Here is a 56271-nt window from a genome sequence, read left to right as displayed (position 1 = left end):
GCCGGGCAAGACGACCGAGACGCTGGTCTACAAGGTCTACAATGACGGCTTCGTCAATCTGATCCTGGGTGACTCGGCGGCGCAGTCGGTCATCCTGATGGCCATCGTCATTGCGCTCACCGCCATCCAGTTCCGCTACGTGGAACGCAAAGTCCATTACGGTTGAGGGCAGCGATGATCGGCCAGTCCCCGCTCCGCACCTTCATCGCCCATGCCGTGCTCATCCTTGGCATATTGATCGTGGCTTTTCCGATCTACTACACTTTCGTTGCCTCGACCCACACGCTGCAAACCATCCTCAGGCCGCCGCTGCCGCTCTTGCCCGGCGGCCAGCTCTGGAACAATTACAGCGAGGCGCTGTTCGGCGGTATTGGCCGCATCGGCGGTGTAAGCGTCGGCCAACTGCTCCTCAACACCACGGTCATGGCGCTCGGCGTTGCGGTGGGAAAGATCTTCATCTCGATCCTGTCGGCCTATGCGATCGTGTTCTTCCGCTTTCCCTTGCGCATGACCTTCTTCTGGCTGATCTTCATCACCTTGATGCTTCCCGTTGAGGTGCGCATCCTGCCGACCTACAAGGTTATGGTCGACCTCGGCATGATCGACACCTACGCCGGCCTGATCATCCCGCTGATTGCCTCCGCCACTGCGACGCTGCTGTTCCGCCAGTTCTTCATGACCATACCGGGCGAATTGGTCGAGGCGGCGCGTGTCGATGGTGCCGGGCCATGGCGGTTCTTCTTCGATATCCTCTTGCCACTGTCGCGCACTAACATCGCGGCGCTTTTCGTGATCCTCTTCATCTACGGCTGGACGCAGTACCTTTGGCCGCTGCTCGTCACCAACAGCAACGATATGAACACCATCGTCATCGCGCTGAGGAAGATGGTTTCCTTCGCCGATGCCGATACCGAATGGCACCTGGTCATGGTCACGGCGATGCTGGCCATCGTGCCGCCGATCCTGGTGGTCGTGCTGATGCAACGCTGGTTCGTGCGCGGCCTGGTCGAATCCGAAAAGTGAGAAGCCGATGGCGACCGTCGATCTGAAGGACGTGAAGAAGGTCTATCCCGGCGGCGTCGAAGCCGTGAAGGGGGTCTCCATCGCCATTCCCGACAGGGAGCTTTGTGTTCTGGTCGGCCCCTCCGGCTGCGGCAAGTCCACGCTGCTGAGGATGATCGCTGGGTTGGAGACCATTTCTGCCGGTACGGTCGCCATCGACGGCAAGGTGGTCAACGCCATTGGCCCGACCGAGCGCGACATCGCCATGGTGTTCCAGAACTACGCGCTTTATCCGCATATGAAGGTCTACGACAACATGGCCTATGGCCTGCGCAACCGCGGCACGCCGAAGGACGAGATCGACAGCAGGGTGCGTTCGACCGCCAAGGTGCTGGAGCTTTCGGCGCTGCTCGACCGGCGCCCGCGCGAGCTTTCCGGCGGCCAGCGCCAGCGTGTCGCCATGGGCCGCGCCATCGTGCGCAACCCGAAAGTCTTCCTGTTCGACGAGCCGCTCAGCAATCTCGATGCCAAACTGCGCGGCCAGATGCGGGTCGAGATCAAGAATTTGCAGCGCACGCTCGGCGTCACCTCGGTCTATGTCACCCACGACCAGCTGGAGGCGATGACGCTGGCCGACATCCTTGTTGTCATGAACGCCGGACTGGTCGAGCAAACGGGCGCGCCGCTCGACGTCTACGAGAAGCCAGCCTCGATCTTCGTCGCTTCCTTCATCGGCGCGCCACCGATGAATCTTCTGGCGCTCACCGGAAGTTCCTCAGGCCCGGTATTGGCTGACGGGACGGCGATCGGCTTTGCGGCTCGCGAAACACCAGCCGTGACACTGGGTTTTCGTCCGGAAGATGCCGACGTGACCTTCAATGCGGAGGCGCTGGCCGGTGCGCTCGTCCTGCCGGCGACAGTCAAGGCAGTCGAACCGGTCGGTGCCGAAAGCTTTCTTCACTGCGCCGCAGGCGGTAGCCGTATCGTCGTGCGCGTCTCAGGGCGCGCCGCCGCAAAGCCTGGTGACCAGTTGCGTGTCGTGGCCAAAGCCGAAAAGCTGCATTGGTTCGATCAGGCCGGAAAACGGGTCGATTGAAGCCAGCCTGTCGTCCTGGCCAGCGAACCGCGCGAGGCGCAGGCCGTTCAGGCAAACACATGCGCCTTGCCCGACACCGTCAGCCGGACGATCTCGCCAACCCCCGGTGTGTCCATGCCCGGCTTGCGCAGGATCAATGGCGTGTTGCCGATCGCGGCTGCGTCCGGCGGATCGGGACTGTTCAAGAGCCGCACCGCGATGGTGCACATCGAACCGGCGAATTCGGACTCCGTCACTTCGCCGAACAGCATGTCCGGCGTGCCCGACATGCCTTCGCGCGATGTCCGTTTCAACAGCACCTGTTCCGGCCGCAGCATGATGCGGACGATATCGCGCCGCTCGGTGCTGTCGACGGCGATGCGGCCGAGCGGCGAGTTGGCGAAGCCGTCCGCGATCTTGGCCGGCAGGATGATGGCATCGCCGAGGAATTCGGCGACCATCCTGTCCTTCGGTTTGAGGTAGAGTTCGTGCGGCGTGCCGATTTGCGAGAATTTTCCATCGCGCATCACCGCGACCTGGCTGGCAAAGGACAGCGCCTCGGCCTGGTCGTGCGTGACCAGGATCGTGGTGATACCGGCGGTCTCCAGAAGTTCGGCCACCGCCTTGCGCATCGAGGCGCGCAGCCCGGTGTCAAGCGCCGAGAACGGCTCGTCGAGCAGCATCAGCCGCGGCTTCATGGCCATGGCGCGGGCCAGCGCCACACGCTGCTGCTGGCCGCCGGAGAGCTCGTGCGGCCGCCGTTTCAGGATCGCCTTGTCGAGCCCGACGATATAGGCGAGCTCGACGATGCGCTTGTCCTCGTGATGTCGCATGCCGAAGCCGATATTGGCGGCGATGCTCAGATGCGGGAACAGGGCGCCGTCCTGCGCCACCACGCCGATGCCGCGCCGATAGGCGGGCACGGCGGCGCCGCCATTGGCCAGCACCTCGCCGTCAAGCACGATGCGGCCCTGGTCCGGCGCCTCAAAGCCGGCGATCAGCCGCAGCAAGGTCGTCTTGCCGCAGCCGGACGGCCCGACGATCGCGGTGCGGCTGCCGCCGGCCACGCTGAGATCGACACCGGCCAGTGCGGCCACCGGGCCGTAGTGCTTGTGCACATCGGTGAGTTCGAGGAAGCTCATCGTCCGGCCATCCGCTTCGACTGGACATAAAGCAGCCAGGTCAGCGGCAGCGAGATCGCCACCATGATGAGGGCGTAAGGTGCGGCGGACGCATAGTCGATCTCGCCGCTGTGGGCCCAGAACGCCAACGCCAGCGTGCGGGTGCCGTTGGGCGCCAGCATCTGCGTTGCGGTCAATTCGTTCATGATGCCGAGCGCCACCAGCGCCATGCCTGCCGCGGCACCCGGCGCCGACAGGCGGATCGTCGTCGACCACAGCGCCTTGAGCGGTGACCGGCCGAGACTGGCGGCGGCAAGTTCGAGCTCGACCGGCGCCTGCGCGATCGACGCCCGCAGGCTGATCAGGGCGCGCGGCAGGAACATCAGCGCATAGGCAACGAGGATCGTGAACAGGGTCTGGTAGAGCGGCAGAGCGATGCGCACGGTGATGGTGACCAGCGCCAGCGCTACGACGACGCCGGGCAACGATCCGACGATGTAGTTGCAACCCTCCAGAAGACGCTGCAGCGGTCCCGGCGCGCGGATTGAGATCCAGGCCATCGGCATGGCGGCGATGGTGGCGAGCAGGGCGCCGGCCAGCGCCAGGAACAGGGTCTGGCCGAGCGCAAGGCCGATCTCATCGAGGCGCCAGACATCGGCACCGCCGGCTACGAGCCAGCGGCCGATGGTGACGAACGGCACGCCCAGCGCCAGCAGAGTGGTGACGACCGGCAGCAGCAGGCACGGGAGCGTGGCGCGGGCGAGCCTTGTGCGTTGCTGCTGGCGCGCGGCGCCCGAGCCGACGCGGGCATAACGCTCCTCGCCGCGCACGAGCACTTCGATCCCGAGCAGCACGAAACAGCATGTCACCAGCACCGCAGCCAGCATGTTGGCGGCGGGGCCATTGAAGGTCGACTGGAACTGGTCGACGATCGCCGTGGTGAAGGTGTCGAAGCGGATGAACACGTAAAGGCCGTATTCGGCCAGGAGATGCAGGCCGACCAGTAGAGAGCCACCGCAGATGGCGAGCCTGAGCTGCGGCAGCACCACCCGCCGGAACACGCGCCACGGCCCGAGGCCGACAGCTGCCGCGGCATCTTCGAGAGCAGGATCGAGCCGGCGCAAAGCTGCCGCCACCGGCAGATAGAGGAACGGGAAATAGGCGACGACGGAAACCAGAACGCCGGCCCACAGGCCATGCAGTCCCGGCACCAGGGTGATCCAGGCATAGCTGTGGACGAAGGCGGGGATGGCGAGCGGCGCCACCGACAGCCAGGCCCACAGGCGGGCACCGGGAAGATCGCTGCGTTCGGTCAGCCAGGCCAGCGCCACCGAGAGCACGATGCAGATCGGTACCGCGAGCATCACCAAAAGCAGGGTGTTGACCAGCAGCTCGCCGACGCGCGGCCGGAAGACCAGTGCCGATACGGTCTCCCAGCCGGTCTGCACGGCAATCCAGATGATGAAGGCGAGCGGCAGCAGGGAGAAAAGTGAGATCAGGATGGCGGCAAGCGAAATCCAGGATATCGGCCGCCGGCGCGTCCATTGCCCAGCAACCATGCCGGTCGGCAGGCCCGAGCGTGCAAGGTCGGCCGCAGACTGCATCAGCTCAGGCGCCGTGCCGCTGCCGCCCGATGGCGGAAACGGTCGAAGGGCCGCAAACGCGGCCAGAAACGCAGCTTGTCGTCATGGACGAATGCCACCTCGAAAAACAGAGCGCTCCTGCGGAAGCGAATTCCCGCAGGAGCGCAGTCGGTTGCCCTTTTAGGACGAACGCCGACTAAAGCAAGCCGGCTGCCGTCATCAAATCGGTCACCTTCTTGGAGTTCAGCGTCGTCGCGTCGACCTTCGGCGCCTGCAGTTCGGCCAGCGGCACCAGCGCCGGATTGGAATCCGCGCCCTTGCCGACCGCGTATTCGAAGGAATTGCCGGTCTTCAGCACATCCTGACCACCCTTGCCGGTCACCCATTTCAGGAAGGCCTGGGCTTCCTTCGGGTGCTTGCTGGAGGCCAGCACGCCACCACCGGAAACCGAGACGAACGCGCCCGGATCCTGGTTCTTGAAATAGTGAAGCCCGATGTTCTTGCTGTTCTCACCGGTCTTGGCCTGGTCGCCGTAGTAGTAATAGTGATAGATCACGCCGCCGTCGACCTCGCCGGCATTGACCGCCTTCATCACCGTGCTGTTGCCTTTGTAGGCGGTGAAGTTCTCTTTCATCGCCTTCAGCCAGCCGGCCGTTGCGGCCTCACCCTTGAGCTGCAAAACCGCGCTGACGATCGCCTGGAAATCGGCGCCGGACGGCGAAGCGGCCCAGCGTCCCTTCCAGCTCGGATCGGCGAGATCAAGCAGCGACTTGGGCAGCTGTTCGGCGGTCAGCTTGGTTTTGTTGTAAACAAAGACGGTGCTGCGCGCGGCGATGCCCACCCATTTGCCGCTGGACGGCTGGTACTCCTGCGGAATCTGGGCCAGCGTCTCGGCATCGACCGGCGCTAACAGGCCGGCGGATTCGACCAGCACCATGGCGGGGGAGTTTTCCGTCAGGAACACGTCGGCCGGCGACGCGGCGCCTTCGGCGACGATCTGGTTGGAGAAATCGCTGTCACCGCCGTGGCGAACGGTGACCTTGATGCCGGTTTCCTTGGTGAAACCTTCAACCCAGGCGTCGGTCAGGCTTTCATGCTGGGCATTGTAGACGACGATGCCGCCGTCCTGGGCCATTGCCGGGCCGACGATCAGGCTGATTGCAAGTGCCGCGGCACCGGCAAGGGCGGAAAGAGCATATTTCATGGACGTTATCCCTCTCGAACTCAATGGTCTTTGATTTAGCAAGACTGCACCTATCAATTCCTGATCGGTGTAGTCAACATTAATGAGCGGCGCAATCGGGCGCTGGAGGTGAAACCTTCGTGATATTCACATATTTTGGCTTGGACATTATTCGCTTGCCACGTAACAAATCAGCGCCGAGGCGCGAATATCGGGGAGTGAACTCTTGTGACCGGCAACGACGAGGCCGAGCTTTCCCGGCTGATGCGGGCCGCGATCGCGGGAGATGAAAAGGCTTACGCCGACTTTCTGCGCCGGACGGCTGCTCTCGTTCGCGGCTTTATCAGGCGCAAGATCGTTCAGGGCGGGGTCGATCCCGAGGACGTCGTGCAGGAAACCTTGCTGGCCATTCATGTGAAACGGCATACCTGGCGGCAGGATCTGGCCGTGCTGCCCTGGGTCTACGCCATTGCGCGCTTCAAGCTGATCGACGCCTTTCGGCGGCGCGGGCGGCGCATCGAGATCGAGATCGACGAGATCGCCGAGACCTTCGCCGAACCGGAGGCCGAGACGGTCAGCGAGCGCGACATCAATCGGGCATTGGACGGCCTGCCGCCGTCGCAGCGTTCCGTGGTCTCGTCGGTGTCGGTCGAAGGCCGTTCCATCGGCGAGACGGCAGCGAAGTTCGGCATCAGCGAAACGGCGGTGCGCGTGTCGCTGCATCGTGGGCTCGCAACCATTGCCAAACGGTTCGGGGTCAAACAATTCGGGCGGGCCAAACAGTTCAAGCGGGAATGACATGAAGACCGACGATCTCATCAAGGCGCTCGACGCCGATGCCCACAGCAGGGCGATGCCGCTTGGCTCGGCCTGGTGGGTGGCCGCCGGTGCGGCTACGGGGATCGCGGCGGTGGTTTTCTGGCTGGCGATCGGCCCACGCACCGACATCGCGACCGCAATGCATACGACGCGCTTCCTCGCCAAGTTCGTCTTCACGACTGCTCTGGCCGTCAGCGCCTTCGCCTTGATCCGCGTCCTGTCGACACCCGGTGCATCGACGAGCAGGGCGGCGGCCTGGATGATTGCGGCACCGCTGCTGGTGGTCATTGCGGTGGTTCTGGAACTCCTTTCCGTGCCTGCGGCCGACTGGGGCATGCGGCTGGTCGGCAGCAATCTGATCATCTGCCTGACGTTCATTCCGCTGATCGGCATCGGTCCGCTCGCCATCTTCCTAGCGGTGCTGCGCTATGGCGCCCCGACGCAGCCGGTGCTTGCCGGAACCGTGGCAGGCCTGCTCGCCGGTGGGCTGGCGGCAACTTTCTATGCCGCACACTGCTTCGACGACTCGCCGCTTTTCGTCGCCACCTGGTACACGATCGCCATTGCCATCCTTGCGGCGCTCGGCGCGCTCGGCGCGCGGATTTTCGTGCGCTGGTAGCCACGGCCCGCGATCGGAACAATAGGCGCACGGCAGGTGATCGGCCCGAAATCGAATTCGCTCTTACCGGCGGGCGATCTCGGGGATCATGCACATGCTGCGCTCCAGCGTGCGCTGGAAAGACTGCCCGGTCGTCGGCCCCTGGTCGCTTCGTTTCTTGATCCGAGGCGAAAGGGCGAGAACGCTGCGATCCAGGAGGAACATTTGTTAGCTGATTAAGGCTTGACCAACTCCAAGGGGGTATATTATTTGGATCCATGGATCCAAAGTCGATTTTTAGCGAGCTGCAAGACGAGATCGAGTCAGGTGAATTGGCACCAGGCTCCGTTCTCAAGCAGGAATCGATAGCCGAGCGTTTCGGGGTCAGCCGCCAGCCCGTCCGGCAGGCCTTAGACCAGTTACTCGGGAGTGGCTTGGTCGTGCGGCGTCGCGATCGAAGCCTGGCGGTAGCGATCCTCTCAGAACGGGAGGCGACTGAACTTTGCGAACTTCGGGCCATTTTGGAGGTCGCCGCCTTGGAGCAGTCGGTGCCGGGGCTTCAGCCTTCCGCCTTGCGTAAGGCTGAGAGGCTCAACGACGAGCTATTCGCGGAGTATGATCCGTCGCGGATTCTGGAGCTCGACCAACAGTTTCACCTCGCCCTGTACAGTGGCTGCGCGAATACTCGATTGCTTAAGACCGTCGGAGACCTTCGACGAGAATCCCGGCGGTCAACCCTTCACCAAGAGCGTGGCGCGCAGGAGCGAATTGATTTTTTCGAGGAACACGCGGCGATCGTTGCCGCTTGTGCGAGGCGCGATTTCGACGCTGCTGCGCAGCACCTTCGCCGCCATTTAACCCAAACGACTGCAAGACTTCTTTCCATTCCGACGAAGGATCAATCATGAAAATGACCGTCGAGGTGCACTGGGAGCGAGAAGGGGCAGTATTTACCGACAGGCGCTACAGCCGCGCACACGTTTGGCGCTTCGACGGAGGCCAAGTGGTGCCGGCCTCGGCTTCGCCGCACATCGTTCCGCTTCCTTATTCAGTGGAAGCCAATGTCGATCCGGAGGAGGCCTACATCGCGGCGATTTCCAGTTGCCATATGTTGACTTTTCTCTCGATCGCGGCGCCCCAGGGAATCGTCGTCGAGAGCTATACCGACAAGGCGATCGGCATGATGGAGAAGGTCGACGGGCGATTGGTTGTCAGCCGCGTTGGCCTCAATCCGACCATTGTCTACGCCGGGGAGCCGCCAAGCGCCGCAACGCAAGCGGAACTGCACCACTTGGCGCATGAACAGTGCTTCATTGCCAATTCAGTCAAGACGGAAATCCAGGTAGCCACTTGAGATATCCATTTTACCGTCGCGATTGATCGGTGGATATCTGTAGACTGTTGAACGAGCTCAAGGGCCGGACCGAAGACAGGGCGGCCGTCGAAACGTATTGCGTTGCCAATCTAGCCCTTGCCATCCGAAAACTCCGGACGCCAAGGAATCAGACCATCGCCTCTTAAACAATCACAATTGGGTTTCGAGCCTAACGCGTCGGAACGGGATGCTCGCCGCGATAGTCGTAGAAGCCGCGTCCGGTCTTGCGGCCGAGCCAGCCGGCCTCGACATATTTCACCAGCAGCGGGCAGGGGCGGTATTTCGAATCCGACAGGCCGTCATGCAGCACCTGCATGATCGAGAGGCAGGTGTCGAGGCCGATGAAATCGGCAAGCTGCAGCGGTCCCATCGGATGGTTGGCGCCGAGCCTCATGGCGGTGTCGATCGCGTCGACCGAGCCGACCCCTTCATAGAGCGTGTAGATCGCCTCGTTGATCATCGGCAGCAGGATGCGGTTGACGATGAAGGCCGGAAAATCCTCCGAGACGGTGATCGTCTTGTCGAGATGGTTCACATAGGCCTTTGCCGCTTCGAAGGTCTGGTCCTCGGTGGCGATGCCGCGTACCAGTTCGACCAGCTTCATCAGTGGAACCGGATTCATGAAATGGATGCCGATGAAACGCTCCGGCCTGTCGGTCTGCGCGGCGAGACGGGTGATCGAGATAGACGAGGTGTTCGTCGCCAGGATGGCTTCCGGATTGAGCTGCGGGCAGAGCTGGGCGTAGATCTTGCGCTTGACCGTCTCGTCCTCGGTCGCCGCTTCGATCACCAGATCGGCAGCCGCAAGATCGGCCATGGTGGGCGCTGCCGAAATGCGCGCCATCGCCTCGTTGCGCAGCTTTTCCTCGAGTTTGCCGGAGCCGACCTGGCGGGCCATGTTGCCACTGATCGTGGCGATGCCCTTTTCGATGCGGTCGGGTGAGATGTCGTAGACCAGCACCTTGTAGCCCGCAAGCGCGGACACATGGGCAATGCCGCCGCCCATCTGGCCCGCGCCGATGATGCCGATCGTCTCGATCTTGTTCATTACACCGATCCCGTCAAAAGGCTTTGCGGCCTGCTTTTGTGCGGTGCAAACTAAAAGGGCGGGGCGACTTCGTCTACCCCGCCCTTCACAATTTAATACGCTTTGGCAGAAGGCGTCAAAGCGCCTTTTGCAGTTCCGGCAGAATGACGAAAAGGTCGCCGACGAGGCCGTAATCGGCGACCTGGAAGATCGGCGCTTCCTCGTCCTTGTTAATGGCTACGATGACCTTCGAATCCTTCATGCCGGCAAGATGCTGGATGGCACCGGAGATGCCGACCGCGATGTAGAGATCGGGTGCGACCACCTTGCCGGTCTGGCCGACCTGCCAGTCGTTCGGCGCGTAGCCGGCGTCGACGGCGGCACGCGAGGCGCCGACGGCCGCACCGAGCTTGTCGGCGATCGGCAGGATGACTTCCTGGAATTTCTCCGAAGAGCCCAGCGCGCGGCCGCCCGAGATGATGATCTTGGCCGAAGTCAGCTCAGGACGATCGGTCTCGGACAGCTTGTTCTCGACGAAGCTCGACAGGCCGGGATTGGCCGCCGCCTGAACCGTCTCGACCGGGGCGGAACCGCCCTCGGGTGCGGCCTGGAAGGAGGCGGTGCGCACGGTGATGACTTTCTTGGCGTCGCTCGACTGCACCGTCTGGATGGCGTTGCCGGCATAGATCGGCCGCTTGAAGGTGTCGGGCGATACAACTTCGATGATCTCCGATACCTGCGCGACATCGAGCAGGGCTGCCACGCGCGGCGCGACATTCTTGCCCGACGAGGTCGCCGGCGCGATGATCGTGTCATAGGCACCGGCTATGCCGACGACGAGTGCGGCCAGCGGCTCGGCGAGACGCTCGGTGAGTTCGTCGGCTTCGGCGAGCAGCACCTTGCTCACGCCCTTGAGCTTGGCGGCAGCATCGGCAGCGCCATTTGCGCCTTTGCCGGCGACCAGCACATGCACGTCCGAGCCGATCTGCAGTGCCGCCGAAAGCGCCTTGGCGGTCTGGTCGGAAAGCGACGCATTGTCGTGTTCGGCAATCAGAAGAATTGTCATTTTTTTGTCCCTTCGCAGCCTTACAGCACGCCGGCTTCGTTCTTGAGCTTGTCGATCAATTCGGCGACGCTCTTGACCTTGACGCCCGCCTTGCGGCCGCCCGGCTCCTCGGTCTTGATCACCTTCAGCCGCGGCTTGACGTCGGCGCCGTAGTCGGCCGGGCTCTTCTCGTCGAGCGGCTTCTTCTTGGCTTTCATGATGTTGGGCAGCGAGGCATAGCGCGGCTGGTTGAGGCGAAGATCCGCGGTGACAATCGCCGGCATCTTCAGCTCCACTGTCTGCAGGCCGCCGTCGACCTCGCGCGTCACCTTGGCCTTGTCGCCATCGATAACGACCTTGGAAGCGAAAGTGCCTTGCGCCCAGCCGAGAAGTGCCGCCAGCATCTGGCCGGTCTGGTTCGAATCGTCGTCGATCGCCTGCTTGCCGAGAATGACGAGACCGGGCTTTTCCGCCTCGACCACGCCCTTCAGCACCTTGGCGACACCCAGCGGCTCCGTCTGCTCGTCGGTCTTGACCAGGATGGCGCGGTCGGCGCCCATCGCGAGGGCGGTGCGCAAGGTCTCCTGCGCCTGCTGCGGCCCGATCGAGACAACGATGATCTCTTCCGCCTTGCCGGCCTCCTTCAGCCGGATCGCCTCTTCGACCGCGATCTCGTCGAATGGGTTCATCGCCATCTTGACGTTGGCGAGTTCCACCGCCGAACCGTCAGCTTTCACACGAACCTTCACATTCGCATCCACAACCCGCTTCACGGGCACAAGGATCTTCATTTGCCTGTCACCTCTTTCACGATAGCCACCTCTTTCAAGATAGTCGGGCGCGCTATAGCAGTGTGCGCCTCTTCAGAGTTGTCGAAAGCCGACATTCCGGACGGAATTCTAGTCTCCGACCGCCTAGTGTGGGAAAGCTTCCGTAGTTGCGGCGACCCCGCGCGTCAATATCCGAGGCGCGCCCAAATTATCCGTGACGCACTCAAATCGGTTCACTTCGGACTGGACGCGCTTCCCCGTCCCCAGCGCGGCGCCGCCTGCGCCGGCTGCCGGTCGCTTGACGCCGGCTCTGCGGCAACAGGCACCTGGCCGGCGACCACCACTGCCTCTTCCTCAGCACCGGCAAGCAGTGGTACGGCGCGATTGCGCAAAATGAGCACCAGCACGGCCCCGGCGATGATGCCGCCGACATGGCAGGCCCAGGAAATCTGATCCTCGCCACCGGCGGCGAACATCACGATCTGGAACAGGATCCACAGGATGAGCGGGATGAAGGCCGGGATCCGCAGCGGGATGCGGGCGAAAGCCAGCACCCATACCTTCACCCTGGGGTAGAGGATCAGATAGGCGGCGACCACGCCGGCGATGGCGCCTGAGGCGCCAATCAGCGGAACCTGCGAGTCCCACGCGATCAGGCCTTGGAAGAAGGCGCCGGCGGTGGCGCACAGCAGGTAGAAGATGAGAAAGCGTACATGACCGAGCGCGTCCTCGACATTGTCGCCGAACACCCAGAGGAACAGCATGTTGCCGCCGAGGTGAAAAATATCGGCATGCAGGAAGGAATAGGTGACGTAGCTCAAGCTCTCCGGGATCAAGACAAACTGCGGAGCCAGTTCGACGCTGTCGTGGACGACAGACGGGATGAAGCCGAGGCCCAGCACAGCAGCGTTGGTGAACTGCTCGCCGCCAAGCGCGGTGGCGAAGTAGATCAGCGTGTTGAACGCGATCAGGCCGATCGTCACATATTGCTGCTTGATGTGGCGCAGCCGGTTGGTGTCATAAAGCGGGATGAACATCGGACCCCCCTCCAGCCTCGGCAGATTCAGCGGTTCTTGCCGGGAACCCATAGCACGTCGGCGTTTCCATTGTCATTGACCGCGCGTGCGGCGACGAACAGAAAGTCCGACACGCGGTTGATGTATCTTATCGCTTCGCGGTTGACAGGCTCACTTGGGTCCTGCGTCAAAGCCACCATGATGCGCTCGGCCCGCCGTGCCACCGTGCGGGCAAGGTGAAGGGCCGCCGCCGCCGCCGTGCCGCCGTTGAGCACGAAGGATTTGAGCGGCTGCAGGTCCTTGTTGAGCAGGTCGATGTCCTTTTCGACACGGTCGGTCTGCACAGCGGTGATGCGCAGCGGCTCATAGCCGAGCGGCTTGCCGTCGTCCGGCATCGCCAGATCGGCGCCGAGGTCGAAAAGGTCGTTCTGGATGCGGCCGAGCATCGCGTCGATCCCCGGATGGGTTGCCGCGGTGTGAATGCGGGCCATGCCGATGCAGGCATTGGCTTCGTCGATCGTGCCATAGGCGTCGATGCGCAGATCGGATTTCAGCCGCCGTTCACCGGTGCCAAGGCCGGTGGTGCCGTCGTCGCCGGTGCGGGTGTAGATCTTGTTGAGCTTGACCACGCTCTGCCTCCCGAAATCGCCACCCTCGTCACTTGCGGGTGAAATACACCGCCAGCATGATCAGCACCAATGCCACGAACTGCAGCAGCACGCGGGTCTGCATCAGCTTGTTGGAGGTCATGGCGGAGCCGCCGCGCATCATGTTGATGAGGCCGCGGATCAGCACGATCACCACGGCGACCATGACGAGGACAGCGAGGATGTTGAAGACGGTTGCCATAGTGTGTTTCCAGTCGATTGCGTTCAGGCGCGTTTGGCAAGCAGGCGGTAGAGCATTGATGCCGGCAGGACGCGTTTGAGGATAACGCCGATCCTGGCCGGCACCGTTACCACATAATGCGGACGCGGGCGCCGCGACAGAAGCGCATGGCGCAAGGCCGCATGAACCACCTCCGGCCCAGGCTTCAGCCGTGACGTGCTGCCGCCGGCCTGCAGCCTTTGCAGCTGCGCCTCGTAGGCAAGACGGTGGACGGAATTCTCACGGTCGATATTCCTGAGAAACCACCCAAGGCCGTTGCTGGCGATCTTCGATATTACCGGCCCCGGCTCGATCAGCGAGACATGGATGCCGCTGCCCTGGAGTTCCTGATGCATGCACAGCATCAGCCCTTCGATCGCGTGCTTGGACGCCGAATAGGCGCCGCGAAAGGGCAGCGGCGCCAGGCCGAGGATCGAGGAGCAATGGACGAGACGGCCATGGCCCTGGCGGCGCATCACCGGCACGACACGGCGGGTGAGGTCATGCCAGCCGAAGACATTCGCCTCGAATTGCTCCCTGAGTGCTGCGACCGGCAGGTCCTCGACGGCGCCGGGCTGGGCGTAGGCGCCATTGTTGAACAGGGCATCGAGCCGTCCGTCCGTCCGTTCCAGCACCGACGCCACCAGCGTCTCGATGGATCCAGGTTCGCGGTAGTCCAGATAGAAAGCCTCGATGCCATCGGCCTCGAGGGCAGCGATGTCCTCTGGCTTGCGCGCCGTCGCGAAGACCTGCCAGCCTTCCGCCTTCAGCGCTCGCGCGCAATAGGCGCCTATCCCGGAAGAAGCACCGGTGACGATGATGGTGCGCAACTCTTCTCCGGGAGGAAGCGTGGTTTGACCTAGGCTTGCCATTTGCAGCAATCCCTTCCCATATTCGCGGCGTCGAGACAATCGAAGGGAACGCGGTTCTTGTTGCGGAAGATCGTAGCCCTCAAACGCGTGCTTTATGACGCGTTCGGCCATTTCGATGCGGACGATGGCTGGGCGATGGCCAGTCATCTGGCGATCACGGCGCTGATGGCGCTTTTCCCCTTTCTGATTTTCGCCACGACACTGGCCAGCTTCCTCGGCGCACAGGCTTTTGCCGACACCGCCGTGCATCTCGTATTCGACACCTGGCCCGAGCAGATCGCCAAGCCGATCGCGCGCGAAGTGCTCAACGTGCTCACCGTGCAGCGCAGCGACCTGTTGACCTATGGCGTGCTGCTTGCCGCCTTCTTCGCCTCGAACGGTATCGAGGCGCTGCGCACCTCGCTCAACCGCGCCTACCGCGTTTCCGAAACGCGCGGCATCATCTATCGCCGGGTGCAGAGCATCGCCTTCGTTTTGATCGCCACGGCAGGTTTTCTGGTGATCAGCGTGCTCGTGGTTTTCGCGCCCTTACTGGGGCGGCTGGCCGAGGCCAATTTCGAATGGATAAAGCCCTATATGGGCACGATCACGCTGTGGCGTTACATCATCGCCTCCGCCGTCATCGTCGGTGGGCTGTTCGCGGTGCATTACTGGCTGCCTGCCGGCAAGCGCCGCTTCGTCTCGATCATACCGGGCATCATCTTCACGCTGATTGCCTGGCTCATCGGGTCGACCATCTTCGCCGCCTATCTCGACCGTTTCTCGTCCTATGTGACGACCTATGCCGGCCTTGCCTCGATCATGGTCGCGGTCGTCTTCCTCTACATCGTCTCGGCGATCTTCATCCTTGGCGGCGAGCTCAATGCCGCGATCAGCCGCTATCTGGAGGCACGCGCGAGAGTCGGCTGAGTCTTAGTGAGCATGATCTTTTCCGAAAACCGGTTCCCACTCTTTGCTACGCTGACCTTCGGTTCGGGATCATGCTTTGGTCGGCTGAGCGGTTGCCAGCCCGACGCCGAGCGTCGCGATCGCCATGCCGACGATCTGGACCAGGTTCAACTGTTCGCCGAACAATACCCAAGCGATGACCGCGGTGACCGCCGGGACCAGATAGAACAGCGAAGCGACTTTCGACATCTCGCCGTCGCGGATCATCACCATCAACAGGAAGATGGCGCCGATCGACAGCACCAGCACCAACCATGCCATGGCGAAGATCAACTCGCCGTTGACGACGACCGTTCGCGTCTCGAAGGCGAGCGAGGCCAGGACCATCACCGATGCGCCGCCGACATATTGCCATTTGGTGGCCGCCACGAGATCGCCGCCGGAGGCGAAGCGCTTCTGCCAGATCGTGCCGGCGCTCATGCCGAGCACCGAGACAAGCGAGGCGGCCAGCGTCTCGGCCGTCACGCCGCCGCCGAGCGCACCGAGCTTCGGCCAGAGCACGATGACCACACCGACCAGACCGATGCCGAGTCCGGCCCAATGGCGCGGCAGGATGGCCTCGCCGAGAAATCGGCCGGCCATCACCGCGGTGATCAGCGGCTGCAGCCCGACGATCAAGGCCGAAAGCCCGGCCGGCATGCCTCGATGGATGGCCCAGAACACGCCGCCGAGATAGACGCCATGCATCAGGATGCCGGCGCCGGTCGCGTGCAACGCTTCCGCGCGGGTCGCCCGCCTGGAACCGAGTGCTGCCATCAAGGCGGCCAACAGGACGGCTGCCAGAACGAAGCGCGCGGCCAGGAAGGTGAATGGCTCGGCCCATGGCATGGCGTAACGCGCGCCAATGAACCCGGTCGCCCACAGGACGACAAAGGAGGCGGGGATGAACCGCTTGATGCTGTGCATTTTCGGAAGGCTGCCGCGTGATCGGTGAGGGTTGAGTGTCGCGACTGCTGTAATGCGGTTCAACCTAGCAAGCAAAACCAAACGGTTGATCCATAGGCTCATCCGAATTGAAGGGTCCGCTCATATTTGCGGTCGTATGCGCCGATCTAGAACCCAATCAGCCGCCTGACGTCGGCCGGCGATGCGCCGGCCTCGCGCAAGGCGGCAAGGCCGGTATCCCGAAGACTCTTCGACAGCTTCCGTCCGTCCGGGCCGAGGACGAGACGATGGTGGAAGTAGCTTGGTTGCGGCAGGCCAAGGATCTGCTGGAGCAGGCGCTGCACGCCGGTGGCGGAATAGAGGTCCTGGCCGCGCACGACATGGCTGACGCCCTGCAGCGCGTCGTCGACGACGACGGCGAGATGATAGCTGGTCGGGATTTCACGGCGAGCCACGATCACGTCGCCCCAGTCCTGCGGCCGAGCATGCACCGTGCGTGTTGCGGAAAGCCGCTCATCCGAAAATTCCAGCCATGACAGGTCCGTCCCGACGCGCGCCATCGCAGCATCGACGTCGAGCCGCCAGGCGAAAGGCGCATTTTCGGCAATCCGACGCTGGCGTTCCCTCATCGGCATTGCCTTGTCGACGGCGGGATAGAGCGGCACGCCGTCCGGGTCGCGCGGCCAGTCGCGCCCGCGCTTTTCGCTGGCGGCAATGAAGGCGCGGATTTCGCCACGGCTCATGAAGGCCGGGTAGACGAGCTCTTCCCTGATCAGCCGGTCGAGCACCGCCTGATAGTCCGCGAAATGATCCGACTGACGGCGCACCGGTTCCTCCCAGCCAAGCCCGAGCCATTTCAGATCGCGAAAAATGCCGGCCTCGAATTCCGGCGTGCAGCGCGTCGTGTCGATGTCCTCGATGCGCAGCAACAGGCGCCCGCCGGTTGCTCTCGCCAATTTTTGATTGAGCAGCGCCGAATAGGCATGGCCGAGATGCAGTTCGCCATTCGGGCTCGGTGCGAAGCGGAATGTCAGGAGTGTCATCGTTCGGCGGCAATCGGGTTGTGCGGCGCTTTCGCCAATTGCTACTTTGCGCCTGATTACATCTGACATTTTGCGCTGGGAACAAGCAGACATGCAACGTATCGCCACGCTCGACGACATCGCACAAGGGCTGGACGCACTCTGCCTGCTCGACCCGCGTCTTGAAAAGGTGCGCGGCATGGCCGGCGAGGTGCCGCTCCGGCTCTCCGAGCCGGGGTTCAGAAGCCTTGCCTCGATCATCGTCTCGCAGCAGGTTTCCCGCGCCAGCGCCGACGCCATCTTCGGGCGGCTGACAAAACTGGTCGATCCGCTGACGCCGCAAGCGATCCTTGCCGCCGACGAAGCCATGTTTCGCGAGGCCGGACTGTCGCGGCCGAAGCAGCGCGGCCTGGTCACCGTGGCCCAGGCGGTGGTCGACGGCCTCGACCTCGATCATCTCTGCTTGCTCGACGCCACTGATGCGATCACGGCGATGACCAAGGTGTCGGGCATCGGCCCGTGGACGGCGGAAGTCTATCTTTTGTTCGCCGCCGGTCACCCCGATGTCTTCCCGGCACGCGACGTTGCCCTGCAGAGCGCGGTTGGCCACGCGCTCGGCATCGACCCGCGTCCGCCCGAGAAAACACTGATCCAGCTCGCCGAATCATGGAGCCCATGGCGAGGTGTCGCATCGCGGCTTTTCTGGGCCTATTATCGCGAATTGAAGGGCAGGGACGCCGCGCCTCCGGCCTGAATTCGCAAAAAAGCATTGAAATCAGGCGCTTTTGGCGTGGCGTTTGATCGACAAGCCGCTTCACATCCCTGTCATGTCGGGCTTACAGTATCCGCGCCGACAGGTTGCAGCGCCGCGCATCCAATTGGATGCGCAATGACGCTGTAGGACTTTTGAAGCTGCGCATGATCCTTTCTGAAAATCTGATCCGATTTTCGGGGTCATGCGCTGAACCAAGGAGGTCAATGACGTGACGGTTGCCGTATCTCCGGATGGGCTTCCAGCACTGGTGCTGAACGCGGATTACCGTCCGCTCAGCTATTACCCCCTGTCGCTCTGGTCTTGGCAGGACGCCATCAAGGCGGTGTTCCTCGAGCGGGTGAACATCGTCGCCGAATACGAGCACGCCGTGTCGTCGCCGACCTTCTCGATGAAGCTGCCGAGCGTCGTCAGCCTGAAGGCCTATGTGAAGCCATCGCGGCATCCGGCCTTCACCCGCTTCAATGTCTTCCTGCGCGACCGTTTCCAGTGCCAGTATTGCGGCACTCCGGAGGATCTGACCTTCGACCATGTCGTTCCCCGCCATCGCGGCGGCGCGACGACGTGGGAGAATGTCGTCGCCGCCTGCTCGCCGTGCAATCTGAGAAAGGGTGGCATGATGCCGGCGCACGCCAAGATGTGGCCGTTGCAGAAGCCCTACCAGCCGACGGTGCATGATCTGCACAACAACGGCCGCCTGTTTCCGCCCAACCATTTGCATGAAAGCTGGATGGATTATCTGTACTGGGATGTCGAACTCGAACCTTGAGATCGTCCGATAATTCGGGCGGCTGGCCGTCTGAAGCGATCGTCTGCGCTTCCGATGCTCACGGACCCAAATGTCCGCTGCGCTTCGGTTCTCGACAATCACTCCATACGACTCAGCCTGCCGAATTCTTGGACGATCTCGCGCCGCACTAGATTTAATCGCGCGCAAACGCACCACGGAAGGCGACCACGGCCAGGACAAAGCTGGCGATGGCGTTCCAGCCGGCCAGCGACAGGCCGAGGATGCGCAGTGCCGCCTTGTCGCAGGAGGGCGGGACGAATTGGTCGAGCGCGTCGAGCACGCCCTTGCCGCCGGTGTCCACCGGTCCTCCCGCCGCGGCACAATCGGTCGGCCCCGGCCACCACGCCCATTCGACGCCGGAATGATAGACGCCGAGATAGACGCCGTAGGCCATCAGCAGGCCGCCGACGGCCAGCAGGCCGCGTGTCAGCCAAGCCGGCCAGCGCAGCGCCGACGACAGCACCGCCAGCAGCATCAGCGGCACGCCGATGTAGTAGGGGGTGCGCTGCTCCAGGCAGAGTTTGCACGGGATGTAGCCGCCCAGGTGCTGGAAGGCCAGCGCCGAGCCGACGGTGGCCGCCATGGCGACGGCGAGAAACACCGCCGTCCGCATGCGCTGGCGTCCAGTGTCGGTACTCACGGTCGCTGTCATCGATCTACCGTCCATTCCCGTCAGAGCAAAGGATGGGTCAATTTGAACATCCAGCTCTAGCCCGGACTTCTGATACTGGCCCGGACTTCTCATACTAGCCCGGACTTCTCATGCTAGAAGGCGTATTTGACGACGATATAGAGCGAAATCAGGGCAGCGGCGGCGGCGCCCGCGATCATGCCAAGGCGCTTCTCGATGAACTCGCGGATCGGTTCGCCATAGCGGCGCAGCAGCCAGGCGAGGAACAGGAAGCGGGCGCCGCGCGCCACGATGGCCAGCACGATGAACAGCAGGAGATTGACGCCGATGACGCCGGACAGGATCGTCACCACCTTGATCGGCGGCAGATGGGCGAGGCCGGAGGTGATCAGCATCAGGATGATGAAGCCGATGCCCGACGAGACGCGCAGCGCCTCGAAGTCGTCATACTTGCCGTAGAATTCGAGGATCGGCTTCGCCACCGTGTCGTAGGCATAGTGGCCGATGTACCAGCCGGCGATGCCGCCCAGAACGGAGGCCAGCGTGGCGACCAGCGCGTAGCGATAGGCGCGATCCGGCCGCGACAGCGCCATCGGCAGGTACAGCACGTCGGCCGGCACCAGGAACACCGAGCTTTCGACGAAAGCGATGAAGGCCAGCCACCATTCGGCGGATTTCTTTGCCGCCAGCGACAGGGTCCAGTCGTAAAGTCCGCGAAGCATCGGCACTCCTAATGCACGTCGCCCAAAATGCGCAGCGGTTTTGGGATAACAATGCATAAAAACAAAGACCAAAAGCGCGCCACATGAATCTCTCGAGACGCGACGCGCTTCAATGCGCTGCCTGTCTAGAAAGATTTTTCGCGCCGCACAATGGTCGCAGCTTCACGAAATCGAAGGCTGGGGTTGAGCGAAGGCCGCATGTCGGGAATTGGCCAGTTGACGAACAGGCCTCCAACCGTATAGTCCGCGCCCATCCAGGCCGCCCGGCCTGAGCCCCTATGGCGGAATTGGTAGACGCGCTCGACTCAAAATCGAGTTCCGCAAGGAGTGCTGGTTCGATCCCGGCTAGGGGCACCATTTTCCACCCGAGACGTCTTGAAAGCTCGGCGGGATGTTATCCCAGAAGCATCCTGGGATAATCACAATCGAGGCCGGTCCTTCCTCACAACGAGGCCAGTCCTTCCTGATTAGATCGGACTCCGTAGCTCAGGCCGCCATCACATCGGCCCCGGGACCATCTTGGTCGGCTGCTCCGGCATGGGAAACGCGTAATTGTCGCATTTCACGTCCGGGTTTGTCGGGCTGAACATTCCGAGCGGGTTGTCCTTGAACAGCCAGGCGTGAAGATCGTAATGGTAGAACTCCGTCGGAATAAGCGGATAATGCCCCTCCATCGGCCCCTGGAACTTCTGTCCAAAGAGTTTCGGCGGCTCCTTGGTGTCGGGCGTCAGCGGAACAAGCCATTCCACGGCCACCAGGCGCAAGCCGCCGTCGAACGGCTCATAGATAAGGACATTGGGGCGCGTCGGATCTGGTGTCGGGCTGACGCTCGCCACGTTGACGAAATGAATGCCCATCGCGCCCTTAGGGTAATCCATAGCGCCAGCCACTTTTTCGCCGCTGTAATAAACGCATCCGACCGTCGACAGATAGAGGTCGCGAATGGCGGCCTTGTAGTCTTCGTACTTGGATAGCGATTTTTTCAGGGCATCGATCTCGGCCTTGTCGGGCTCGGCGGCCTGACCTGCAGCCGCAGTCAGGCAGGCGACGACGAGGCCTGTCAAAGCGAGAATGCTGCGGCGCCTGAAGTAAGTTGTTTTCGTCATGCATTCCTCCCAGATTTTTGTTCTGGCCGTGCAAGGCGGCAATGATGCTGGTTGCGCGGCCGAGATTATCGCCGATGCTAATCCTTTCCGCTGGCCGGGAGAATTAGCCCTCATGACCTAGGCCTCGACTGTGCCTTCGTCATCCCAGGGTCTGCGCCGCGTCGCTTCGCTCCTTGCTCCGCCCGGGGATAACGAAGTGGAGGGGTGTTTCGGCTAACGCTAGAGGTTTGCGATTTGCCACTGACGGGAATTAACGACGTTCGCTGCTGATTGGCCCGACCTGTCAAAATCACTGGGTCGAGGAACCAGCAGCACCAACAGCCTACCGCTGTCCCAGCAAGCTCTTCATCCGGTTGCGCAGCAGGCGCGCCATGTTGCGGGTTTCGCGGTAGAGGTGAAGCTGCGACGCCGCCTGGCGGGCGAGGCGATCGGCGTCCGGCGTCAGGCCGATGACCAGCGTGCCGGTCGGCCTGCGCTCCGTCCACAGCCGGCTCATCACCGGATGGTCGGGCACGGCGCAGGAATCGGTCATCATGATGTTGGGGTCGTCGAGATGCTGCCTGGTCACCTCGATCATCAAGAGCGTGCCCGGCGAATAGGCGGCGAGCGTTTCGTCATAGGCCGTCTTCCAGGTGTAGGCGACGCCGGCCTCGACGAAGACGATCAGGCTGGCGATGGTGCGGTCGTCGAGCGTCAGCGAATGGATGCGGCACAGGTCCTGTTCGGCGAGCCGGTGCACGGCCTCGCGGGCGAAGGCGGCGCGGTAGCGGTCGATGGCCATGGCGGTGCGCTCGCGGCCTTTCCAGCCTGCTGCTTCCAGCGTCAGGAAGCGTTCAATGGCATGGCGGATGTTTTCCGGTCCGCGCGCCACCAGATGCTCCAGCCTGCCGAGGTCGGCGAGGCGGCGCTTCAGGCGGCGGAACTCGCGAAAATGGTGCGAGCGCAGCGAGGCCTTCAGATAGTCATCGCCGTCGATCTCGCTTTCGAGCATCGGGCGTTCGGCCTTGCCGGTGGTGACCAGCGTCAGGCCACGTGTCTCGGCGACCGTCGCCAGCAGGCTGGCCACCGGGCCGTCGAGCCGGATATCGGGCAGCACCAAGACTTTCGGCAGCTTGAGATGCGGCCGCGACAGCATCGAGAAGAAATCCTCGACGACGCCGACGGGATCGTCACGGTCGACCAGCGGCGTGCCGATCGGGCCGAACGGGCTCGACCATGTGCGCATGACCCGCACGCCGAGCGGCATCGCCGGCCGCTCCACCGAGAACGGCACCAGCAAGCGCAGCCGGTTGCGGTATTCGTCGCCGTCGCGGATGACCGCCAGCCGCACCTCGCGGTCTTCCAGCCGCGGCATGGCAGGCGCCAGGAATCGCGGGTTGAAGAAGACGTTGGGCTCGATCGTGCGGGTGCAGAGATAGTCGAGTTCCTCGACCAGATCGAAGCCGGCGGAGGCCGGGTAGACGGCCAGTTTGCGCTCGGGCCGGTCGTTGGCCAAGAGCTCGATATGGGCGGGGTCGGCTTCGCGGGCGAGCCCGGCGAGGCCGGACACCATGGCGCCGGCCGGGCCGCCGCTGGTTTCCTCGAGCAACGGGATGGCAGCCATCATGCGGCTCCTTCGGCGGCTACGAAAATGGCCATGACGATGCCGAGCCTGCGCCAGACCGTGAAGGACAGCGCGCCGGCCTCGAAGATCATGGCGAAGGCGGTGGCCATCGCCGCGCCCCACAGGCCGAAAAGCGGGATCAGCACCAAATTGAGGCCGATGTTGAAGGCCAGCGTCATGGCGTAGACGGCGGCGCAGATGTTCTGGTTGCCGCTCATGGTGAGCAGGCTTTCGCAAGGGCCGACGGCGGCGCGGGCGACGACGCCGAAGACCAGCAGGAACAACAGCGGATAGCCGGCAACGAATTCAGGCCCGAACAGGCTCAGCATCGGCTCGCCCAGCACCAGCACCAGCAGCGCCATCAACAGCGACGGCCAGAAGGTCCACGACACCGTTTCGCGGGCGAAGGCGGCGAGCTTTTCCGGCTCGCCATGGGTGAACTGCGCGTAGCGCTGGGCGACGCCCGCCTTGACCGCGAAATAAACGAAATGCACCAGCGCCAGCGTCTTCACCGTGGCGAAATAGACGGCGACGTCGTTGGGGTTCATGTAGGCGCCGACCATCAGCACGTCGGCATTGGTGAGCAGGAAGAAGAAGCCTTCGACCAGGAAGATCGGCAGCGACACGAGGAACCATTGCGCGAAATGCACCTTCTTCGGCCCGGCCGGGATATTCCTGTCCATCCGCGCCGTGACGCCGATGAGCTGGCCGAGCGTGGTGGCATAGGCGGCGGCGATCGAGGCGAAGATGGCGGTCCTGGCGTCGGGCGCAAAGCCGACCAGAAGCATCAGCGCCATCAGCGCCAGGATCAGCACCGGCCGCACCAGATAGGTCGGCGCCAGCGCAAACAGCGCCCATGAGTTGGCCCGCGCCAGCCCCTGCAGCAGATCGGACATGGCGATCATCGGCATGCAGATGAGGCCGAGGATGAACGGCACGACATAGTAGTTTTCGATGAAGGGCGAGAGCAGCCAGACGCCGAGCGCGCCGAACCCGGCGATCGCCGTCGAGGCAACCAGCACGAACAGGCGGCTGGTCAGCACGATGCCGCGCAGTTCGGCCAGCATTTTGCGCTCGCGATATTCGGGAATGAAGCGGATGACCGAGGTGTGAAAGCCGAGGCAGGCGAGATTGCCGACGATGACCATCGTCACCCAGACGAGGACGAAGATGCCGTATTCGAACGAGCCCATCCAGCGCGCCATCAGCACCTGGCTGACGAAGGCGATGACGGCACTGACGATGCGGATGGAGAAGGCGATCAGCGACATGCGGCCGGCTTCGCCGCGCTCGTCGGCGGTGAACAGCACGGCATCGATGCGGCCAAGCAGCGGCTTTACGCGCAGCGCAAGGCGCTGCGGCAGGAACCGCCCGGCTGTCGTCGCCGCGGAAAAGCGCACCCACAACTCTCCGTTTTCCGCCTCTTTTCTGGGTTTGGGTGTAGCGAAAACACATTAAGAAACGGTTGGGTGGAATGCTTCCTTCGCCCTGTTTGCGGGGAGAAGGCGCGAGCAGGAGCGCAAGCGCTGCTCCATATTTATCGTTCGCGGCAGAACGCGACGAAACGACAGAGCCTTGAAGAATGCATCATGCTGGCGATGGTCCCCGGCCTGAAAGGCTACGTCCGGAGACCAGCCGAATACGCCCGACCAGATTGTGGGTGCATCCAGACGACCGCCCGAAAAAGAAGGCCAGGGAATGGGTCCGCCAGCCAACCCCCTACGGCTGGGTAGCGCGGTGTTGCTCCAACCCTGAGTTGGTGCGATGACAGATGCATGGAGCACTTGATAGATAAAGAGCTGCAAGCGCGGCTTAAGCGGTTGGGCGCGCGCCTTGAAGAGCTTAAGGCTGCAAAGCGAGTTGCGCCTTCTCGGGAACATGTTGACAAGGGACCGCTTGGTCCGCCAGATCATGGCAGGCAGAGTTTCTGGCGCGGACGGGGTGGCGCGGTGACCGTAATCCCGTGTTTGTTTTGGGAGCCCATGTTCTCTTTGTTCGCTCGCTGCGTCGAACGCGATAATTGCCGGCCTGTCAGAATTATTTTCCATCTGGTTTGTCCAACCAGATGATCGCCAAAAAATTCATAATAAACACTTCGGGACAGCAGACCTCTGGCCGCCTGATATCTCCCCCTCAGGTGGGGAGATCAGCTCATCGCGAGCGCCGGCGCTGCCCCTCATCCGCCTGCCGGCACCTTCTCCCCGTAAAGTGAACGGGGAGAAGGAAAGCTTACGCAAACGCCCCGTGGCAGTGCTTGTACTTCTTGCCCGAACCGCACGGGCAGGCCTCGTTGCGGCCGACCTTGCCCCAGCTGGCGGGGTTTTGCGGGTCGCGGTTTTCGGGGGCGACAGTTGCGTTGGTCTCCTGGCGGACCAGAAGCCCGGTCTCGCCGCCGTTAAAATCGTCCTCGCCGGTGGTGCCGTCGAGATGGCTGCCGAACATGTCGGGTGCCTCTGGCGGCGGCGCTTCGGCGGCCTGGCGGACCAGCTCGACGCGCATCAATTGCGCGGTGACGGCCTGGCGCAGATTGCCCAGCATCGCCTGGAACAGCTCGAACGCCTCGCCCTTGTATTCCTGCAGCGGGTCGCGCTGGGCATAGCCGCGGAAGCCGACGACCGAGCGCAGATGATCGAGGTTGACGATGTGCTCGCGCCACAGATGGTCGAGCGTCTGCAGCACCACTGAGCGCTCGACATAGGTCATCACGTCGGGGCCGAAGCGCTCGGCACGCTCTTTCGCGGCAGTCTCGGCGGCCTGGCTGATGCGCTCGCGGATGTCGTCCTCGGCAATGCCCTCTTCCTTGACCCAGTCCTCGATCGGCAGGTCGAGATTGAGGAATTCGGCGACCTCGGCCTTGAGGCCGGCGACGTTCCACTGCTCGGCATAAGCGTTTTCGGGAATGGCCTTGGCGACGATCTCCTCGATGACGCCCTCGCGCATCTCGGCGATGGTCTCGGACAGGCCTTCACCGTCCATCAGCTCGAGGCGCTGCTCGAACACCACCTTGCGCTGGTCGTTCGAGACGTCGTCATATTTCAGCAGGTTCTTGCGAATGTCGAAATTGCGCGCCTCGACCTTCTTCTGCGCTTTTTCCAGCGCCTTGTTGATCCACGGGTGGATGATCGCCTCGTCTTCCTTGAGGCCGAGCTTCTGCAGCATGCCGTCCATGCGCTCGGAGCCGAAGATGCGCATCAGATCGTCCTGCAGCGACAGGAAGAATTTTGAGCGGCCGGGATCGCCCTGGCGGCCTGAGCGGCCGCGCAACTGGTTGTCGATGCGGCGCGACTCGTGGCGTTCGGTGGCGAGCACGTAGAGGCCGCCGGCGGCCAGCGCCTTTTCCTTCAGCCGGGCGACGTCGTCGCGGATTGCCTTTTCCCTGGCTTCGCGCTCGGGGCCTTCAGGCATATCGCCAAGCTCCTCGGCGATGCGCATATCGGCGTTGCCGCCGAGCTGGATGTCGGTGCCGCGGCCGGCCATGTTGGTGGCGATGGTGATGGCACCGGGTTTTCCCGCCTGGGCGACGATCGCCGCCTCACGCTCGTGATGGCGGGCGTTCAGCACCTCGAAATCCGTAAAGCCTTCCTTGCGCAGACGCGCCGCCAGCTGCTCGGATTTCTCGATCGAGGTGGTGCCGACCAGCGTCGGCTGGCCCTTGGCGCGGGCTTCCTTGATCTCCTTGACGATCGCCTTGTATTTTTCCTCGACGGTCCGGTAGACCTCGTCGTCTTCGTCAATACGGATCACCGGCAGATTCGTCGGGATCTCGGTGACCTCGAGATTGTAGATGTTGCCGAATTCCTCGGCCTCGGTCAGCGCCGTGCCGGTCATGCCGGCGAGCTTCTTGTAAAGGCGGAAATAGTTCTGGAAGGTGACGGAGGCGAGCGTCTGGTTCTCCGGCTGGATCGCCACATGCTCCTTGGCCTCGAGCGCCTGGTGCAGGCCTTCCGAATAGCGGCGGCCCGGCATCATGCGGCCGGTGAATTCGTCGATGATGACGATCTCGCCGTTGCGCACGATATAGTCCTTGTCCTTCTGGAACAGCTGATGCGCCTTCAGCGCATTGTTGACGTGGTGGACGATGGCGACGTTCTCGACGTCGTAGAGCGACTCGCCCTTGAGCAGGCCGGCGTCGCGCAGCAGGTTTTCCAGCTTTTCGGTGCCCTCCTCGGTGAAGATCGAGGTCTTCTGCTTCTCATCGATCTCGTAGTCGGACGGCTCGAGCTTCAGCATGAAGGCATCGATGGTGTTGTACATTTCCGAACGGTCCTCGAGCGGACCGGAAATGATCAGCGGCGTGCGCGCCTCGTCGACCAGGATGGAATCGACCTCGTCGACGATCGCGTAGCTGTGGCCGCGCTGCACCATCTGGGCGCGCTCGAATTTCATGTTGTCGCGCAGATAGTCGAAGCCGAGCTCGTTGTTGGTGGCGTAGGTTACGTCGGCGGCGTAGGCGGCGGCGCGTTCCTCGTCGGACAGGCCATGGACGATGACGCCGACGGTAAGGCCGAGGAATTTGTAGACGCGGCCCATCCATTCGGAGTCGCGTTTGGCAAGATAGTCGTTGACGGTGACGACATGGACGCCCTTGCCGGCGAGCGCGTTGAGATAGACCGGCAGCGTGGCGACCAGCGTCTTGCCCTCGCCGGTGCGCATCTCGGCGATGCCGCCATTGTGCAGCACCATGCCGCCGATCAGCTGGACGTCGAACGGGCGCATGCCGAGCACGCGGCGCGCCGCCTCGCGCACGGTGGCGAAGGCCGGCACCAGGAGATCATCGAGGCTGGCGCCGTTGGCGACGTCCTGGCGGAATTTTTCCGTGCGGGCCGCCAGCTCGGCGTCGGAGAGCGCCCGCATCTCGTTTTCCATGGCATTGATCGCTTCGACGCGCGGTCGGGTCGACTTGACCCGACGATCGTTGGAGGAGCCGAAAACCTTACGGGCGAGACCGCCAAAACTGACCATTCAATGGTCCTTTCGATAGCATTCCAAGTCGTTGCGACGGGTGCCGACGGCCCCATCAAATCCACGTGAAACGCGGACAAACGCAAAAAGCGCCCGGAAAACGGTTCTGGACGCAAAGTCGTTGGACAGATAAGAGGGGGCTCAATCGATGTCAACGGCGCGCTCGCCCTGTCGACCGTGCCAAATTCCGCCACAATCTGGCTGGTCTGGAAGCCATCCCGCTCTAGCTATCCCCCATTGGAGTTAATCGTATGTCCTTATTGTTCCGCCGCGCGTCGCTCGCCAGCCTCGGCCTGGCATTCGGGCTGTCGGCCCTGTCGCTGTCGCCGCTGATGGCGCAGGACACCGCCCCCGCCCAACCAGCCCCGGCCCAACCGGCCGCCCCCGCCCAACCGGCCGCGCCGGTCGATCCGAACGCCGTGGTCGCCACGATCAACGGCCAGACGCTGACCGAGGCAGACCTTGCGCTTGCCGAAGGCGAGCTGTCACAGCAGTTCGCGCAGATGCCGCCCGAACAGCGCCGCGCCGCAGCACTTTCGGCGGCGATCGAGATCAAGGTCATGGCTGCCCAGGCGGTCACCACCGGCCTTGATAAGGATCCCGACTTCCAGCGCCGCATGGCATTCCTGCAGCAGCGCGCCCTGCATGGCGAAATGGTCGAGAAGGATGTCGTCGGCAAGGTCACGGATGCCGAAATTCGCGCCCGCTACGATCAGGAAATCGCCAACACGCCGCCGACCAACGAGGTGCATGCCCGTCACATCCTCGTGAAGACGAAGGAAGAGGCCGATACCATCATCAAGCAGCTCGACGGCGGCGCCGATTTCCAGAAACTCGCCAACGAGCACACCAGCGATCCGAGCGGCAAGACCAGCGGCGGCGATCTCGGCTGGTTCGGACCCGGCCAGATGGTGCCGGAGTTCGACAAGGCGGTCTTCGCGCTGGCGGTGGGCAAATACACCGAGCAGCCGGTGCAGTCGCAGTTCGGCTGGCACGTCATCCAGGTCGAGGACAAGCGCGCCAAGCAGCCGCCGGCCTTCGACCAGGTCAAGGACCAGGCCCGCCAGGCGGTTATCCGCGACAAGTACATCGCGCTGGTCAAGTCGCTGCGCGCCGAGGCCAAGGTCGAGATCCCGGACGAGAAGCTGAAGAAGACGGTCGACGCGCTGGAAAACACCAAGTAGGCCAGCCCGCCACCGCAGATGATGGAGACGATCAATTGTTGGCGCCGGCGCCGCCCCCCGATTGTGCCTCTGATGGTCTCCATCACGACAGGGCGTGGGTTTTGCTCTGCCGCCCCTGTCGCTTCTACTTGGTGGTGCGACCGATGACGCGTCGACGCCTCCGCCGGACCGCCGCGGCGTTGGGCGAGCCGGCATCGTCGGCGGCTATGCCCTTCAACACATAGCCAACCGCCCTGCGCAGCGTCGCTTCGTCTTCGTCGAGGCGATTGGTCAAAAGATGCGTCCAGGCAAAGGAGGCGACCAGGTCGGCGACGAGCGTGGAATCGACGTCGGCCGCCACTTCGCCTCTTGCCTTGGCGCGTTCGATCATCTGGGCGGTATGGGCATGGCGTCCTTTCGTGTATTCGACAAGCACGGCGGCGACGGTCGCATCCGACTGCGCCTCGGCGATCAGCGATCTGAAGACGCTGCCTGAGGACGTTTCATGCCAGTGCGAGAACAGGTTCTTCAGGAAGCCGACGAGATCATCCTCGAGGTTTCCGGTATCGGGGTTGTCGACGCGCTTTAGCCGCTGATAGACGTCGAAGAGCAAAGCGGCCTTGCTCGGCCACCAGCGATAGATCGTAGGCTTTCCAGCACGCGCCCGCCGCGCCACCGCTTCGATCGAGAAGCCGGAATAACCGGCCTCGACCAGCACCGCCTCGGCGGCGTCGAGAATGGCGTCGGCGCTGTCGGGGTTGCGCCGCGCGCCAATTGATTTGCGGGCCTGATCTGCGTCCTCACCCATCTGCTTTTTCCTTATCGGCAAGTTTCCTCAGCATGCATATACGACCTCTTGACGAAACGGAACGGCCCGTTTTATATAACGGAACGTTTCGTAACGATAAGGAGAGAGCCAGTGACCTCGACCGCCGCCCGCTTCTCGCGCCTCCGCTTTGCGCTGCTGGTGCTTGCCGGCGTCTATCCGCTGATCACCGCCATCCTCTATGTCGTGTTCCCGCTGACCGAACAGTGGGAGATCTGGCAGCGCACGCTGGTCATCGCCCCGCTAATGGTCGCGATCATGATCTGGGGGCTCATTCCGGGCGTGCAGAAGATGTTCCGGAGGTTCCTCAATCCTGGCCAATGACGCAAGCGTGCTGCCGGCAGTTTGGTGTCGTCCGCGACGGCCGGGAAAACGCCCTTGCACCGGCGCCCGCTATCGGGCAAACCGGCGTTCCCCTTGCGATTTTCCCGCCCGAGGTCTTCATGTCAGCCACCATTTCGCCGCTCGCGCCGAAGAAATATCCTGAAATGCCTGACATCGAGGGCGTCCGCATCGCCACCGCCGAGGCCGGGATAAAGTACAAGAACCGCACAGACCTGCTGACCATGGTCTTCGATGCCGGCACCACGGTCGCCGGCGTGTTCACCAAGTCGAAATGCCCGTCGGCGCCGGTCGATTTCTGCCGGCAGAATCTCGGGCAGGGCAAGGCGCGCGTCCTGGTCGTCAATTCCGGCAATGCCAATGCCTTCACCGGCAGCAAGGGCCGAGCCTCTACGGCAATGACCGGCGAGGCTGCAGCCAAGGCTGCGGGCTGCACACCGGACGAGGTGTTTCTGGCCTCGACCGGCGTCATCGGCGAGCCGCTGGATGCCGGCAAGTTCAGCCATCTGCTCGCCGGACTGGTCAAGGACGGCAGGCCGGACCTGTGGACCGAAGCCGCCAAGGCGATCATGACCACGGACACCTATCCGAAACTGGCGACCGCGACGGTAAAACTCGGCGACGCCGAGGTCACCATCAACGGCATTGCCAAGGGCGCCGGCATGATCGCGCCCGACATGGCGACGATGCTCTCCTTCATCGCCACCGATGCGCCGATCGCAGCCCCCGTGCTGCAGGATCTTTTGTCACGCGGCACGGCCAAGACCTTCAATGCGGTCACCGTCGACAGCGACACCTCGACCAGCGACACGCTGCTGATGTTCGCCACCGGCACCGCATCCAGGCGCGGCGCGCCTGACATCACCGATGCCGGGGATGCGCGCCTCGGCGCCTTCCGCCGCGCGCTCGGCAAGGTGCTGAAATCGCTGGCGCTGCAAGTGGTGCGCGACGGCGAGGGCGCCCGCAAGCAGGTCGAGGTCACCGTCACCGGCGCGAAATCGGCCCGCTCGGCCAAGCGCATCGCGCTGTCGATCGCCAATTCGCCGCTGGTCAAGACGGCGGTCGCCGGCGAGGATGCCAATTGGGGTCGCGTCGTCATGGCCATCGGCAAGGCCGGCGAACCGGCCGACCGCGACCTTCTGTCGATCTGGTTCGGCGATATCAGGCTGGCGCATGAGGGCGAGCGCGACGCCGCCTACTCCGAAGAGGCGACATCGGCCTACATGAAGCGCGACGAGATCCGCATCCATGCCGATATCGGCATCGGCCGCGGCAAGGCGACGGTGTGGACTTGCGACCTCACCAAGGAGTATGTCGCCATCAACGGCGATTATCGGAGCTGATGGCGTTGGTTTCCAGACATCCGGCAAGCGTGCTTGCCATCGTGCGCCGCTATGAGGCGGCCGGCTTTCGCGCCTGGCCGGCGGCGGCGGTCCATTATGACGGCACCTGGGTGGTGCGGCTGACGGCGGGTCATCCGGCCAAGCGGCTGAATTCGGTCAATCCGCTCGATCCGGGCGACATCCAGCACATCGCCGAGCGCATCGGCCGCGCCAGCCGCCGCTTCGACGCCTATGGCCGGCCGCTGACCTTCCGCATATCGCCGCTGTCGGGGCCGGTCCTTTCCAAACATCTCAACAGCGAAGGCTGGAGCACATTCGACGAATCGCTGGTCATGCGGCTGCCGCTGGCAGACGCCCAGCTCGATGCCGCCATGGACCAGATCCCGCTGAAGGACATCAGCCGCTTCATCGGCGCGTCGCTCAAGGTAAGCGGCTCGGATGTGTCGCTGCGGCCGGGCCTGTCGGAGATCATCGGCGCCATCCAGCCGGAAGCCGGGCTGTTCGCGCTCGAAAAGGGCACCGAACCGCTGGCGACGCTGATCTGCGTCCATGATGGCGATCTTGCCGGGCTGTTCGAGATCGCCACCGACAGATCGGTACGCAACCAGGGCCATGGCCGTCACCTCATCCTGTCAGCGCTGAAATGGGCACGGCTGCGCGGCGCCCGGGAAGCCTGGCTGCAGGTCGAGGCCGACAATGCGCCGGCGCTGGCGCTTTATCGTTCGCTCGGGTTCGACGAAGTCTATCGTTACCATTATCGCCGGCCGCCCGGCGCATGACCGGCCCGAACCCTCTCGGCAAGCGCCTGCTCCTGGTCGCAGCCTGCGCGCTGGTCGATAGCGACGGCCGCGTGCTGCTGGCGCAGCGGCCGGAAGGCAAGCAGCTCGCCGGCCTCTGGGAGTTTCCGGGCGGCAAAGTCGAGCCCGGCGAGACGCCGGAAGAATGCCTCATCCGGGAGTTGTACGAGGAGATCGGCATCGAAACCGATATTCCCTGCCTGGCGCCGTTCACCTTCGCCAGCCATTCCTACGATGATTTTCACCTGCTGATGCCGCTGTTCGTCTGCCGTCGCTTCCGCGGCATCGCGCAGCCGAAGGAAGGGCAGGTGCTGAAATGGGTGCGGCCGCGCCAGATGCGCGATTTTCCGATGCCGCCGGCCGACGCGCCGCTGATCCAGTTCCTCATCGATCTTCTGTGATTGTGCCGTCACTGCCCGAGTTAGACAGCGTTAATGGAAGATTTATCTCGCTGTGGAAGATTGAGGCGTGGACATTGAAGGGAAGGCCGTGTTCAGGCCTTCGGAGGGCGGTTGCATGAGCCTCGACAGGGACTGGGATTCGATCCGACCCGACCGCAGCTTCGCTGTCCATGCCGGCATGGGCATTTTGCGGATCACGCTGCTATTCGGCTCGGCCGTGGTGGCGCTGGCCTTGATCGCGACGCCCTTCCTCGACAGCCGGACGCGATTGCAGACCGCCCGCGACCATTTTGCCGGCGGCCTCGATGGAATGAGCACAGGATCGATTGGGAGCCCAGGATCGGTGGGGAGCACAGGCTCGATTGGAAACACGGGCTCGATCGGCCATCGTGGGACCTACACGCTGCGCAGGAGCGTGCTGCAGCCGCTGCCCAGTTCGGTCTGCGTGATACGCGACAATGGCAAGCGCAGCGGCGACTGCTGAGATGGTTTAGAGCAGCCGTTTCACCGCCTGTTAAGCCTTTGCCATTAACCTTTCTTAACAGGTCGGCGCTAGGGTTTCGGCAAGCGGGATCGACGGCCATGAAAATATTGCTGCAACGATTTTTGGAAGGCGAGACCGGCGCGACGGCCATCGAATATGGGCTGATCGTGACCGTGCTGTCGCTTACCATCATAGGCGGCATCGGCCAGGCGGCTGACGCAATGGCGTGGCTGTTCAGCGACAATTCCAGCAGGCTTGTGAACGCTTTCGCGCAGTGATCGCGACCGGCCACCAGCATCCATAAAAGTCCGGTCGACAGAAATCCGGTCAACGCCCGCCGGGATTTTCCAGTATCGTCTTCAGCGATATTTTCGCCGAGCCCGGCTTCAGCGGTTTTTGCTGCGAGGCGTCGGGCGCCCAGCCTGACATCCAGACGATCGGAAAACTCGCCCTGATGCGACCATCGGCATCCGAAAACCGCTCGGCGTAGATTTCGGCGACGCGGGCAAACAGCCTTCGTGTGCCCGGTCGCCTGCTGCGGTCGATAAGCGCGCTGGTCTCGCCCATCGCCCGCAGGTCCGCCATCAGGCCGAACAGCGAATCGTAGCGCACCGTCACCGTCTCGACATCGGCGACGGGCAAGGCCAGGCCGGCGCGTTGCAAAAGCGCGCCGGCGTCGCGCACATCGGTGAACGGGATGACGCGCGGGCTGGCGCCGCCGTAAAGTTCGGTCTCGGCGGCGAGCAGGCTTTCGCGCAGTTCGGAAAGCGTACCGGCGCCGGCAAAAGCGCCGAGGAACAGACCATCCGGCTTCAGGGCGCGGCGGATCTGCACCAGCATGCCGGGAATGTCGTTCATTGCCTGAAGGGACAAAAGAGACACGGCGAGGTCGAGGCTTTCCGGCTCGAACGGCACGGTCTCCAGCGGCGCCACCAGTCCGGCGGCATCGCCCAGGAACATAGCGTCCGCCTCCACGCGTACGATGTCCGTAACCTTGCCGCTTGTCGCGAGCACGTCGACCGCGGCCGGCGTCTGGCAAAAGAGCACGGCCGCCCTGTCGAATTTGCGCTCGACGGCGCCCAGCCGCTCGGCAAGCTCCTCGGCCGCCCGCCGCATCAGGAAATCCGCGCCGGCAGTCGGTCGGGCGAGCGCCCGGCGCTTGTGCGCCAGCCAGAGAGAAGTGTCCACTATAGGTTGCAACTGGCGGTTCCTGGTTTCCGCTGTCTGATATAGGGTGGCGGGGGAGCAACCACGTGGCCGATCCAATGCCAGATATCAAGAGTATCGCTCGAAAGGCATTGGACTGGCCGGCGCGCATCCTGTTTCCGCCGGTTTGCGCCGGCTGCCGACGGCATGTCTCGCAGCCCGGCGTGCTGTGCGGCGCCTGCTGGCCGAAGCTCAGGCTCCTGGAGCGGCCATGGTGCCCGGTGATGGGCACGCCGTTCATCCATCACATGGGCGAGGGGTTCCTGTCGGCCGAGGCGATCGCCGACCCGCCGCCGTTCGAGCGCGCGCGGGCCGCGGTCGCTTACTCCGGTGTCGCCCGCCAGATGGTGCAAGGGTTGAAATACCAGGATCGCACCGACCTGGCGCCGTGGATGGCGCGCTGGATGCTGCGCGCCGGTGCCGAACTGATCGCGGAAGCCGATGTGGTCGTGCCGGTGCCGCTGCACTGGCGGCGTTTTTTCAGGCGCCAGTTCAACCAGTCGGCGGAACTGGCAAGGGCGGTATCGCAACTTGGCGGCCTGCCTTTTGCGCCCTCCGCGGTCAGGCGCGTCAAACTCACCCGCCAGCAGGTCGGGCTGGAGCGGCGGGAACGCGAGGAGAATGTGCGTGCCGCATTCAGAGTGCCCGAGGAGGCCGAGATCGAGATCGCCGGCCGCCGGGTGCTCTTGATCGACGATGTCTATACCACCGGCGCCACTGTCCGCGCGGTCGCCAAGGCGCTGAAGAAGGGCGGTGCCGGGACCATCGACGTGCTGACCTTTGCGCGCGTGCTGCCGGGGGACTTTCGGGCCGACGAGTCCGCGACTATATAGATTGAAGAAAGGCAGGATTGCTGACCGATGGTCGACGTGACGATCTATACACGGATGATGTGCGGCTATTGCGTGGCGGCCAAGCGGCTGCTCGAGCGCAAGGGCGTTGCCTACACCGAGCACGACGCCTCCTTCTCGCCGGAACTGCGCCGGGAAATGATTTCCCGCGCGAATGGCCGCTCGACCTTTCCGCAGATATTCATCGGCGATACGCATGTCGGCGGCTGCGACGATCTCCATGAACTGGAGGCAGAGGGCCGGCTGGACAGTCTGCTCGCCAGTGGCTCGACGAATTGAGGACATGACGATGGGTGCTTTCAAGGCGGCGGCGATCCAGATGCGTTCGGGCACCAGCCCCGAGCGCAACGCGGTCGATCTGGAGCGGCTGGTGTGCGAGGCGGCGGGTCTCGGCGCGACCTATATCCAGTCACCGGAAATGACCGGTGCGCTGGTCCGTGACAGCCAAGCGCGGGCAGCCTCCTTCACCTCCGAGGACAAGGACATCATCGTCTCGACTTCGCGGAAGCTGGCGAAAGACCTTGGGATCTTCCTGCATATCGGCTCGACCGCCATCCTGCGTGCCGACGGCAAGCTCGCCAATCGCGCGCTTCTGTTCGGGCCGGACGGCGCGACGATTGCCACCTACGACAAGATCCACATGTTCGACGTCGATCTCGACAATGGCGAAAGCTGGCGCGAATCCGCCGCCTACGAGCCGGGCACCCAGGCCGTCGTCACGGAGATCAGCGGCGCCGGGATTGATGGTGCGAGGCTGGGTTTCGCCGTCTGCTACGATCTGCGCTTTCCGCAGCTCTTCCGCGCCGAGGCGCTGGCCGGCGCCGACCTGCTTTCGGTGCCCGCCGCCTTCACCCGCCAGACCGGCGAGGCGCACTGGCATGTGCTGCTGCGGGCGCGCGCCATCGAGAACGGCGCCTATGTCGTTGCCGCGGCGCAAGGCGGACTGCACGAGGACGGCCGCGAGACCTATGGCCATTCGCTGATCGTTGATCCCTGGGGCCGCATCGTCGCCGAAGCGGCACATGACGAACCGGCGGTGATCATCGCTGAGATCGACCCAGCGCAGTCGGCCGCCGCGCGCAAGAAGATCCCAAACCTGAAGAATGCGCGGGATTTTGCCGTAAACGGCGGACAGGCTGAGGCACTGCCACTCAGGGGTGCAGCATCTTGATCCGGTTTTCTCTGATCTGCGAGCACGAGCACGAATTCGAGGGCTGGTTTCGCAGCAACGACGATTTCGACACCCAGAAGAAGCGTGGCTTCGTCGATTGCCCGACCTGCGGCTCGCACAAGGTCGAGAAGGCGTTGATGGCGCCGGCCGTCTCCACCGGTCGCAAGCAGGAGAAGATCGCACTAGCCATGGGCGAGGCCCAGAAGCAGGCGTTGGCGCAATTGAAGGCGATGGCCGAGAAGGTGCGCGAGAACGCCGACTATGTCGGCGACAAGTTTGCCGAGGAAGCGCGCAAAATCCATTTCGGCGAGAGCGATCCGCGCGGCATCTATGGCGAGGCGACGCTGGAGGAGGCGAAGAGTCTGGCCGAGGAAGGCGTCGAATTCATGCCGATTCCAAGGTTCCCGGACGAACGGAACTGAGTGCCCGTGACCAAGTCGCGTCGGCGCGGGAAGCCTGAACGGCGACCTTTTTCAATCGTGTGGCAGGACACTCTCAATTGGCTGGCCATGAAGGCGAGCGCCAAGCAAACGATCAGCGGAATGGCGATCGTTTTTAGCAAACACAAAGGCAGTGAAGCTACGGACAAGGTTGCTGCAGCACTTCAACTGATAAGCGATTTCGATCCTGTTCGCTACAGACGCGTGGTCCAGGATATCAAACGGATCTGGATTACGACTAATACCGGTGCCGCCGGCCAGTTCGTCAATTCGACGTCGACTTGTGAGCTCGACGAACGATTTGTTCTGGGCGAGCACACGACGACCGAGCAGATCGCCGGTGCTATCGTGCATGAAGCCACGCATGCGCGCCTCCATCAAGGGGGCATTGGCTACGAGCAGGAATTGCGCGACCGGGTGGAACAGGTCTGTATGAAACGTGAACTGGCCTTCGCAGCGAAACTGCCGAATGGAGAGAGTATTCGCCGATGGGTCGAAGCCAGGCAGGATCGGCCAGTTGACTATTCCAATGCAGCACTCAAAGCCCGGGAGATCGCTGGCGCCCGGGATGCCTTGCTCCATCTCGATGCCCCGGCTTGGCTTGCGGGCATCATCGTCTCTTTCGCGCGATGGCGACATCGGAGGATCTTAGGGCGGCAAGATGGCAAAAGGGCTTCCGATCAGCCGAATTGATTCCTCATTTTCCGTCGCTGGTCTCTGACTGTGCCCCGCTGTTCAGCCCACGCTTCCTATCAATTTTTCAAGCAGCCGGGAGAGCGTGTCCTGCTCCTGGCGCGTCAGGCCGGAAAGGATCTCGTGCTCGTTGGCGACGTGGGCGGTGACCGCCTCATCGACCAATGCGAGACCTTTTCCGGTCAACTGCACGACGATCCCGCGCCGATCGTTGGGGTGCGGACCGCGCAGGATCAAGCCGGCCTTCTCCAGCCGATCGAGCCGGTTGGTCATGGCGCCCGACGTCACCATCGTCGCTTCGTAGAGGGCAGTTGGCGTCAGCGCGTAAGGCGATCCGGAACGGCGCAGCGTCGCCAGCACATCGAATTCCCCGGATTGCAGTCCGAAGCGGGCAAAGAGCGGAGCGAGGCGTTCTCGTGCAATCAGCGACGAGGCTTCGTTCAACCGTCCAAGCACGGCCATCGGAGAAACATCCAGATCCGGCCGTTCTTTTTTCCACTGCTCGATGGCTTTCGCGGCGCGATCCATCTATCTCACCGTTAAATATCTTGACGTTAAGAATCTTTCCATTATCTTATCTCAAGACACAGTGCTGGCCAAGAGCTGCAAAGACAATAAGGTGCCGTTATGAAATTTCTCTGGGATTCAGCGCCCGGCCTTTTGGTCGTCACCGGCGGCCTGCTCGGCCTGACGCTGCCGTTCGGCAAGATCGCCACGGCGGCCGGCGTTTCGGCCATGGTCTGGGCCCTCGTTATCTCGCTCGGCGCCGGCGGTGTGCTTTTGTGCGCCCTGCTTCTGCGCGGGCAACGCATCCGGCTCACCCCGCACAGGCTGCGCTACTTCGTCGTCACCGCGGCGGTGTCCTATGCATTCCCCAATCTCTTGATGTTCTCGGCCATTCCGCATCTCGGCGCCGGCTATACCGGTATCATGTTCACACTGTCGCCGGTGGTTACCCTGGTGTTTTCGATCCTGCTCGGCGTTCGGCGCCCCAATCTGCTTGGTGTCGTCGGCATTGCCGTCGGCTTCCTTGGTGCGGTGATGGTGGCGGGGACGCGCGGCGAGGCCGGCCAGCCGGCCGAATTTTTCTGGGTGGCGGTGGGGCTGCTCATCCCGGTCAGCCTTGCCGCCGGCAACATCTACCGCACGGTCGACTGGCCGGAAGGGACCGGACCGATCGAGCTTGCCGTCGGCAGCCATCTGGCATCGGCTGCGCTGCTTCTTTGCGGTATCTTCACGCTGCAGGGCGGCGGTTCGCTCGCCCTGGTCGGCGGCGTGCCAATGGTGGTCGTCGGGCAGGTCGCGTCAGCCGCGGCGATGTTCGTCTTCTTCTTCCGGCTGCAGGCGGTCGGCGGCCCGGTCTATCTCAGCCAGATCGGCTATGTCGCGGCTGCGGTCGGATTGTTTGCCGGCACTATGTTTCTCGGCGAGCACTATCGATTGCTGACCTGGGCGGGTGCTGCCATCATCATCGCCGGCGTGTTCATCACCACCAAAGCGCAAAGCCAGATCACCACAAAAGCGCAAAGCCAGACGGGCGAGAAGGTGGCGGCGTGAGAAGGTTCAGACGTTTCGTGAGAAAGTTCAGGCGGGTGCCTTCTCCGCCAGCACCATGTAATTGACGTCCATATCCTTCGACCGCTGCCAGCGGTCGGCGAGCGGATTGTAGGTGACGCCGGTGCGGTCGATGATGGTCAGGCCAGCGCCGGTCAGCGCCTTTTCCAGCTCGTCTGGCCGCACCAGCTTGCCGAACTGGTGGGTGCCGCGCGGCAACCAGCGCAGCACATATTCGGCGCCGATAATGGCCAGGCCCAGGGCCTTCAGTGTGCGGTTGATGGTGGCGACGAACATGATGCCGCCGGGCTTAAGCATGTCGCCGCATTTGGCCACGAACAGGTCGATGTCGGCAACATGCTCGACCACTTCCATGTTGAGGATGACGTCGAATTTCTCGCCGGCGTCAGCCAGATCCTCCGCCGTCGTGGCACGGTAATCCACCGTCACGCCGACCTCCGCCGCATGCAGCTTGGCCACTTCGATGTTGGTGGCCGATGCGTCGGCGCCGACCACTTCGGCGCCAAGCCGCGCCATCGGCTCGCACAACAGCCCCCCGCCGCAGCCGATGTCGAGGAAGCGCAGGCCCTCGAACGGCCGCGCCGCACGCGGGTCGCGGCCGAAGCGCGCCGCCACCTGGTCGCGTATATAGGCAAGCCGGATCGGATTGAACTTGTGCAGCGGGCGGAATTTGCCGTTCGGATTCCACCATTCGGCGGCAAGGGCGGAAAAGCGCTCCACTTCTCCGGCATCGATCGTCGATCGTCGGGGTTCTGGCATCGTGTGGTCTCCTCGAACGTTAGGAAGTCGGTCGAGAGCCAGCGAATGTCAAGGCAGCAAATTTCGACTGTTGCCCGTTGCGCCTATGCGACAGGTATGCGGGTACGCGCGTTGCGCTCGTGTGTCGCCTTCGTCGCCCAGGGCAAGCGGCGGCACGCCTTGCGAAACCCGTAGCATTTGGCTAAGGAGGCCGCGAATTCGGCGACCGGCCCAGGCGGGCGCTCCCTTTCCGTTATTCGGCCGCCGGTCCGGCACCCAGTCAAAGGCATTTCGCTTCCATGGCGCGCATCGTGATGAAATTCGGCGGAACCTCCGTCGCCGACATCGCCCGCATCCGCAATGTGGCGCGCCATGTCAAACGCGAGGTCGATGCCGGCCATGAGGTTGCGGTGGTCGTCTCGGCGATGGCCGGCAAGACGAACGAGCTCGTGCAGTGGACGCGCGAAGCCTCGCCCATGCACGATGCGCGCGAATATGACGTCGTCGTCGCCTCCGGCGAGCAGGTGACCGCCGGCCTGCTGGCGATCGCGCTGCAGAACATGGGCGTCCATGCCCGCTCCTGGCAAGGCTGGCAGATCCCGATCAAGACCGACAATGCGCATGGCGCGGCGCGCATTCTCGACATCGACGGCGCGTTCCTGATCAAGCGCTTCGGCGAAGGCCAGGTGGCGGTGGTCGCCGGCTTCCAGGGCATCGGCCCGGACAATCGCATCGCCACGCTCGGCCGCGGCGGTTCCGACACCAGTGCTGTCGCCATCGCGGCGGCGGTCAAGGCCGACCGCTGCGACATCTACACCGATGTCGATGGGGTCTACACCACAGACCCGCGCATCGAGCCGAAAGCGCGGCGGCTGGCCAAGATTTCCTTCGAGGAAATGCTTGAAATGGCCTCTCTCGGCGCCAAGGTCCTGCAGGTACGCTCGGTCGAGCTTGCCATGGTGCACAGGGTGCGTACTTTCGTGCGGTCGTCCTTCGACGATCCCGACGCGCCCGGAATGGGGGATTTGCTCAATCCGCCCGGAACGCTTATTTGCGACGAGGAAGAGATCGTGGAACAGCAGGTCGTCACCGGAATTGCCTATGCCAAGGACGAAGCGCAGATTTCATTGCGCCGTGTCGGCGACCGGCCGGGCGTCGCCGCCGGCATTTTCGGGCCGCTGGCCGAGGCCAACATCAATGTCGACATGATCGTCCAGAACATTTCCGAGGACGGCAAGTTCACCGATATGACCTTCACCGTGCCGTCCGGCGATGTCGACAAGGCGCTTGCCGTGCTCGAGCGGCTGAAAACCACGATCGGCTACGACGTCGTGCAGTCGGAAGCCGGCATGTCGAAGGTCTCGGTCATCGGCATCGGCATGAGGAGCCATGCGGGCGTCGCCGCCACCGCCTTCAAGGCGCTGGCCGACAAGGCGATCAACATCCGTGCGATCACCACCTCCGAGATCAAGATTTCGATCCTGATCGACGGTCCCTACACCGAACTTGCGGTTCGCACTTTGCATTCCGTCTACGGTCTGGATAAGCAGTAGCAGACTGCATCGGCTCGAGAATCGGAGTCGATTTCGGAAAGCACGATGCAGCAGATCGAAAGTCTTAGAGCGTCCTTTGGCGTCCAATCGGACGCATGGCGCTCTAATTGAGTTGTTGCGTGAGCGCCGGCCGCGGGAGAAACTGCGGCGGGCAAAATGTCCATTGGAGAACAAGCCGCGATGCGTGATACGGCCAGTGGCCCGCGCGTTTTGCTGAAACGGCTCCGCGAGCTCATGCAGGAGCCGCTGGAGCCGCAGGAGCGGCTCGACCGCATCGTGCGCGATATCGCCGCCAATATGGTCGCCGAAGTGTGCTCGCTCTATGTGCTGCGCGCCGATTCGGTGCTCGAACTCTATGCCACCGAGGGTCTGAACCCGAACGCCGTCCATTTGGCGCAGCTCAGGCTGGGGGAAGGCCTCGTCGGCACGATCGCGGCCTCAGCACGGCCGCTCAATCTCTCCAACGCGCAGGAACATCCAGCCTTCGCCTACCTGCCGGAGACGGGGGAAGAGATCTACAATTCCTTCCTCGGCGTGCCGGTGCTCAGGGCAGGGCGCACGCTCGGTGTGCTGGTCGTCCAGAACAAGACCATGCGCCACTATCGCGACGACGAGGTCGAGGCGCTGGAAACGACGGCGATGGTGATCGCCGAGATGATCGCCACCGGCGACCTTGCCCGGCTGACCCGGCCCGGGCTCGAACTCGACCTGCGCCGCCCGGTGAGCTTTACCGGCCTGTCCTTCAACGAAGGCGTCGGGCTCGGTCATGTCGTGCTGCACGAGCCGCGCATCGTCGTCACCAATCTGTTCAACGAAGACAGCGATGAGGAGATCAGGCGGCTCGATGCATCCCTCGGTTCGCTCAGGCTCTCCATCGACGACATGCTGGAACGCCGCGAAGTCGCCTTCGAGGGTGAACACCGCCAGGTGCTCGAAGCCTATCGCATGTTCGCCAACGACAGCGGCTGGGTGCGCCGGCTGGAAGAGGCGATCCGCAACGGCCTGACGGCGGAAGCAGCGGTGGAAAAAGTGCAGAGCGACATGCGTGCCCGCATGCTGCACATGACCGATCCGTATCTGCGCGAGCGAATGAGCGATTTCGACGATCTCGCCAATCGGTTGCTACGCCAGTTGATGGGGCGGGGGCCGGACGATGTCGCGGCCTCGCTGCCGAAGGACGCCATCATCGTCGCCCGCTCGATGGGGGCTGCCGAACTGCTCGATTATCCCAGAGACAAGCTGCGCGGGCTGGTGCTCGAGGACGGCGCGGCGACCAGCCACGTCGTTATCGTGGCGCGGGCCATGGGCATACCGGCCGCGGGCCAGATGAGGGGCGCCGTTTCCATGGCGGAAAACGGCGACGCCATCATTGTCGACGGCGAAGAAGGCGCGATCCATCTGCGCCCTCAGCCCGACCTCGAAGCCGCCTATGCCGAAAAGGTCCGCTTCCGGGCGCGGCGGCAGGAGGTCTACCGCGAACTGCGCAAGAAGCCGTCGGTGACCAAGGACGGCGTCCAGGTCGACCTTTTGATGAATGCGGGCCTGGCCGTCGATCTGCCGCAGCTTGCCGAGGCGGGCGCCGCCGGCATCGGTCTGTTCCGCACCGAGCTGCAATTCATGGTCGCCTCGACCTTTCCGCGTGCGGAAGCCCAGGAACGGCTCTACCGCGACGTGCTCGACGCGGCGCGCGGCAAGCCGGTGACCTTCCGTACCATCGATATCGGCGGCGACAAGGTGCTGCCCTACTTCAAGGACACGATCCAGGAAGAGAACCCGGCGCTCGGCTGGCGCGCCATCCGCCTGACGCTCGACCGGCCGGGCCTGTTGCGCACCCAGATCCGTGCGCTTCTAAAGGCCTGCGGTGGGCGTGAACTGAAGCTGATGCTGCCTATGGTGACGGAGCTCGGCGAGATCGCACAGGCGCGCGAAATCATCGATCGCGAGGTGCGGCATCTGTCGCGTTTTGCCCATCATCTGCCGACCAGCCTGAAGCTCGGGGCCATGCTGGAAGTGCCGTCGCTGCTGTTCCAGCTCGACGAGCTGATGAAGGCCGTCGATTTCGTCTCGGTCGGCTCGAACGATCTGTTCCAGTTCGTTATGGCGGTCGATCGCGGCAACACGCAGCTCTCCGACCGTTTCGATGCGCTGTCGACGCCGTTCCTGCGCGTTCTGAAGCAGATTGCCGACGCCGGGGTGCGCAATCAAACCCCGGTGACCTTGTGCGGCGAACTGGCGGGCAAGCCGATCTCGGCGATGGCGCTGATCGGCCTTGGCTACCGGTCGATCTCGATGTCGCCGGCTTCGATCGGTCCGGTCAAGGCGATGCTGACGGAACTGCCGCTGGCCGAGCTGGAGACGTTCTTCGACGACAATCTTATGGCGCCGGCCTACGGGTTGCCGATGCGGGCGCTGCTGCAAGCCTTTGCCGACGACCGCTCCATTCCGTTGTAGACCTTCGCCATGATCAACCTGCCCCGCGACCGTATGGATCAAGTCGTCAAGCGTTTCGATATGCTCGAAGCGCAGATGTCGGCCGGGCCGGCGGCGGACGCCTATGTCAGGATGGCGTCGGAATATGCCGACATGCAGGAGATGGTGGCAAAGATCAGGGAGCTGCGTAGCGCCGAGCATGAACAGGCCGACTTGCAGGCGATGCTCGCCGACAAAAGCACCGATGCCGAAATGCGGGCATTGGCCGAGGCCGATCTGCCCGAGGTCAAGGAACGCATCGAGGCGCTGCAGAGGGACATCCAGATCCTGCTTCTGCCCAAGGATGCCGCAGACGACAAGAACGCCATCCTCGAAATCCGCGCCGGCACCGGCGGCGACGAGGCGGCTCTCTTTGCTGGCGACCTGTTCCGCATGTACGAACGCTATGCTGCGGCACGCGGCTGGCGTTTCGAGACGGTGTCGGCCAGCGAGGGCGAGGTCGGCGGCTACAAGGAAATCATCGCCACCATTTCGGGCAAGGGGGTCTTCGCCCATCTGAAATTCGAGTCCGGTGTGCATCGTGTGCAGCGCGTGCCGGCGACCGAGGCCGGCGGGCGTATCCATACCTCGGCGGCGACGGTTGCGGTGCTGCCCGAAGCGGAAGAGGTCGACATCGACATCAGGGCCGAAGACATCCGCATCGACACGATGCGCGCCTCGGGTTCGGGTGGCCAGCACGTCAACACCACCGATTCGGCGGTGCGCATCACCCATCTGCCGACCGGCATCATGGTGGTGCAGGCGGAGAAGTCGCAGCACCAGAACCGGGCGAAAGCCATGCAGATCCTGCGCGCCAGGCTTTACGACCTCGAGCGCAGCAAGGCTGACGAGGAACGCTCCGAATCGCGCAAATCGCAGGTCGGTTCGGGCGATCGCTCGGAGCGCATCCGCACCTATAATTTCCCGCAGGGCCGCGTCACCGACCATCGCATCAATTTGACGCTCTATAAGCTCGAACGGGTGATGATGGGTGAACTCGACGAGATCATCGACGCGCTGATTGCCGACCACCAGTCGAAGCTGCTCGCCGATATCGGCCTCGATGGCTGACAGTCTGCCCGGTACGTTAGGGCCACTGCTGAAAGCGGCGCGGGCACGCCTTGCCGCGGCCGCAGTCGCCGATCCGGCGCTGGATGCAAGGCTGATCGTCGAACATATTTCCGGCACGACCCGCACACAAGCCATCGCCGATCCCGAAAGCAGGGTCGATGCCGGCGCGATTGCCGCGATCGATTCAGCCCTGAGGCGGCGGATCGCCGGCGAGCCGGTGCATCGCATCCTGGGTTATCGCGAATTCTACGGCTTGCGCCTGTCGCTGTCACCGGAAACGCTTGAGCCGCGACCGGACACCGAAACGCTGGTCGAAGCGGTGCTGCCCTTCGTGAAGGCGACAGCGGAACGGCAAGGCCAATGCCGCATCCTCGATCTCGGCAGCGGCACCGGCGCCATCGCGCTGGCGCTGCTCAGCGCCGTTCCGGCGGCGGTCGCTACCGGTGTCGATATTTCGCAAGGCGCGCTGGCAACCGCCATGCGCAATGCCAGGGAATTGGGGTTAGCCGACCGGTTCCAGGTGCTCAAATCCGACTGGTTCGAAAAAGTTTTTGGCCGATACCATGTAATTGCCGCTAACCCTCCCTATATAGCATCCATAGACATTGAAAATCTGCAGGACGAAGTCCGCGATTTCGATCCACGCCAAGCCCTCGACGGCGGCGTGGATGGTCTGAGTCCCTATAGGATCATCGCCGCCGAGGCGGCAGGTTTTTTGGAAGCCGAGGGCAGGATTGCGGTCGAGATCGGCCACACCCAACGCAAAGAGGTTACAGGCATATTCTCCGCAGCCGGCTATGTGCCGGCGGGGGTATTCCGAGACTTTGGCGGAAACGAGAGGGTTCTGATCTTTGAACTGACAAAGCCGTGATGCAGTGCGAAAAAAGCGCTTGGCAATGCCGGGGAATGCGGCTAGGGTCGCCTTAACCGGATGAGACGAAGCAGGCAGTGCTCTTAGCGATTCGGTTTCCTTGGAAATAGCTGCCTTCTTGCGCAAACGACGCCCAAGCTTCGTGCGGGAATCGTCCGACAAGTGATGTAACCGGAACAGGATGACACGTGGCGCCAACGCAATCGATGCGGGCGAACGCCGGTGAAGAGACGAAACGGCTGGCTGCATGAGCGCCTCCGTTCGTGAAAAAGTTTTCGAAAATTCAAAATTGAAGAGAGTCGAATGAGGCCACAACAGCAGAACAGGCGCATGCGCGGTCGCAATAACAATGGCGGCGGCAATAACAACAACAATAACCGCAAGGGCCCAAATCCCCTGACGCGCAACTACGAGAGCAACGGTCCGGATGTGAAGATCCGCGGATCGGCTCAGCAGATCGCCGAAAAATACGCGACCCTTGCCCGTGACGCGCAAAGCTCCGGCGACCGGGTGATGGCGGAAAACTATCTCCAGCACGCCGAGCACTACAATCGCATCATCGCTGCCGCGCAGGCGCAGTTACCGATCCAGAGCGCTCAGCAGAACCGCGACGATTTCGACGATGACGGCGACGAAGATCGCGATGAGTTCGACAATGCCGGCAACAGCAATGTCGGTGAGACTGCGGCTCCGGTGGTCAACCACTCTGGCGGCCCGCAGCCGGTCATCGACGGCACGCCAGCCGAGTTGGCGTTCAACCAGGAAAACGGCCGCGACAATCGCGATACCGGTGGGCGCGATACCGGTGGGCGCGATAATAGTGGGCGCGACAATAGTGGGCGCGACAATGGCGGCCGCCATCGCGACCGTCGCCCCAATGGCGGCTACGGCCAGAACGGCCAGCGCGGCGAATTTGGTGCGCGCGGCGAGCCGGGCGGACAACGCGACGATCAGAACCGGCGCGGCGATCAGAGCCGGCGCAACGAGACACCGGTACAGAACGAGACGCTCATACAGGCGGAAACTGTGTCTCCGGTCGAGCCGGTTTCTGTGGCCGAACCCGCGCCGCAGTTCGAAAGCTTTTCGCCGGCGGCTCTGGCTGCCCAGGCCGAGGTGAACGAAGCAGCCGCCGAAAGCGGCGCTGCCCGCCGCCCCAGGCGTCCGCGCCGTCCGCGCGTCAACGCTGATCAGGTGGATGGCGGTAACGACAATGCTGGCGCCGATAACGTGAATGCAGCGCCGGCGGAAGACGCCGGTGGCGAGCCTGCCATCATCGACGTCAACAACTGATAGAGCAAGGCCTTCAGACATTCTTGGACGGCGGAGAGAAATCTCCGCCGTTTTTGTTTTGCGCACCCGGGCAATATTATGCATTCACCATTATTGGGACGTCTTGAGGGTCCGTGGCTTGCGCCCCATATCTCGCGTGAACAGGACCCGGCTCGAACGGGCGGGTCCGTCACCGCAATCTGATCCGGTGCCGCAAAGCGGGCCGGTGACGGAAGGAGACAGAGATGAACCTTGAAAAATATTCCGAGCGCGTGCGCGGCTTCATCCAGTCCGCGCAGACCTTGGCGCTCTCGCGCAACCACCAGCAATTCACTCCCGAACATATATTGAAAGTGCTCGTCGACGACGACGAGGGCTTGGCCGCGTCGTTGATCGAGCGCGCCGGCGGCAGCGTCCGCGACGTCAAGCTTGGCATCGAGACGGCACTTGAGGCAATGCCCAAGGTGGAAGGCGGCAACGGCCAGCTCTATCTGGCGCAGCCGCTGGCCAAGGTGTTCTCGACCGCCGAGGAACTGGCCAAGAAGGCCGGCGACAGTTTCGTTACGGTCGAGAGGCTGCTGACGGCGCTGGCGGTCGAGAAATCCGCCAAGACTGCCGACATCCTCACCAAGGCCGGCGTGACGCCACAGGCGCTGAACCAGGTGATCAACGACGTCCGCAAGGGTCGCACCGCCGATTCGGCGAGCGCCGAGCAGGGCTATGATGCGCTGAAGAAGTACGCGCGCGACCTGACCGCCGACGGCCGCGCCGGCAAGCTCGACCCGGTCATCGGCCGCGACGACGAGATCCGCCGCACCATCCAGGTGCTCTCGCGCCGCACCAAGAACAATCCGGTGCTCATCGGTGAACCCGGCGTCGGCAAGACGGCGATCGCCGAAGGGCTGGCGTTGCGCATCGTCAACGGCGACGTGCCGGAATCGCTCAAGGACAAGCAGTTGATGGCGCTCGACATGGGGTCGCTGATCGCCGGTGCCAAATACCGCGGCGAATTCGAAGAGCGGCTGAAGGCGGTCCTTTCGGAAGTTACCGCTGCCGCTGGCGGCATCATCCTGTTCATCGATGAGATGCACACGCTGGTCGGCGCCGGCAAGGCGGATGGCGCCATGGATGCGTCGAACCTGTTGAAGCCGGCGCTAGCACGCGGCGAACTCCACTGTGTGGGCGCGACGACGCTCGACGAATACCGGAAGCATGTCGAGAAGGACGCCGCCCTTGCCCGCCGCTTCCAGCCGGTCTTCGTCAATGAACCGACCGTCGAAGACACCGTCTCCATCCTGCGCGGCCTGAAGGAAAAATACGAGCAGCACCACAAGGTGCGCATCTCGGATTCGGCGCTGGTCGCCGCAGCGTCGCTGTCCAACCGCTATATCGCCGACCGGTTCCTGCCGGACAAGGCCATCGACCTTGTCGACGAGGCCGCGTCGCGGCTCCGGATGCAGGTCGATTCGAAGCCCGAAGCGCTAGACGAGATAGACCGCCGCATCATGCAGCTCAAGATCGAACGTGAGGCGCTGAAGGTCGAGAAGGACGACGCGTCAAAGGACCGGCTCGCCCGCCTCGAAAAGGATCTTTCCGCTCTGGAAGAAGAATCGACCGAACTGACCTCGAAGTGGCAGGCCGAGAAGCAGAAGCTCGGGCTCGCGGCCGACCTGAAGAAACAGCTCGACGAGGCGCGAAACGAGCTCGCCATTGCCCAGCGCAGGGGTGAATTCCAGCGCGCCGGCGAGCTTGCCTATGGCAAGATTCCGGAACTCGAAAAAAAGCTGACGCAGGCCGAGGCGCAAGACGGCAAGGTCGGCATGGTCGAAGAGGTAGTCACCCCCGATCACGTCGCCCATATCGTGTCGCGCTGGACCGGCATTCCGGTCGACAAGATGCTGCAAGGCGAGCGTGACAAGCTGCTGCGCATGGAAGACGAGATCGGCAAGCGCGTCGTCGGCCAGGGCGAGGCGGTGCAGGCCGTGTCGAAAGCCGTTCGCCGTGCCCGCGCCGGCCTGCAGGATCCGAACCGGCCGATCGGCTCGTTCATGTTCCTCGGACCGACGGGCGTTGGCAAGACCGAGCTGACCAAGGCGCTCGCCAGCTTCCTGTTCGACGACGAGAGCGCCATGGTGCGCATCGATATGTCGGAATTCATGGAGAAACACTCGGTCGCCCGGCTGATCGGCGCGCCTCCCGGCTATGTCGGCTATGAGGAAGGCGGGGCACTGACCGAAGCGGTGCGGCGCCGGCCCTACCAGGTCGTGCTGTTCGACGAGATCGAGAAGGCGCATCCGGACGTGTTCAACGTGCTGCTGCAGGTGCTCGACGACGGCCGCCTGACCGACGGGCAGGGCCGCACGGTCGATTTCCGTAACACGCTGATTATCATGACGTCGAACCTCGGCGCCGAATATCTGGTCAATCTCAACGAGAACCAGGACGTCGATGCCGTACGTGACGAGGTGATGAGCGTGGTGCGGGTATCGTTCCGGCCGGAGTTCCTTAACCGCGTCGATGAAGTGATCCTGTTCCACCGGCTGCGCCGGCAGGATATGGGCCGCATCGTCGAGATCCAACTCAAGCGACTGGAAAACCTGCTCGTCGATCGCAAGATCACGCTCTCGCTGGACCAGGAGGCGATCGACTGGCTGGCGGCCAAGGGCTACGATCCGGCCTATGGCGCGCGGCCGCTGAAGCGGGTGATGCAAAAGGAACTGCAGGACCCGCTGGCGGAGAAGATACTGCTCGGCGACATCCTCGACAGTTCGACCGTCAAGGTCACCGCAGGTTCCGACCGGTTGAACTTCCGCTCGAAGCCGACGGTCGTGGCGACCGAGGCGGCGGCCTGATTCGAGGCCGCCACATAATTAAACACTCAACGGCGGGGCGCAGATGACGCTGGATGACTACAACAGCTTCTGCGCCTCGCTGCCGTCGACGAGCCATGTCGTCCAGTGGGGCGGCGCCCATGTCTGGAAGGTCGGAGCCAAGGTGTTCGCGATAGGCGGTTGGAGTGAGGGCAAGGAGCCGTTCGTCACCTTCAAATGCTCCGACATCGCTTATGACATCTTGAAGGAACAGCCGGGCCTTCGGCCCGCGCCCTATCTTGCGTCACGCGGCATGAAATGGATCCAGCGCCAGACAAGCCAAAGCATGGATGATGCCGCGCTGAAGGACTATCTGCGCGAAAGCCATCGCCTTGTCGTACTCAAGCTGACGAAGCAGGCGCGCAAGGAATTGGGACTCGCGGCCAGCTAGCTATGTTGCTCTCATCGCCAGAAATCCGCCATCTTCATGCCCGGTTCATGTTGGAACCTTATGGTCGGCAACTGATTTGCTGGCGAAGGGGTTCGCCTGCCGCATAGGCCCGAACATCGAATTCGATTTTCGGAAAGCTTGGTGCGAAGATTTTAACTATTAGAGCGTCCTTTCGCGTCCGAAGGGACGCGGGGCGCTCTAAAGAGACAACGCCGGGCGGCGGCAATTACGGACCGGAGAATTTGGCCAACATGTTCCGCACGATCTTCACCCTTTCGGCGCTCGCCGCCGGGCTGCTTTCTTCGAGCGCGATGGCCGCACCGACGGAGGACATCGCGCCGCGATCTGCCCGTGCGGCCAATGCCGGTGGTGTGCTGGTCGCCCAGAACGGCGATTTCGACGTCTATTACGACGCCAGGGGGAACCGCGTCATCGTCGATGCGGAAACCGGCCAGGTCCTCGCCATCCAGCCGCCGCAGACCAGGTTCGACCGCCGCGCGCTCCGCCGCGAGCGCCTGCGCAATCTCGGACCGGTCGAGGACGACCGTTATTATCTCGACGACCCGGAAGACACGGCGCGCTTGCGCCGCAGGCAATTGGAAGAGGAAGGCCTGATCGTCGTACCGCCGGTCGATGAATACGATCCGTACAGCGACAATTATGTGGAAGCTTTTCCCGAAGCGCCGCTGGATGACGGCAGCTATGGCAACGATTATCCGGAAGCGCCGCAGCCGATAAAGCCGCGCACCGTCAAGCGCCAGCCGCTCGACGAGGCTTCGATCGAACCGGTCGAGCCGACGGCCCCGGGCGACCAGGCGGCATTGCCGCCAAAGATCGGCGGCAAGACTGTCGCCGATCCGTCGCTTTCACTCGGTGCACGACAGGATGTTGCTGCGTTGCAAGTGCTGCTCGACCGCGCCGGCGCTTCGCCCGGCGTCGTCGACGGGCGCTTCGGCTCGAATGTCGACAAGGCGCTCGCCGCCTACAACGAGATCACCGGCAGCAATTTGCGGTCGACCGATGTGGTTGGCATCCAGGCAGCCCTTGAGCAGTCCGGCGGCGATGCCTTCGCCTCATACAGCATCACGCCCGAGGATGCGGCCGGCCCCTATGTCGCCTCGGTGCCGGAAGACTACGGCCAGAAGGCGCAGCTCGACCGGCTGAGTTACACCTCCGTCACCGAAGCGCTGGCCGAGCGGTTCCATATGGACGAGAACTATCTGAAGGCGCTCAATCCGGAAGCCAATTTCAATCGTCCAGGCACGATCATCAAGGTCGCCAATTTCGGCAGGCTGGTGGCGGAGCCGGTGGCGCGCATCATCGCCGACAAGGGCAAGAAGCAGGTCCGCGCCTATGGCGCGTCGGGCAAGCTAATCGCGGCCTATCCAGCCACCATCGGCTCGGCGGACACGCCTTCGCCCACCGGCACGCATGCAGTGTCGCGGGTCGCGTTAGATCCGAACTACACCTACAATCCGAACATCAATTTCAAGCAGGGCGAAAACAACAAGATCCTGACCATCCCGCCGGGTCCGAACGGCCCCGTCGGCTCGGTCTGGATTGCGCTGGACAAGCCGACCTATGGCATTCACGGCACGCCTGACCCCTCCAAGATCGGCAAAACCGAAAGCCATGGCTGCGTGCGGCTGACCAATTGGGACGCGCGCGAACTGGCAAAAATCGTCTCGCCGGGCGTCACGGTGGAATTCATCGACTGACCGCCTTATCGCAAATCACTGCACCCCCCCGGGTTGGCTCGGGGGGCAGGATTTTTTGGCACGTGCATTAATCAGCCGATGATCTTCGCAAGTGAAGGAGCCGCGGTCCAACGGCATCGAAGTGCCGATCCTGTTCTGGTTTCAACGACAGCAGTCCTCTGGCCGGTTGTTGCCAGCGCATAGGAGGGCTAAGCAGGCTTAATGCGTTCTCCAAGTGAAGTCGGCGCCGAAGCCGTCCCCCTGGCCAGGCCGCTGCCGGCCGATACGTTTTGCCCGCAATCGCGGCGCAGCTTCGTGCTGATCGCGGCGATCCTGGCTTCCGCGCTCGGCTTCATCGACGGTTCGATCCTGGCCATCGCCACACCGGCGATCCGCGTCGATCTTGGCGCAAGTTTCGCCGAGGCGCAGTGGATTTCAAACTCTTATGCGCTGACGCTTTCGGCACTCATCCTTGTCGGCGGCGCCGCCGGCGACCGTTTTGGCCTGCGGCATGCTTTTGTGGCAGGCATCGCGCTGTTCATTGCCGCCTCGCTTGCCTGCGCGGTGGCGCCGAACCCGCCGGCGCTCATTGCGTTTCGCGCCATTCAGGGCATCGGTGCTGCCATCATGGTGCCGGGCAGCCTCGCCATTATCGCCAAGGCCTATCCGAAGAAGGAGCGCGGCAGGGCGATCGGCATCTGGGCGGCGGCCTCGGCGCTGACGACGGCGCTTGGCCCGGTGCTGGGCGGCGTTGTCTTGTCGGCCTTCGGCGACGGCATCTGGCGGGCGATCTTCGCGATCAATCTGCCGCTTGGTCTTGTCTCGATCTACCTCCTGCTCGCCAAGGTCCCGGCCGACGCACCGACGGAAAAGCGCAGCCTCGATCTCGGCGGCGCTGCCCTCGCCATCTTGGCGTTCGGAGCGCTTGCCTACGGCTTGACCTCGATGAGCGCAGAGGGCGAGGGGCAAATGTCCGGCCCGAGCATCGCCGCCGGCGCGCTGCTGCTCATCATGTTCATTGTCTTCGAGCGCCGGCAGCGCGATCCGATGATCGATCTCTCGCTGTTTCGGGTCGGCGCCTTCGCCGGCGCCAATGTGGCGACCTTCTTCCTCTATTTCGCACTGTCGGCCAACCTGTTCTATCTGCCGATGCTGCTTATCGCCGGATGGGGGCTGAGCGCGGCTGAGGTCGGCTTCATCTTCCTGCCGCTGTCGGTCTTGATCGCGCTGTTGTCGGGGCCGGTCGGCCAGTGGTCCGACCGGATCGGCCCGCGTTTTCCGATCGCCAGCGGCAGTCTCGTCGTCGCTGTCGGCTTTGCCGGGCTTGCCTTGCTGGCCTATGCCGGCATCCACAGTTTCTGGTGGGGAGTGTTTCCGCTGATGGCGCTGATGGGGCTCGGCATGGCGCTGGTCGTGTCGCCGCTGTCGACGGCGGTGATGACGGCAGTCGAGGACAAGGATACGGGTGCTGCTTCGGGAATCAACAATGCCGTCTCGCGCATTGGCGGCCTGATCGCAGTGGCGGCGATGGGGTCACTGGCGGCCTTGGTCTATGCGGCAGTTCTGAATAGCGGTGCCGCATCCGGCATTCCGGGTTTCGGCGAACCGGCGCCGGCGGGCCTGGCACCGGATCTCGATGCAGTAAGGCTTGCCGCCAGCGATGCAGCTTTCGCAGCCGTCGCCTTGGCGACCGCGCTGCTTTGCCTGCTCTCGGCGATCGTGGCGTGGACGACCGTCTCCGGCGAACGACTGCCATGGTCGCGTGTATCTGAGACTCCGCAGAGCTGAGGAGCCCGGAAGGCTTCAAGGTCAGCTCAGCCTTCGATCTTGGCGCTCGCGACCTTCAGCGAATCACTGTCTTCCTGATTGAGCAGATCATCGATGCGCCCGCGCTCGCGCTTGAAGGCGACGAGGTCGTCGCCCTTAAGCACCTTGCCGACCGGCAGGCGAACGCGCATCGGATCGACCTTGGTGCCGTTGACGATCAGCTCGTAGTGGAGATGCGGACCGGTGGCGAGGCCGGTCTGGCCGAGAAAGCCGATGGTCTGGCCTTGGCGGACGCGCACGCCCGGCGCGATGCCTTTGGCAAATGCGCTCTGGTGATTGTAGGAGGTCTCGTAGCCATTGGCGTGGCGGATGATGATCTGTTTGCCATAGCCGCCGGCCCAGCCGGCCTTCTCGACGACACCGTTGCCGGCAGCGATGATCGGCGTGCCGATGGCGGCTGACCAATCGACGCCGGTATGCATGCGCACATAGCCGAGGATCGGATGCCTGCGGGCACCGAAGCCGGAGCGGAATTTTCCTGCGGGCAGGGGATTGCGCAGCAGGAATTGCTGGGCGCTGCGGCCGTCCTCGTCGAAATAGTCGGTACTGCCGTCCTGCATCTGAAACCGATAGAAGTTGCGCGTCGTGCCGCCGAACGTCGCCGAGACATAGAGCAGCTCGGATTCGTCGGATGCCTGGTCGTCGCCATCCGGCTGCGAGAACAGCACCTCGATGCGGTCCGACGGATTGAGCCGCGATTGGAAATCGACACCGGACGCCAGAAGCTTGATCACCCGCTTGGTCATCGCCTTGGACATGCCGTAGGAGTAGGCGGCGCGGTAGATGCCGTCATAGACGTTCGGCAGATTGCCGCGCACGACAACCGGCGGCGAATCATCGAACGCGGTCAGCAATTCGGGATTGGGCTCCGGCTCCTGCGCCGGCACATACTGGCCGTGATCATTGAGCGCGATGGTGACGATATGCTGGGCCCTGTCGTAGATGCCGGTGCGAACGACCTTGGCGGCGTCGCCATGGATCTCGAGGCCGACACGAAGCACGGTTCCCGCCTTGAGCGCTGTCGCATTCAGCAATTTAGCGATCGCCTCGGCCATGCCGGTGGCGTCCTCGCCGGTATAGCCGGAATCGGCGAAGGCCTCGACGATGTTGCGGTCCCTGGTGAAGGGGATGATCTCCTCGGCGAAGGCTGGCGCCTGATCATCGGGGGCAGCTCGCGGCGACACCGAGACGTTTTCCGGGACGATCCTGACGTCGTAGGAGCCGGCCATGCTCTCGGCGAATGCATCGCCGAATCGCTGCGGGTCGACATAATGCAGCGACGCGACCTGCACGGCGCCGTCGCTCAGGCCCGTGCCGGCCTGGCGCACCACCTTTTCCACCTCGTCGGCGGACAAGTCACTCTTTTCGTCGAAGGCCGCCTTCTCGATCGGGAAATCGACCGTCTTCAGGCTCATCTCGCTTTCGACCTTGGCGCCATAGATCTGGCCGGCGGCGGCGGTCGCCGGCTGACCGGCATTGCCGTCGCGGTCGTCCCCAAACACCTGCATCGGGTTGAAAGGCGGATAGGCTCGGCTGGTCGTGTGCCCGGCGGCAAGCGCCATCTTGATCTGCACGAAAGGCATGGTGTGGATGACATCGCGGTCGCCGACCTTGGTCACCATCGACACTTCCATGCGCCGGCGGTCCTTGGCCTTGGCGATCTGGCGCGGCGCCACCAGCCTGGTGGTCTTGGCGATCTCGCCGGAATCGTCGCCTCTTGCAAGGCTGATCAGCTCCGCGATCTCGGGCGGTGTTGCCAATTGCTGACGGCCGTCGAGGGCTGCAAACAGCGCCACGCCCATCAGCACGCTCGACGTCACGCCAGTCAGAAAAGTGCCCGACAGCCAGCGCGCCGAAACCTCGCGCCGGTCGGGCGGGCCACTGCGACCGTCCGCAATCAGCGGCGGCTCGTTGCCGAGTTCGGCTATGACATTTTCCGTATCTGGCATCCAGAAAGGCTGCTTCTTCCCCGGGCGGGACGGCTTGTCGCTTTTGTTGTGGCCATGACATTTGCCTGTCACGGCGGGCGAAGTCAACGAAGCGCCTGGCTTCGGCCGAGATCCCCAGTCATACTTCTCTCATAGTGGCTCTCTTACAGTCGCTTATAAGGGCGCCGCGCCGGTGGTGCATGCGCCAGCTTCGTTGGGCCTTGATGTCAAACCGCAATGAGGCGGCAATAGGGCTCCTTGGTGGTGGTCGGCTTTGTTATCCCCATGCCGCAGCGGAAGTCGGCTAGCGAAAATCGGCACCGCAATCTTTCGTCGCAAAAAATTCAAAAAAGACCGAAATCGTTGTTGACACTTTGGACGCCTGCCGACTATATACGCCTCACCAACGAGGGCGGCGCGCCGCTGGCGACGAAGAAGTTCGCTTCTAGATCTGCCCTCTGCGAAATTCAAGAGAGCCGCGTGAGCGACACTCGAACGGCC

At 63.3% G+C, this 56271-nt stretch carries 56 protein-coding genes and 1 tRNA gene (1 of these 57 only partly in view); 34 read left to right on the top strand and 23 right to left on the bottom strand.

Going from position 1 to position 56271, the window contains the following annotated elements:
• The 3 genes in view from ugpA to ACWTU7_RS20560 are tightly spaced (at most 8 nt apart) and all read left to right on the top strand, a layout consistent with a single transcriptional unit that may run on beyond the window.
• Positions 1-166: the 3' portion of a sn-glycerol-3-phosphate ABC transporter permease UgpA gene (gene ugpA, locus ACWTU7_RS20570; protein ID WP_029348593.1), read on the top strand. The gene continues 719 nt to the left of window position 1, outside the view; the window shows 166 of its 885 coding nt (coding positions 720-885); the start codon falls outside the window, past its left edge; it ends in the stop codon at positions 164-166.
• Positions 167-174: 8 nt separating this feature from the next.
• Positions 175-1023, top strand: a complete 849-nt coding sequence (gene ugpE, locus ACWTU7_RS20565; protein WP_095493408.1) for a sn-glycerol-3-phosphate ABC transporter permease UgpE — start codon at positions 175-177, stop codon at positions 1021-1023.
• A 7-nt stretch (positions 1024-1030) separates the two neighbouring features.
• A complete protein-coding gene (locus tag ACWTU7_RS20560; protein WP_455839996.1) occupies positions 1031-2098 on the top strand; it encodes a sn-glycerol-3-phosphate import ATP-binding protein UgpC in 1068 nt (355 codons plus the stop codon).
• A 47-nt stretch (positions 2099-2145) separates the two neighbouring features.
• Here the strand turns inward: ACWTU7_RS20560 and ACWTU7_RS20555 are convergent, their stop codons facing one another.
• From ACWTU7_RS20555 to ACWTU7_RS20545, 3 genes are all read right to left on the bottom strand, one after another.
• A complete protein-coding gene (locus tag ACWTU7_RS20555; protein WP_455839995.1) occupies positions 2146-3219 on the bottom strand; it encodes an ABC transporter ATP-binding protein in 1074 nt (357 codons plus the stop codon).
• Positions 3216-4802, bottom strand: a complete 1587-nt coding sequence (locus ACWTU7_RS20550) for an ABC transporter permease (RefSeq protein ID WP_455839994.1) — start codon at positions 4800-4802, stop codon at positions 3216-3218. The genes ACWTU7_RS20555 and ACWTU7_RS20550 overlap by 4 nt, the downstream gene beginning before the upstream one ends.
• Before the next feature lie 175 nt (positions 4803-4977).
• On the bottom strand, positions 4978-5985 hold the full coding sequence (locus ACWTU7_RS20545) for an iron ABC transporter substrate-binding protein (RefSeq protein WP_455839993.1): 1008 nt from the start codon (positions 5983-5985) through the stop codon (positions 4978-4980).
• A 207-nt stretch (positions 5986-6192) separates the two neighbouring features.
• On the opposite strand from ACWTU7_RS20545, the gene ACWTU7_RS20540 reads away from it, so the two are divergent.
• The 4 genes from ACWTU7_RS20540 to ACWTU7_RS20525 all read left to right on the top strand — a co-directional run bounded on the left by ACWTU7_RS20540 (position 6193) and on the right by ACWTU7_RS20525 (position 8735).
• Entirely contained in the window at positions 6193-6762 is a 570-nt protein-coding gene (locus ACWTU7_RS20540; protein WP_455839992.1) for a sigma-70 family RNA polymerase sigma factor, read from the top strand.
• A 1-nt stretch (position 6763) separates the two neighbouring features.
• On the top strand, positions 6764-7402 hold the full coding sequence (locus tag ACWTU7_RS20535; protein ID WP_455839991.1) for an NrsF family protein: 639 nt from the start codon (positions 6764-6766) through the stop codon (positions 7400-7402).
• Positions 7403-7659: 257 nt separating this feature from the next.
• Positions 7660-8289 carry a GntR family transcriptional regulator gene (locus tag ACWTU7_RS20530; RefSeq protein WP_455839990.1) on the top strand — a complete coding sequence of 210 codons (630 nt, stop codon included), beginning with the start codon at positions 7660-7662 and terminating at the stop codon, positions 8287-8289.
• Positions 8286-8735, top strand: coding sequence for an OsmC family protein (locus ACWTU7_RS20525; RefSeq protein ID WP_455839989.1), 450 nt, complete (start codon positions 8286-8288; stop codon positions 8733-8735). The genes ACWTU7_RS20530 and ACWTU7_RS20525 overlap by 4 nt, the downstream gene beginning before the upstream one ends.
• 190 nt (positions 8736-8925) lie before the next feature.
• Here the strand turns inward: ACWTU7_RS20525 and ACWTU7_RS20520 are convergent, their stop codons facing one another.
• The 7 genes from ACWTU7_RS20520 to ACWTU7_RS20490 all read right to left on the bottom strand — a co-directional run bounded on the left by ACWTU7_RS20520 (position 8926) and on the right by ACWTU7_RS20490 (position 14353).
• On the bottom strand, positions 8926-9804 hold the full coding sequence (locus ACWTU7_RS20520; RefSeq protein ID WP_065008482.1) for a 3-hydroxybutyryl-CoA dehydrogenase: 879 nt from the start codon (positions 9802-9804) through the stop codon (positions 8926-8928).
• A gap of 115 nt (positions 9805-9919) precedes the next feature.
• Complete coding sequence (locus tag ACWTU7_RS20515) at positions 9920-10849, bottom strand: electron transfer flavoprotein subunit alpha/FixB family protein (RefSeq protein ID WP_455839988.1); 930 nt, start codon at positions 10847-10849, stop codon at positions 9920-9922.
• 20 nt (positions 10850-10869) lie between these two features.
• Positions 10870-11619 (bottom strand): electron transfer flavoprotein subunit beta/FixA family protein, encoded by a 750-nt coding sequence (locus ACWTU7_RS20510; RefSeq protein WP_127248531.1) that lies wholly within the window; start codon positions 11617-11619, stop codon positions 10870-10872.
• A gap of 212 nt (positions 11620-11831) precedes the next feature.
• Entirely contained in the window at positions 11832-12635 is an 804-nt protein-coding gene (locus ACWTU7_RS20505; RefSeq protein ID WP_455839987.1) for a rhomboid family intramembrane serine protease, read from the bottom strand.
• 26 nt (positions 12636-12661) lie between these two features.
• Positions 12662-13243, bottom strand: coding sequence for a cob(I)yrinic acid a,c-diamide adenosyltransferase (locus ACWTU7_RS20500; RefSeq protein ID WP_127208909.1), 582 nt, complete (start codon positions 13241-13243; stop codon positions 12662-12664).
• Between the two features lie 28 nt (positions 13244-13271).
• Positions 13272-13463, bottom strand: a complete 192-nt coding sequence (locus tag ACWTU7_RS20495) for a twin transmembrane helix small protein (RefSeq protein ID WP_029348580.1) — start codon at positions 13461-13463, stop codon at positions 13272-13274.
• 23 nt (positions 13464-13486) lie between these two features.
• On the bottom strand, positions 13487-14353 hold the full coding sequence (locus ACWTU7_RS20490) for an SDR family oxidoreductase (protein ID WP_095517783.1): 867 nt from the start codon (positions 14351-14353) through the stop codon (positions 13487-13489).
• A gap of 57 nt (positions 14354-14410) precedes the next feature.
• Between ACWTU7_RS20490 and ACWTU7_RS20485 the strand changes: the two genes are divergently transcribed.
• Positions 14411-15262 carry a YihY/virulence factor BrkB family protein gene (locus ACWTU7_RS20485; RefSeq protein ID WP_095517782.1) on the top strand — a complete coding sequence of 284 codons (852 nt, stop codon included), beginning with the start codon at positions 14411-14413 and terminating at the stop codon, positions 15260-15262.
• Positions 15263-15331: 69 nt separating this feature from the next.
• On the opposite strand, the gene ACWTU7_RS20480 is transcribed toward ACWTU7_RS20485, so the two are convergent.
• Together ACWTU7_RS20480 and gluQRS are read right to left on the bottom strand one after the other, a co-directional pair.
• Positions 15332-16207, bottom strand: coding sequence for a DMT family transporter (locus ACWTU7_RS20480; protein WP_029348577.1), 876 nt, complete (start codon positions 16205-16207; stop codon positions 15332-15334).
• 146 nt (positions 16208-16353) lie between these two features.
• Positions 16354-17229: a tRNA glutamyl-Q(34) synthetase GluQRS gene (gluQRS, locus tag ACWTU7_RS20475; protein WP_455839986.1), complete on the bottom strand. Its 876-nt coding sequence runs from the start codon at positions 17227-17229 to the stop codon at positions 16354-16356.
• Positions 17230-17320: 91 nt separating this feature from the next.
• Here gluQRS and ACWTU7_RS20470 point away from each other — a divergent pair, with 91 nt between their 5' ends.
• Together ACWTU7_RS20470 and ACWTU7_RS20465 are read left to right on the top strand one after the other, a co-directional pair.
• On the top strand, positions 17321-17962 hold the full coding sequence (locus ACWTU7_RS20470) for a DNA-3-methyladenine glycosylase family protein (protein WP_455839985.1): 642 nt from the start codon (positions 17321-17323) through the stop codon (positions 17960-17962).
• 229 nt (positions 17963-18191) lie between these two features.
• Entirely contained in the window at positions 18192-18749 is a 558-nt protein-coding gene (locus ACWTU7_RS20465; RefSeq protein ID WP_029348574.1) for an HNH endonuclease, read from the top strand.
• A gap of 154 nt (positions 18750-18903) precedes the next feature.
• Here the strand turns inward: ACWTU7_RS20465 and ACWTU7_RS20460 are convergent, their stop codons facing one another.
• Positions 18904-19422 (bottom strand): disulfide bond formation protein B, encoded by a 519-nt coding sequence (locus ACWTU7_RS20460; RefSeq protein ID WP_455839984.1) that lies wholly within the window; start codon positions 19420-19422, stop codon positions 18904-18906.
• A gap of 113 nt (positions 19423-19535) precedes the next feature.
• Positions 19536-20123: a YqaA family protein gene (locus ACWTU7_RS20455; RefSeq protein WP_095517776.1), complete on the bottom strand. Its 588-nt coding sequence runs from the start codon at positions 20121-20123 to the stop codon at positions 19536-19538.
• 272 nt (positions 20124-20395) lie between these two features.
• Here ACWTU7_RS20455 and ACWTU7_RS20450 point away from each other — a divergent pair.
• Positions 20396-20480 (top strand) — tRNA-Leu (locus ACWTU7_RS20450).
• A 140-nt stretch (positions 20481-20620) separates the two neighbouring features.
• On the opposite strand, the gene ACWTU7_RS20445 is transcribed toward ACWTU7_RS20450, so the two are convergent.
• The 4 genes from ACWTU7_RS20445 to secA all read right to left on the bottom strand — a co-directional run bounded on the left by ACWTU7_RS20445 (position 20621) and on the right by secA (position 27794).
• Complete coding sequence (locus ACWTU7_RS20445) at positions 20621-21229, bottom strand: hypothetical protein (RefSeq protein WP_029348572.1); 609 nt, start codon at positions 21227-21229, stop codon at positions 20621-20623.
• 322 nt (positions 21230-21551) lie between these two features.
• A complete protein-coding gene (locus tag ACWTU7_RS20440) occupies positions 21552-22832 on the bottom strand; it encodes a GNAT family N-acetyltransferase (RefSeq protein WP_455840067.1) in 1281 nt (426 codons plus the stop codon).
• The gene (locus ACWTU7_RS20435) at positions 22832-24232 is read right to left on the bottom strand and encodes a lipopolysaccharide biosynthesis protein (protein ID WP_455839983.1); all 1401 of its coding nucleotides are present in this window, start codon (positions 24230-24232) and stop codon (positions 22832-22834) included. The genes ACWTU7_RS20440 and ACWTU7_RS20435 overlap by 1 nt, the downstream gene beginning before the upstream one ends.
• 829 nt (positions 24233-25061) lie before the next feature.
• Positions 25062-27794: a preprotein translocase subunit SecA gene (gene secA, locus ACWTU7_RS20430; RefSeq protein WP_455839982.1), complete on the bottom strand. Its 2733-nt coding sequence runs from the start codon at positions 27792-27794 to the stop codon at positions 25062-25064.
• 251 nt (positions 27795-28045) lie between these two features.
• Between secA and ACWTU7_RS20425 the strand changes: the two genes are divergently transcribed.
• On the top strand, positions 28046-28978 hold the full coding sequence (locus tag ACWTU7_RS20425; RefSeq protein ID WP_455839981.1) for a peptidylprolyl isomerase: 933 nt from the start codon (positions 28046-28048) through the stop codon (positions 28976-28978).
• A 124-nt stretch (positions 28979-29102) separates the two neighbouring features.
• On the opposite strand, the gene ACWTU7_RS20420 is transcribed toward ACWTU7_RS20425, so the two are convergent.
• Entirely contained in the window at positions 29103-29765 is a 663-nt protein-coding gene (locus tag ACWTU7_RS20420; RefSeq protein WP_455839980.1) for a TetR/AcrR family transcriptional regulator, read from the bottom strand.
• A 111-nt stretch (positions 29766-29876) separates the two neighbouring features.
• On the opposite strand from ACWTU7_RS20420, the gene ACWTU7_RS20415 reads away from it, so the two are divergent.
• The 6 genes from ACWTU7_RS20415 (at position 29877) to ACWTU7_RS20390 (ending at position 33428) form a co-directional block, all read left to right on the top strand.
• A complete protein-coding gene (locus ACWTU7_RS20415) occupies positions 29877-30107 on the top strand; it encodes a hypothetical protein (RefSeq protein ID WP_455839979.1) in 231 nt (76 codons plus the stop codon).
• A gap of 119 nt (positions 30108-30226) precedes the next feature.
• A complete protein-coding gene (gene argJ / locus ACWTU7_RS20410) occupies positions 30227-31468 on the top strand; it encodes a bifunctional glutamate N-acetyltransferase/amino-acid acetyltransferase ArgJ (RefSeq protein ID WP_455839978.1) in 1242 nt (413 codons plus the stop codon).
• On the top strand, positions 31468-32247 hold the full coding sequence (locus tag ACWTU7_RS20405) for a GNAT family N-acetyltransferase (protein ID WP_203546890.1): 780 nt from the start codon (positions 31468-31470) through the stop codon (positions 32245-32247). Before argJ ends, ACWTU7_RS20405 begins: the two co-directional genes overlap by 1 nt.
• A complete protein-coding gene (locus ACWTU7_RS20400) occupies positions 32244-32666 on the top strand; it encodes a (deoxy)nucleoside triphosphate pyrophosphohydrolase (protein ID WP_065008466.1) in 423 nt (140 codons plus the stop codon). The genes ACWTU7_RS20405 and ACWTU7_RS20400 overlap by 4 nt, the downstream gene beginning before the upstream one ends.
• A 115-nt stretch (positions 32667-32781) precedes the next feature.
• Entirely contained in the window at positions 32782-33150 is a 369-nt protein-coding gene (locus ACWTU7_RS20395) for a hypothetical protein (protein ID WP_455839977.1), read from the top strand.
• Positions 33151-33248: 98 nt separating this feature from the next.
• The gene (locus tag ACWTU7_RS20390; RefSeq protein WP_455839976.1) at positions 33249-33428 is read left to right on the top strand and encodes a Flp family type IVb pilin; all 180 of its coding nucleotides are present in this window, start codon (positions 33249-33251) and stop codon (positions 33426-33428) included.
• Positions 33429-33477: 49 nt separating this feature from the next.
• Here ACWTU7_RS20390 and ACWTU7_RS20385 read toward each other — a convergent pair whose 3' ends face one another.
• Positions 33478-34350 carry a methyltransferase domain-containing protein gene (locus ACWTU7_RS20385; protein ID WP_455839975.1) on the bottom strand — a complete coding sequence of 291 codons (873 nt, stop codon included), beginning with the start codon at positions 34348-34350 and terminating at the stop codon, positions 33478-33480.
• Between the two features lie 53 nt (positions 34351-34403).
• On the opposite strand from ACWTU7_RS20385, the gene ACWTU7_RS20380 reads away from it, so the two are divergent.
• Genes ACWTU7_RS20380 through ACWTU7_RS20360 form a run of 5 tightly spaced genes read left to right on the top strand, consistent with a single transcriptional unit; the run spans position 34404 to position 37511 of the window.
• A complete protein-coding gene (locus ACWTU7_RS20380) occupies positions 34404-35189 on the top strand; it encodes a ComF family protein (protein WP_455839974.1) in 786 nt (261 codons plus the stop codon).
• A 27-nt stretch (positions 35190-35216) separates the two neighbouring features.
• Positions 35217-35486: a glutaredoxin 3 gene (gene grxC / locus ACWTU7_RS20375; protein ID WP_455839973.1), complete on the top strand. Its 270-nt coding sequence runs from the start codon at positions 35217-35219 to the stop codon at positions 35484-35486.
• Positions 35487-35496: 10 nt separating this feature from the next.
• Positions 35497-36378: a carbon-nitrogen hydrolase family protein gene (locus tag ACWTU7_RS20370; RefSeq protein WP_455839972.1), complete on the top strand. Its 882-nt coding sequence runs from the start codon at positions 35497-35499 to the stop codon at positions 36376-36378.
• A complete protein-coding gene (locus ACWTU7_RS20365) occupies positions 36375-36800 on the top strand; it encodes a DUF1178 family protein (protein ID WP_455839971.1) in 426 nt (141 codons plus the stop codon). The genes ACWTU7_RS20370 and ACWTU7_RS20365 overlap by 4 nt, the downstream gene beginning before the upstream one ends.
• Before the next feature lie 6 nt (positions 36801-36806).
• A complete protein-coding gene (locus ACWTU7_RS20360) occupies positions 36807-37511 on the top strand; it encodes a hypothetical protein (protein WP_455839970.1) in 705 nt (234 codons plus the stop codon).
• 42 nt (positions 37512-37553) lie between these two features.
• Here the strand turns inward: ACWTU7_RS20360 and ACWTU7_RS20355 are convergent, their stop codons facing one another.
• Positions 37554-38039, bottom strand: a complete 486-nt coding sequence (locus ACWTU7_RS20355) for a MarR family winged helix-turn-helix transcriptional regulator (RefSeq protein ID WP_455839969.1) — start codon at positions 38037-38039, stop codon at positions 37554-37556.
• Between the two features lie 99 nt (positions 38040-38138).
• On the opposite strand from ACWTU7_RS20355, the gene ACWTU7_RS20350 reads away from it, so the two are divergent.
• Positions 38139-39068, top strand: coding sequence for a DMT family transporter (locus tag ACWTU7_RS20350; RefSeq protein WP_455839968.1), 930 nt, complete (start codon positions 38139-38141; stop codon positions 39066-39068).
• Between the two features lie 27 nt (positions 39069-39095).
• Here the strand turns inward: ACWTU7_RS20350 and ubiG are convergent, their stop codons facing one another.
• The gene (gene ubiG / locus ACWTU7_RS20345; protein WP_029348550.1) at positions 39096-39845 is read right to left on the bottom strand and encodes a bifunctional 2-polyprenyl-6-hydroxyphenol methylase/3-demethylubiquinol 3-O-methyltransferase UbiG; all 750 of its coding nucleotides are present in this window, start codon (positions 39843-39845) and stop codon (positions 39096-39098) included.
• Between the two features lie 278 nt (positions 39846-40123).
• On the opposite strand from ubiG, the gene ACWTU7_RS20340 reads away from it, so the two are divergent.
• The 9 genes from ACWTU7_RS20340 to ACWTU7_RS20300 all read left to right on the top strand — a co-directional run bounded on the left by ACWTU7_RS20340 (position 40124) and on the right by ACWTU7_RS20300 (position 53803).
• A complete protein-coding gene (locus tag ACWTU7_RS20340) occupies positions 40124-41377 on the top strand; it encodes an aspartate kinase (RefSeq protein WP_029348549.1) in 1254 nt (417 codons plus the stop codon).
• A 180-nt stretch (positions 41378-41557) separates the two neighbouring features.
• On the top strand, positions 41558-43828 hold the full coding sequence (ptsP, locus tag ACWTU7_RS20335; protein ID WP_455839967.1) for a phosphoenolpyruvate--protein phosphotransferase: 2271 nt from the start codon (positions 41558-41560) through the stop codon (positions 43826-43828).
• A 9-nt stretch (positions 43829-43837) separates the two neighbouring features.
• Positions 43838-44917, top strand: a complete 1080-nt coding sequence (gene prfA, locus ACWTU7_RS20330) for a peptide chain release factor 1 (RefSeq protein WP_455839966.1) — start codon at positions 43838-43840, stop codon at positions 44915-44917.
• Entirely contained in the window at positions 44910-45788 is an 879-nt protein-coding gene (prmC, locus tag ACWTU7_RS20325; protein WP_455839965.1) for a peptide chain release factor N(5)-glutamine methyltransferase, read from the top strand. Before prfA ends, prmC begins: the two co-directional genes overlap by 8 nt.
• A 303-nt stretch (positions 45789-46091) precedes the next feature.
• A complete protein-coding gene (locus ACWTU7_RS20320; protein WP_455839964.1) occupies positions 46092-47078 on the top strand; it encodes a DUF4167 domain-containing protein in 987 nt (328 codons plus the stop codon).
• A 224-nt stretch (positions 47079-47302) separates the two neighbouring features.
• Positions 47303-49909 (top strand): ATP-dependent chaperone ClpB, encoded by a 2607-nt coding sequence (gene clpB, locus ACWTU7_RS20315; protein ID WP_455839963.1) that lies wholly within the window; start codon positions 47303-47305, stop codon positions 49907-49909.
• A gap of 43 nt (positions 49910-49952) precedes the next feature.
• Positions 49953-50318 carry an MmcQ/YjbR family DNA-binding protein gene (locus ACWTU7_RS20310; protein ID WP_455839962.1) on the top strand — a complete coding sequence of 122 codons (366 nt, stop codon included), beginning with the start codon at positions 49953-49955 and terminating at the stop codon, positions 50316-50318.
• Between the two features lie 251 nt (positions 50319-50569).
• The gene (locus ACWTU7_RS20305; RefSeq protein WP_455839961.1) at positions 50570-52036 is read left to right on the top strand and encodes a L,D-transpeptidase family protein; all 1467 of its coding nucleotides are present in this window, start codon (positions 50570-50572) and stop codon (positions 52034-52036) included.
• A gap of 201 nt (positions 52037-52237) precedes the next feature.
• Entirely contained in the window at positions 52238-53803 is a 1566-nt protein-coding gene (locus tag ACWTU7_RS20300; RefSeq protein ID WP_455839960.1) for an MFS transporter, read from the top strand.
• Between the two features lie 26 nt (positions 53804-53829).
• Here ACWTU7_RS20300 and ACWTU7_RS20295 read toward each other — a convergent pair whose 3' ends face one another.
• Positions 53830-55791, bottom strand: a complete 1962-nt coding sequence (locus ACWTU7_RS20295) for a M23 family metallopeptidase (protein WP_455839959.1) — start codon at positions 55789-55791, stop codon at positions 53830-53832.
• A gap of 240 nt (positions 55792-56031) precedes the next feature.
• Here ACWTU7_RS20295 and ACWTU7_RS20290 point away from each other — a divergent pair.
• On the top strand, positions 56032-56271 hold a 240-nt coding region (locus ACWTU7_RS20290; protein WP_455846537.1), incomplete at its 3' end, for a hypothetical protein.

The sequence above is a fragment of the Mesorhizobium sp. BHscii genome, from assembly GCF_053848065.1.
This window is presented reverse-complemented; position numbering and strand designations above follow the sequence as displayed.

Coding starts and splice junctions, on each gene's coding strand:
- ugpE (WP_095493408.1), top strand. CDS start 175: ATGATCGGCCAGTCCCCGCTCCGCACCTTCATCGCCCATGCCGTGCTC.
- ACWTU7_RS20560 (WP_455839996.1), top strand. CDS start 1,031: ATGGCGACCGTCGATCTGAAGGACGTGAAGAAGGTCTATCCCGGCGGC.
- ACWTU7_RS20555 (WP_455839995.1), bottom strand. CDS start 3,219: ATGAGCTTCCTCGAACTCACCGATGTGCACAAGCACTACGGCCCGGTG.
- ACWTU7_RS20550 (WP_455839994.1), bottom strand. CDS start 4,802: ATGCAGTCTGCGGCCGACCTTGCACGCTCGGGCCTGCCGACCGGCATG.
- ACWTU7_RS20545 (WP_455839993.1), bottom strand. CDS start 5,985: ATGAAATATGCTCTTTCCGCCCTTGCCGGTGCCGCGGCACTTGCAATC.
- ACWTU7_RS20535 (WP_455839991.1), top strand. CDS start 6,764: ATGAAGACCGACGATCTCATCAAGGCGCTCGACGCCGATGCCCACAGC.
- ACWTU7_RS20530 (WP_455839990.1), top strand. CDS start 7,660: ATGGATCCAAAGTCGATTTTTAGCGAGCTGCAAGACGAGATCGAGTCA.
- ACWTU7_RS20525 (WP_455839989.1), top strand. CDS start 8,286: ATGAAAATGACCGTCGAGGTGCACTGGGAGCGAGAAGGGGCAGTATTT.
- ACWTU7_RS20520 (WP_065008482.1), bottom strand. CDS start 9,804: ATGAACAAGATCGAGACGATCGGCATCATCGGCGCGGGCCAGATGGGC.
- ACWTU7_RS20515 (WP_455839988.1), bottom strand. CDS start 10,849: ATGACAATTCTTCTGATTGCCGAACACGACAATGCGTCGCTTTCCGAC.
- ACWTU7_RS20510 (WP_127248531.1), bottom strand. CDS start 11,619: ATGAAGATCCTTGTGCCCGTGAAGCGGGTTGTGGATGCGAATGTGAAG.
- ACWTU7_RS20505 (WP_455839987.1), bottom strand. CDS start 12,635: ATGTTCATCCCGCTTTATGACACCAACCGGCTGCGCCACATCAAGCAG.
- ACWTU7_RS20495 (WP_029348580.1), bottom strand. CDS start 13,463: ATGGCAACCGTCTTCAACATCCTCGCTGTCCTCGTCATGGTCGCCGTG.
- ACWTU7_RS20490 (WP_095517783.1), bottom strand. CDS start 14,353: ATGGCAAGCCTAGGTCAAACCACGCTTCCTCCCGGAGAAGAGTTGCGC.
- ACWTU7_RS20480 (WP_029348577.1), bottom strand. CDS start 16,207: ATGCACAGCATCAAGCGGTTCATCCCCGCCTCCTTTGTCGTCCTGTGG.
- gluQRS (WP_455839986.1), bottom strand. CDS start 17,229: ATGACACTCCTGACATTCCGCTTCGCACCGAGCCCGAATGGCGAACTG.
- ACWTU7_RS20470 (WP_455839985.1), top strand. CDS start 17,321: ATGCAACGTATCGCCACGCTCGACGACATCGCACAAGGGCTGGACGCA.
- ACWTU7_RS20460 (WP_455839984.1), bottom strand. CDS start 19,422: ATGACAGCGACCGTGAGTACCGACACTGGACGCCAGCGCATGCGGACG.
- ACWTU7_RS20455 (WP_095517776.1), bottom strand. CDS start 20,123: ATGCTTCGCGGACTTTACGACTGGACCCTGTCGCTGGCGGCAAAGAAA.
- ACWTU7_RS20445 (WP_029348572.1), bottom strand. CDS start 21,229: ATGACGAAAACAACTTACTTCAGGCGCCGCAGCATTCTCGCTTTGACA.
- ACWTU7_RS20440 (WP_455840067.1), bottom strand. CDS start 22,832: ATGGCTGCCATCCCGTTGCTCGAGGAAACCAGCGGCGGCCCGGCCGGC.
- secA (WP_455839982.1), bottom strand. CDS start 27,794: ATGGTCAGTTTTGGCGGTCTCGCCCGTAAGGTTTTCGGCTCCTCCAAC.
- ACWTU7_RS20425 (WP_455839981.1), top strand. CDS start 28,046: ATGTCCTTATTGTTCCGCCGCGCGTCGCTCGCCAGCCTCGGCCTGGCA.
- ACWTU7_RS20420 (WP_455839980.1), bottom strand. CDS start 29,765: ATGGGTGAGGACGCAGATCAGGCCCGCAAATCAATTGGCGCGCGGCGC.
- argJ (WP_455839978.1), top strand. CDS start 30,227: ATGTCAGCCACCATTTCGCCGCTCGCGCCGAAGAAATATCCTGAAATG.
- ACWTU7_RS20405 (WP_203546890.1), top strand. CDS start 31,468: ATGGCGTTGGTTTCCAGACATCCGGCAAGCGTGCTTGCCATCGTGCGC.
- ACWTU7_RS20400 (WP_065008466.1), top strand. CDS start 32,244: ATGACCGGCCCGAACCCTCTCGGCAAGCGCCTGCTCCTGGTCGCAGCC.
- ACWTU7_RS20395 (WP_455839977.1), top strand. CDS start 32,782: ATGAGCCTCGACAGGGACTGGGATTCGATCCGACCCGACCGCAGCTTC.
- ACWTU7_RS20390 (WP_455839976.1), top strand. CDS start 33,249: ATGAAAATATTGCTGCAACGATTTTTGGAAGGCGAGACCGGCGCGACG.
- grxC (WP_455839973.1), top strand. CDS start 35,217: ATGGTCGACGTGACGATCTATACACGGATGATGTGCGGCTATTGCGTG.
- ACWTU7_RS20370 (WP_455839972.1), top strand. CDS start 35,497: ATGGGTGCTTTCAAGGCGGCGGCGATCCAGATGCGTTCGGGCACCAGC.
- ACWTU7_RS20355 (WP_455839969.1), bottom strand. CDS start 38,039: ATGGATCGCGCCGCGAAAGCCATCGAGCAGTGGAAAAAAGAACGGCCG.
- ACWTU7_RS20350 (WP_455839968.1), top strand. CDS start 38,139: ATGAAATTTCTCTGGGATTCAGCGCCCGGCCTTTTGGTCGTCACCGGC.
- ubiG (WP_029348550.1), bottom strand. CDS start 39,845: ATGCCAGAACCCCGACGATCGACGATCGATGCCGGAGAAGTGGAGCGC.
- ACWTU7_RS20340 (WP_029348549.1), top strand. CDS start 40,124: ATGGCGCGCATCGTGATGAAATTCGGCGGAACCTCCGTCGCCGACATC.
- ptsP (WP_455839967.1), top strand. CDS start 41,558: ATGCGTGATACGGCCAGTGGCCCGCGCGTTTTGCTGAAACGGCTCCGC.
- prfA (WP_455839966.1), top strand. CDS start 43,838: ATGATCAACCTGCCCCGCGACCGTATGGATCAAGTCGTCAAGCGTTTC.
- prmC (WP_455839965.1), top strand. CDS start 44,910: ATGGCTGACAGTCTGCCCGGTACGTTAGGGCCACTGCTGAAAGCGGCG.
- ACWTU7_RS20320 (WP_455839964.1), top strand. CDS start 46,092: ATGAGGCCACAACAGCAGAACAGGCGCATGCGCGGTCGCAATAACAAT.
- clpB (WP_455839963.1), top strand. CDS start 47,303: ATGAACCTTGAAAAATATTCCGAGCGCGTGCGCGGCTTCATCCAGTCC.
- ACWTU7_RS20310 (WP_455839962.1), top strand. CDS start 49,953: ATGACGCTGGATGACTACAACAGCTTCTGCGCCTCGCTGCCGTCGACG.
- ACWTU7_RS20305 (WP_455839961.1), top strand. CDS start 50,570: ATGTTCCGCACGATCTTCACCCTTTCGGCGCTCGCCGCCGGGCTGCTT.
- ACWTU7_RS20300 (WP_455839960.1), top strand. CDS start 52,238: ATGCGTTCTCCAAGTGAAGTCGGCGCCGAAGCCGTCCCCCTGGCCAGG.
- ACWTU7_RS20295 (WP_455839959.1), bottom strand. CDS start 55,791: ATGCCAGATACGGAAAATGTCATAGCCGAACTCGGCAACGAGCCGCCG.